The following is a 57671-nucleotide window of genomic DNA, read 5'->3' as shown; positions in this document are numbered from 1 at the left end:
AAGCACTTGATAACCACGTCGATTTCCATCGTTTTGTAATCCACAGCGTTCGTAGGCTCTTGCTTTGGCGCATGTTTTGGCGAATGCATCCATCTTTTCAAAAATCCCAACACAAGATTACCTCCCCAATAACGACATGAATATATCTCATATTGTAAAGGATGGACAACCAATTGACAATCCATAATTTGGTTATTCCGCAGCTACAGCCTGAATTCCGCCTTTTTTGCGGCGATAATTCCATATAATGATCAAACACAGAATGCCCGTTAACACGCCGCACCCGATGAATGCGCCATTCGCACCGAAACGGTCTGCGACATAACCCGCGAACAAGCTGCCAATCGGCGTCGATCCCGCGAAAACAAGGGAATATACGCTCATCACCCGCGCGCGGTACTCTTCCTTGGCATTCATCTGCAAGTTCGAGTTGCTGTTCGTTGCGAATGTAATATTGAAAAATCCGGTCAAGGCAAGCAAAGCGCCGCAAGCGATAACGGACGTGCTAAGCCCTGTTAGAATCAAGCAGCCGGCCACGACGAGACTGGCGACGATGCTGATTTTCAGCTTCGGTCCCTGTTTGCTGCGAAAGGACATCGTAAGCGCCCCAGCGAACGAACCGACGCCGAGGCAGGACATGAGCGTTCCATACGTCGTCTCCCCCATTTGCAGCACATTTCGGGTAAACACGGGAATCAAGACGTTAAAGTTAAAAGCAAGCGTTCCGATCACCGTCACCAGCAGGACCGTTTGCGCCAATAACGGATCCCTGGCGATATATAAGATCCCGTCTTTAATTTCCTCCAAAATGCCCTCGCGCGACGTTTTCTTCCGAACGTAAGGTGCTGTCTGAATATGGATAATGCCGTAGATAACGGCAATAAAGCTGATGCCGTTAAGCAGGAAACACCACCCGGCTCCAAGCCACGCCATCATAACGGCCCCGATGGAAGGTCCGACGATACGTGCCATATTAAAGGTGGTGGAATTCAAGGCAATCGCATTCATGAGATCTTCCTTGCCCACAATTTCAATGTTAAAAGCTTGCCTGGTCGGCAAATCGAGCGTATTATTGAGCCCCAACAGCAGGGCCAAAATTAGAATGAATTCATATCTGACGGTGTCGGTCAAAACCAGCGCCGCCAATGTAAACGCGAGAACCATCGAAACCGATTGCGTCACCAGAAGTATTTTTTTCTTCGGAAATCTGTCCACGACAACCCCGGCAAACAAAGAAAACAACAGAATGGGCAAAAACTGGCATGCCGCAACCATCCCCAGCTTAAGCGGAGATCCGGTAATCGTGAGAACAAGCCACGACTGCCCGATATTTTGCATCCATGTACCGATAAGCGAAACGCACTGCCCTAACCACAAATAGCGATAATTGCGATGCGTCAAAGCGTGGAAATGCCGGTCAATGAAGCCGGCGCCCGCCATCCTCATGTTCATACCTATCTACACCTCCTTTGAGAATCGTGATGCGTTGGTGCCCATTTTCTCCAAAATGGTTAAGGCCAGCTCTTTTTCTTCGTCCGACAGCCCGTATGTAAGGCGTTCCCGCCAATCCGTCAGCACTTTACGCACATCGTCTTTAATCTCGAGCGCCTTAGCCGTTAGATGGACTTCGTTGCGTCTCTTGTCCTCTTCACTGACCGTACGCGTTATGTAGCCTTGCTCTTCCAATTTCTTCAGCGCTTTGGCCGTCGTGCCCTTGTCAATTTTCAAGTAGTCTGCCAGTTCTTCCTGCGACAGGCCGTCTTCCTTATACAACGCATTGAGAAAAATATGCTGCCCCTTGCCGATCTCATAGGCTTTCAGGTGCTCGCCGATGTACATTTGTCCGTACCGGTACAAAAGCGAAATCCACCTTGGAATCGTATTCCGGCTATCGATCATGATGCTGTCTCCTTCCCTTGTTAACCGAATCGTTGCACTTGCCACTATTTTAATATACGCCCGAATAGTTGCATGCGCAACTAATTTTTCGCATAGCAAAAGCCCCTTTATGAACAAAGGGGCTTGCAACTATTTGCTGCCGTACCCGCCCGGGTCCGTAGCTCTATGGTGACGCTGACGCGGCGGCATCCGCGTCAACGGACTAGGCGGCCGCTATGCCGCTGCTATAGAAAGTGAATGCAGACCGGCTTCGACACCGCCGCCGATTGGCCGGTCTCCTGCAGCATGCCGGTCTCCGCGTCCACGCGGAACACCGTGATGCTGTTCGAGTCCTGGTTCGCCGCGAGCAAATAATCCCCCAGCGGCGACAATGCGAAGTTCCGCGGCGTACGCCCCAGCGTCGCCTGCCAACCCGCAACGGACAGCGTGCCGCTATGTCCGTCAACCGCATAAACCGCGATACTGTCGTGTCCGCGGTTGGAAACATACACATGGCGGCCATCCCCCGAGAGATGGATGTCCGCACATGTGTTCCCGCCGCTGAAGCCCTCCGGCAGCGTCGAAATGCTCTGCAGCGCGGTCAACGTTCCCGCGCCCGCATCATAGGCCAGCACCGTCACCGTGCTGTCCAGCTCACCCACCGCGTACACGTGCCGGCTGTCCGTTCTGAATACCACGTGCCGCGGGCCTGCGCCCGGCTTCACCGCCGCTTCGCTATGCGGCTCAAGGGTGCCGTTATCCGCGTCGACGCGGTACACCAGCAGCCGATCGAGGCCCAGATCGGCAGAAATCGCGTACCGATTGTCCGGCGCCACCACAATCGAATGCGCATGCGGGTGCTCCTGGCGGTCCTTCCGCGGCCCCAGCGCCCCCTCGTGCTTCAGCAGCTGCGCAGGCTCGCTCAGCCCGCCGTCCGCTTGGACCCGGTACGCGGTAACGCTGCCGCTGGAATAGTTGGCCGCGAAGACGGCGCGGCCTGTCGCATCGGCGCTAATATAACAGGGCGACTCGCCCCCCGTCGGCTGCTGGTTCAATTTCGTCAGCCTGCCGGTTCCCTCTTCCACCGCATAAGCGGCGGAGGAGCCGCCGAATTGCCCCAAATACGTATTGGTTTCGCTGACCGCATAGAGGACCGTCCGGTCCTTATTCAAGGTGAGGAAAGAAGCGTTCGGCAAATCGGTATACGATTCCAGAAGCGTCAACTTCCCGTTATGCGGATGAAACTTGTATAAGGAGATTCCGGTCTTACTCTGTTCGTCCGTATAGGAGCCCACGTAACATAATTGTTCTTTGGCATTTGACATTAGCCATCATCCTCCACTTGTTCATATCAGTCTTTTCGTTCACCGAACCGTGAGGCAGCGGCCGTCGCCGCCATGGCAAGGATCGCGCCATAGAGCGCCAGCTCCATATCGTGGTGCGTATCCCACGGGTCGCCTTGGGTTCCAAGGAACAGCGTCCCGATCTCCGGGGCAACGAGCAGCGCCACCCACATCTCAATGAGTTCATAGAAAGCCCCTAATGCCAAAATCATGACACAAGTCATGACATAAAGCCACTTTCGCCCAAGCGGCGTCCAAGCTCGCAAAGCCTCTCTCAGCGGATAGGCAAGCAGCAGGCCGAAGCTGAAATGCACCAAACGGTCGTAATTGTCGCGTTCCGAATGCAGCAGCCATCTGAGCCATACGTCCACGAGATTTTCATTGTATGAGTAATGAGCCCCGACAGTATGCAGCGCGAGGAACAGAGCGATTAACGCATAAGATAAATTGGAAAAAGTCATCCGCTTATACGTGCTGACAAGACCGATCAGCGTCGCCCAGATCAGCAAATTTTCCAGCATCCAATCGAACCTGCTGTATGGCGCATAAGCCATCCAAATCCACAAAGCCGCATAGAGAATGATCAGTATGTGCAAAGTTGTATTGCTGCGAAAAACAGCTGGTTTTCCCATGGCTGAGCCCCCTTGTTTTAGGTTTCAAACTCAGGTTATCTCGCCACAGTGTTTTCCAAAAGTACTAAGTTTATGTAGTACCGCTTGTTAAGTGGGATGAAGCTCGTACAGAACAGGCGTCACGCCGGTGCCTTCAAAAGCTTGCCTGATGCGGGCGGGGTAAGCCTGCAGCTCAGATAGCGTCGCAATTAGAAAAATCGCTTCTTCCGCTCCCCGCTGTGCCGACTGCTCGCTCACTCGCTCCAGGGTCGTATACGCGAACCTTCCCCAAGGCGCCGTATCCGGAGAGACTGCCGGATCTATCCAGTACGGGATGTGCAGGCCGTGGAACCATGCCATCTTCAGCAGCTGCTCCGCAATGGCGCCTGTGCCGTACAGCGTCAAGGAGCGGACCCCGTCCTCTTTCACTTGATGAAAGAGGTCGAACATCATCGTCTGCGGTCCGAAGCTGTCCGTGAGCCGCAGGTAATACCGGTACAAGTAATACGGAAACCGCCGGGTCGCCATGCCCTGAGGCCAATTCACATTCAACACGGACGGGGCGTAATTGCAGGCATTCAGGAAAGCTTCCGCCCCCTCCGCGTACCATTCCTCGGCAACCACGCCGCAGATCGGGGCGATGTACTCCGTGCCGTAATTGTCCTGATGCGTCAAATCACCGAGCAGCTGCGCTTCCTGCGGCATCGGCATGGCAAGCACGCGGTGCAGCGGCTTCGCCCACTCTTCAGGCTGCCGGGACGCCCTTGCCAGCCTCCCCTCTTTTTGCCGGAGCAGGTAGGCATAATAGCTTTGGAACGCCAGCGCCCCTTCCTGGCAAGCTTGCTTGAGCGCATACTCTTCGTCCGATCGATGAAGCTCCGCCAGGACCGGAGATATGCTCCCCGCTTCCTCCCGGGAATAACGGAGCGTCGAGCCGAAGGCGCCCATCATCAGCTCTTCCAGGAAAGCCGGCGTTCTCGCAATCCGCCTGCCGGCCTCGCTGCCGCCGCTGCCTGCACGCAGCATGCTGCGAATGTTCATGCCTTGCATGCGGCGCTCATCCGTCCGGCCTGAGCCGACGGCGAGCAGATGCAGCATCTGCGGCTTCAGCCCTGCGAGGCGGACAATGTTCTCCAGCGCGCTTTGGATCGTGCCTTGAAAGCCGATATCGACGGTCGCCAGCCGCTCCGGGGAGCCGAACGATTGCGTCAAATAACCGATGAAAAGCTCCCGGTGCCGCTGAATCGAAGCTTCAATCCGTCCTTGCGCCTCGGCGCTCAGCAGTGCTTCTTGAAGCAGCGCATAGACTGTTGTTTCACCGCTTACCGAGGCCGTCATCCTCTTGCAAGATTCGACCGTTTCTTGAAGATAAGGCGCCAACCGGTCGTCTTGCGGACCGTCAATGCCCAATACGTCGAACAGCTCGTGTACTTTCAGCCCATGGATTCCCGCCAGAGCCGCCAGCTCCGCCTCGCCGAACCGCTCCAGACCCGCCATCATCGTCGCTTGCCTGGACACATAAACAGGCTTCACCTGCAGCTCCATTCCTCTCAGCCGGGAAGCGTGTTCGAGCATGGGCGCAAGCAGGTACGCCTCCCTCATGAGCGGATTCACACAGGTGATGTTCTCCTGCTCGCAAACATCAAGCACCCATTCGCATAAGGCGTGCAGGAACGGCCCGATCACATCCGTGCCGAACTGATACAACAGACGCTCCTTCTCCCCGCGACTCTCCGCTGCGCCTGATGCCGCAGCCAGCTTGCGCAGCGACTTCCACTCCGGAAGCATATCGCCGTGCCTGACGAACTCCCAATGGTGAATGCTGGCGAAATGCTCCGGAATGACGGGATAATGGAGTCCTCTGATCCCTTCTAGCGCTGCACCGGCCACGTCAGCCGCTACATTATCGCCGATATGTACGATTGCGGATGCTTCGATGTGCGGATAAAGGGCTTTCAGCCGGGCGAACAGATGCCCCGACGACTTCCCTTCCCTCTCCTCGGAAGAAACGAGAATCGTGTCCACACAGCTCATATCCAGGCCGCTCGAGGCCAAGATGGTGCGGAGCTGCGCGGAAGATAAGTACATATCGGATAGCAGCGCCACCGGAATACCCGCTTGGCTGCAGGCATAGAGCAGCGAAGCCACATGAGGGTTCACGTAACAGACGTCCGCTTCGGCTTCGACTTCCATCCGCGCGAATGTATCCCTGCTGCCGAGGATCTCCGGCATTTCTTCATAAATGAGTTCCAATGTCACTTCGGCAAAGCCTGTCCGTGCGGCTTGCCGCTCACGGGCTTGGGATTCCGCCCGAATGCGCATGTCTTTGAATGCGGCCGCCGAGACGGACGGTGCCAGATCGCCATGGCCGAGCGCTCTCTCGCCAACTATCGCAAACACATCGGACGGATTGGCGCAAGTGCGGAACAATAGCGTATCGAAAATATCCAAGCTGAGCAGCTTGGGCGTTGGTAATTCATTTTGCAAAACGCGGAGATAGCGGTCCTTTGTCCATAAGTGTACATCCTTCGAACTGATCCCGGTATGCGGTACCTGCAGCATAAGGTTCCTCCTTAACGCTCTTAGCCAGAAATTGATTTGAGAAATGTGACACAATTGAGGTAAGCTTATTCTATGAATATTCGGAGGTGCTCGATCATGCCGGCCCAACCCTTGGTGTCCATTATTATTCCGACGTATAACCGTCGTATTGAGCTTGCGGAGCTCGCAGAATCATTATACCGTCAAACGTACACAAACCTGCAAATTATCGTTGTCAACGATGCCGGTCCTCCGGTAGATTTCATTAAGGAGCTGTACCCGGAGCTCTCCATTCAAATTGTGAATATGCCGGAAAATGCCAAGCATGTCCATGCACGCAACCGCGGTTTGCAAGAGGTCAAAGGCGATTATATCATGCTGTGCGATGATGACGATCTGCTGCTTCCGATTCATATCGAACGGATGCTGCAGGAGATCGAAGGCTATGATCTGGTGTATCCGGACGTTGAAATCTTCGATTATGTGTATGAGAACAACGCTCGTTCCATCACGAACCGGTTTGTTTTTGCCTATGAATTCGATGTGCCGGCGATGCGCCGATTCTCCACCTTCTTCTCCTCCGGCTGCATTTTCCGCCCGGAGCTGATCGAAGCTTTGGGGCCGTTTGATACGGAAGTATTCCATTATTGGGACTGGGACTTCTTCTTGAGAGCAGCGGAGAAGTTCCGCGTAAAGCGCGCGCCGATCGCCAGCGTCCTGTACGCCTTCGCGCAGGCAGGCAGCAGCAACATGTCCGGACAGCTCGACAACATGCGCCCTTATCTGGACATGCTGTCCGCCAAGCACGGGCTCGGCGACCTGCCGACCAAGAACTTCTTCCTTCTGCTCGAAGAGCCGGAAGTGAAAGCGCGCGAGGCCAAGACCGAGCTCGTCTGGGACGGAGAGCCGATTCGCTCGCGCCTATTCGAGTAATCCTTTGGCATACAGACTGCGGAACTCGCTCGGCGTCATCCCCTCCTGCTCCTGAAACCGCTGATTGAAATAACTCGCGCTGGCATACCCGGCCAAGGCGGCGATATCTTTCACCGGCATCGTTTCCTTCTCGATCAGGTGCTGCTTGGCGAATTGGATCCGGCACAGCGTGATGAAGGAGAGCGGCGTCATCGAGGTCGCTTTGCGAAACAATTTGCAGAAATAGTACGTAGACACGCCTGTGAGCTCGGCCCATTCCTCCAGAATGAACGGCTCGCAGGCTTTTTGCTGCATCATCGGGAGCAGCGCAAGAATGCGGTCAACGGATTCCATCCCGCGGTTGCCCGTTAGCGGTGCGGCATAGCTCATAAACTCGCTCAAAATCTTATACGTTAGCGTAGAAAGATTCGTCTGCCTGAGAATGCCGTTATTTTCGGCTTCCAGCAGCAGCTCGTGAAAGGCTTCCTCCAGCTCCGTCCACCTCTTTAGCGTCCAAAGCGTCCGCAGAAAGCCTTTCTCCAACAAAAACTCCTTCAAATGCTTCCCGTAGAAATGAACCCAACGAACGTTCCACGGATCATCCTTGGAAGAGTAGTAGCGCTGCTCCTGGTAAGGGAAGTACAGGAATGCGTCGCCCTTTTGCAGCACATGCTGATCCCCTTCGATCTCCACGTAGCCTTTGCCCGAGATGATGAAGTGAATGCTGTATGTTTCGTAGTACCCTTCTTGCCGGTAAACGGAATGGCCGGGGTGGTCGGTGTACCATCCGACGGATTCCGGAAAAATGAAATAAGAGGACTGCTGAAATCTCGGCAGCATCACTTGTCTCTGCATACGTACCCCCTCTTCCAAATGACAATATTACGATATCGGATGCAATATATTATCATATTCATTTTAAATAACTCGATTTATAATAACAATATAACGCTATCAAATATTTTTCTAGAAGGAGATTATACCGTCATGACAAAGCTTCGTTGGGGAATTCTAGGATGTGCCAAAATTGCGATCAGAGCTTGCATTCCCGGCATTCAGCAATCCGAGACCGGTGTTGTAAGCGCTATTGCGAGCCGCAATTTACAGAAGTCGCAGGAGACTGCGGAGCAGCTGGGAATTCCGAAAGCATACGGCAGTTATGAAGAATTGATTGCCGACCCGGATATCGATGCGCTGTACATCCCGCTGCCGAATCACCTTCATAAAGAGTGGACCATTCGTGCGGCAGAGGCCGGCAAGCATGTGCTCTGCGAGAAGCCTGCCGCACTGACGGCGGCCGAGGCGGAGGAAATGGTTGCCGCGTGTGAGAAGGCCGGCGTCCAGTTCGCGGAAGCTTTCATGTATAGACATCATCCCCGCTTCGAGCGCATCAAGCAAATTATCGATTCCGGGGAAATCGGCGACATTCGCGGCATTCACGGCGCATTCACCTTCAGCAATCCGGGCGACAAGACGAATGTGCGCTACAAGCGCGAATGGGGCGGCGGTTCGCTCTACGACGTAGGCTGCTATCCGATCTCCGCAGCGAGAATGATTCTAGGCAGAGAGCCTGAAGCGGTGACAACGCACGCCTTCTTCTCGCCGGAGCATGACGATGTCGACATGATGATGTCCGGGCTGGTGGAGTTCAGCGGCAATGTCGCGCTTACGTTTGACTGCGGCATGTGGGCGGGCTTCCGCAACACGCTGGAAATCGTTGGCGCGACAGGCCGCATCGAGGTTCCTTCCGCATTTGTCACGCCAACGGAGGAATCGGGCCATTTCATCGTCCATGCAGGCGGTGAGCGCCGAGTTGAGAATGCTCCTTTCCTTAATCAATATTCGCTTGAGGTTGACGACTTGGCTTACGCCGCTTGGGGTAAGAAAGCACCGAATTACGCGGCTGGCGATGCCATTTTGAACATGAAAGTACTTGATGCCTGCCTGCAATCCGCAAGAGAGCGTTCCCGTATCGTTCTTTAAACTACTAATGAATCGGTGAAAGGTTGGGATGACCGCGATGAAGCACATTCAAATTAAAGGCTTGGACAAACCTGTATCCAAACTGATTATGGGCTCGGACTTTTTCCGTCTGGACAACAAGCAGGAAGTTAGCGACATTCTTGGACACTATCTGGCGATCGGCGGCAATACGATCGACTCGGCATTCATCTATTGCGGCGGCCAGAGCGAGCAGGCGCTTGGCATTTGGCTCGATGAAGTGGGCAACCGGGATGACATCAATATCTTCACCAAAGGCGCGCACCACGACGCTAACGGCCCGCGGGTGAACGCGGAAGCGATCCGCAGCGACTTGTTCACGTCGCTTGAGCGGCTGCGCACCGATTATATCGATTTGTACGCGCTGCACCGCGACGATCCGGCTGTTCCGGTCGGCGCCATCTTGGAAGCGCTGAACGAGCATGTGGAAGCCGGACGCATCCGCGCCTTCGGCGGCTCCAACTGGACGCATGAGCGTCTGCAGGAAGCGAACGACTATGCGGCGAAGAACGGGCTTATCGGCTTCAGCTTCTCCTCGCCGAACCTCTCCCTTGCGAAGGCCAAAGAGCCGTTCTGGAAGGACTGCGTGTCCATCGACGAGGCAGGCCTGCGCTGGTATGAAGCGGCGCAGATGCCGCTTCTCTCGTGGTCTTCGCAGGCGCGCGGCTTCTTCACCGGCCGGTACACGCCGGATGTGCTCGACAATGCCGATCTCGTTCGCGTATTCTACAGCGACGAGAACTGGACGCGGCTGCGCCGCGCGGAACAGCTGGCACAGGAGAAAGGCGTCACCGCGATCCAAATCGCGCTCGCCTATGTGCTGAACCAGCCGTTCCCGTCCTGCGCGCTCATCGGCCCTCGCACGCAGGCCGAGATGGAGTCATGCCGCGACGGTGCGGAGCTCGTGTTGACTCCGCAGGAGATGGCATGGCTAGATTTGACTGCAGCTGCGGTATAGCTGCTTTGTTTACCCCGGCTGCTTGCGGCCGGGGTTTTGTTGTGCCCGCTGGCCGGCTAACGGCACAGCAGCGGTGCGAGCATCCTAGCCGCCGGCACATGCAGGGGCTTCCGGATCGCAGCCTCCCTCGTTCTAACTATCGGACACAACGGACGCTATTTGCCATTTTGGAGCTGATTTTCAGCTCTAACGGACACAGGTGACGCTATTCTGCTGAAATCGTAGCGAATCGCCCAAATAATCCGCGAATAGCGTCCTCCCTGTCCGTTAGAGTTTCATCGGACGCCTCAGCCTGCAGATAACGGCTCGTGTGTCCGTTAGATCAGTGCGATGCTGCTCGGCGGCCGCCAGAAGAATACCAAGCCGCTGCCCGGTGGAGGCGTGGTTAATGGGCGGCGCAACCGATGGCTTCCGATGCGCACGCAGCGCCCCTCGCTCTAACGGACACAGTGGACGCTATTTGCCGTTTTGGAGCCGGTTCTCAGCTCTAACGGACACAGGTGACGCTATTCTGCTGAAATCGCAGCGAATCGCCCAAATAATCCGCGAATAGCGTCCTCCCTGTCCGTTAGAGTTTCATCGGACGCCTCAGCCTGCAGATAACGGCTCGTGTGTCCGTTAGATCAGTGCGATGCTGCTCGGCGGCCGCCAGAACACACCTTGAACGCCGGTTCATGCCGATTCAACTACATCCTGCTTTACTTCTATGTCTTTCTGTCATATCTACATCACCCGTATCTTCTACCTCTCGCTCATCTACTTTCCGTTACTTCTACATCTTTCTGTCACATCTACATCACCCGTATCTTCTACCTCTCGCTCATCTACTTTCCGTCACTTCTACGTCTTTCTGTCACATCTACATCACCCGTATCTTCTACCTCTCGCTCATCTACTTTCCGTTACTTCTACGTCTTTCTGTCATATCTACATCACCCGTATCTTCTACCTCGAGCTCATCTACTTTCCGTTACTTCTACATCTTTCTGTCACATCTACATCATCCGCATCTTCTACCTCTCGCTGATCTGCTTTCCGTTACTTCTACGTCTTCCTGTCATATCTACAACTTCCGCATCATTTACTTCCCCCCATCTCCTTCATCACAGCACCAGCAGCGGATTAAAAGGACACACCACCAAGCTGCCCAACGGGTTGGGCATTGCTCCTCGCCCGCTCCCACGAAATGGTCGTTGTAACTTTTCCTAAATCTGTTTGTCTTATTTTGACAAAAGTACACAAAAGCCTTATATTGATTTCAAACAAAACAATTGTGTAACACATAATGGAAGGTGAACTGAAATGGCAATCATCAGCGCAATTTTCGTAGCGCTTGTAGCAGCAGAGCATGTATACATACTCATATTGGAAATGTTCCTGTGGACGACCCCCCGAGCGCTTAAAGCTTTCGGAACGACCAAAATGTTCGCGGAAGAAAGCAAATCATTGGCCGCCAACCAAGGATTGTACAACGGCTTTTTGGCAGCGGGGCTTATATGGGGCCTGCTTCATCCCGATGCCGCTGTGGGGCATCAGCTTCAGCTATTTTTTCTCGGCTGCGTGCTTGTTGCCGCAATCTATGGAGGCATCACGGCCAAACGATCGATTCTCATCGTTCAGGGCCTTCCCGCTCTCATCGCGATGGTCGCTGTGCTAGTAGCAGGATAGCATGGAACCGCTGCATAGACCCGGCCCGGCCACTTCCGGTCTGATAGACGCTTATCCTTCCGCATGATAATATAGAAGCTAGCATGATTTTACATCGTTAGCCCGCTTTCCCGAAGAAGGAAAGCTTACAGGAGGTACCATGGGAAAGACAGATATACGCCGCGATGCCATAATGCAAGCCATTAAAGATAAAGGCTCCATCGCCTTGATCGATATCGTTCAACAGTTTGGCGTATCGGAAGCTACGGCAAGACGGGACCTTGAGATTCTGGAGCAAGAGAAACGCTGCATCCGAACCTTCGGAGGCGCCGTGTTGGAAAGCTTGAAGGTGGAAGTTCCCTTTTTTAACAAAATGGACCTCTATACAGAAGAAAAGAAAGAAATCGCCGACAAGGCGCTGAACTTCATCGAAGACGGCGACATCATCGGCTTGACGGGCGGAACGACCACAACGTTCATCGCCAAGAAGCTCAACCAATTCAAAAACCTCACTGTCATCACCAATGCAGTGAATATCGCGTATGAACTGATCGGCACGCAAGGACTGCAGCTGATTCTGACAGGCGGAGTCATCCGCACGCAAACGTTCGAGCTATCGGGCCCGCTGGCCAATGCGACGCTCGATAACCTAAGCATCCGCAAAACATTCATGGGCGTAGACGGCATCTCGCTAACCCGCGGCATGATGATCTATAACGAGCTGGAAGCGGAGACGAACCGCCGGATGATGAAGCAGTCGATGGAAACGTATCTGGTCGCCGACCATTCCAAATTCAGCCGAAGCTCGCTCTTCGTCATCGGCGAGGTGCAGGAGACGACAGGCATTATCAGCGATTCCAAAATCACCCCGGAGATGAAGGATGCCTTCAAAGACGCCGGAGCCCCCTTCCTGTAAAAAAACAAAAAACTCGACCTCACGGCAAGTCGCCGTGGGATCGAGTTTTTTCATTTAACAGCAGCGGTTGATTTTGCCGCTCTCATAGCGTTCATGCAGGGAGCGCATGTAGAATTCTTTCTCCGTCAACACCGGATTGCCGGGATGATGTTCCTGCTGGTGTTGCACATATTTGGCATAGTCCGGAATATTGAAAATGATTTTAATCGTAGTGTTCACCTTGCGCGAAAAACGGGCAATCGCTCTCAAACTCATCACGCTCCGAATGTAGATTGAACGAACGGCGATTCCTTCAGTTGAGGCTTCTGTTTCTGAACGATAATGTTGAACCATAAACGAATCGAAATGATGATCATCAGCAGAACGACGATCCCGAAGAAGATCGTAAGGCCCGCATCGATGTAATTGTTCGTGACGATTTGTTGCATGACTTCCATATTTTTGGCGGGCGCAATCACTTGGCCGCTGTCAATGCCGGCCTGATATTTCTTCGCTGCCGCCAAGAATCCGATGCTCGGATTGGCAGAGAACGCTTTCTGGTATCCGGCAGTAAGGGTTGTCACAGCCAAGAAAACGAATGGAATGATGCTTACCCAAGCATGGCGGGCTTTGCCCATTTTGATCATAATGGTAACGGCAACGGCCAGCGCGATAGCGGCCAGCATTTGATTCGCAATGCCGAACAATGCCCACAGCGAGTTAATGCCGCCGAACGGATCGACCGCCCCTTGATACAAGAAATATCCCCAAGCCAAGCACACAAGCAGCGAAGCGATGAAATTGTATCTGAAATTGGTCGTTTGACCGAAAGGCTTGTAGAAGTTGCCCACCAGATCCTGCAGCATGAAGCGGCCGACACGAGTCCCTGCATCTACAGCTGTTAAAATAAATACGGCTTCGAACAAAATCGCAAAATGGTACCAAAACGCTTTGGCGCCGCTCAGGAACGTTGAGAAAATCTCCGCCATACCGACAGCCAGCGTCGGCGCTCCGCCCGTACGGGAAAGAATCGTTTTCTCGCCGATCTCCTTGGCTGTGCTTGTAATTTGGTCCGGCGTCAAGGTGAAGCCCCAGGACGAAATTTTCGCAGCGACCGCAGCGGCATCCGTACCGATAACAGCAGGTGAAGAGTTCATGGCAAAGTAGATGCCCGGCTCCAAGGAACATGCTGCAATAAGCGCCATAACGGCAACGAAAGATTCGGCGGCCATCCCGGCATAGCCGATGAACGGCGCATGGCTTTCTCGATCGATCATTTTCGGCGTAGTACCGGAGGAAATCAAGGCATGGAACCCGGACACGGCACCGCACGCGATAGTGATAAACAAGAACGGGAACAAATTACCGGAAAAGACAGGACCGGTGCCATCGATGAATTTCGTCACGGCAGGCATTTTGAGTTCAGGCAGGATCAGCATAATGCCTCCGGCCAGCAGCACAATTACGCCGATCTTCAAGAACGAGCTCAAGTAATCCCGCGGCGCAAGCAGCACCCATACCGGCAAGACCGAAGCTATCAAACCATAAATGACCATCATGATTGCGATTTGCGGCGCACTGAACGTAAACATTTTGGATAGGAGCGGACTTGCCGCAACGTATTGACCCAACCACAGAACGATCATAAGCAGTACGAAGCCAATGATGGAGCCCTCGATCACTTTCCCCGGACGAATATAGCGCATATAAAAGCCCATGAAAATCGCAATCGGCATCGTCATCGCGATGGTGAACATTCCCCACGGTGATTCTGCTAACGCTTTCACAACAACGAGTCCAAGAACGGCCACGATGATAATCAAAATCGCAAGCGTCGCAATGGAAGCCAGCGTACCGCTGAAACGGCCGATTTCATCCTTGGCCATTTGGCCGAGCGACTTGCCGTCACGGCGCATAGAGCCGACCAGCGTTACGAAATCCTGCACGCAGCCGGCAAGAACAGCGCCGATGATGATCCAGAGAATGCTCGGCAGGTACCCCATTTGCGCGGCAAGAATAGGTCCAACCAGCGGACCCGCCCCGGCGATAGCGGCGAAATGATGGCCGAACAGCACGTACTTGTTGGTCGGCACGTAATCTTTGCCATCGTTATTGACGTGTGCCGGCGTAGCCCGCTTATCGTTCAATTCGTAAATTTTTCGAGCGATGAAACGGCTGTAAAAGCGATAACCAAATGCATACGTACAAATCGCGGCGATAATGAGCCATACCGCCGAGATGCTTTCACCTCTGGACAAGGCGAGCATAGCGAACCCGGATGCGCCAAGCGCGGCGATGACCGCCCAGATGACGTAGGAAACAAATTTGTTTTTTAACAGCAACATATCTATGACACCCTCCAATGAACATGATTAGTATTGATAGCGCTTACAGGAAGTATAGCTTGTTTGGGCGACAAGCGGAATACCTGAAACGCAACATGCCATTTTCGAGCCTCATGATGTTATATTTCGAGCTTCAAACGCAGCAGCTTCACATAGTTCCGGCTAACGGGAATGGAGCTTCGCTCCGCATCCTCCATCAGCAAATTATAAGCGCCATTTACCCATGACTTCATCTCGGAGATGGCGGCAAGGTTAACGAGATAGCTTTTGTGGCAGCGAAAAAAACCGTACGGCTCGAGCTTCTGTTCCAGCTCCGACAACGTATACGAGACATGATACGCTTTATCGTACAGGTGCACCTGCACATGCTTCACCTCTTTGCTGATGTACATGATATCCTTCGGGGATACATAAATGATCCCTTCCCCCAGCTCCAGCGCCAGCTTCACACTCGATTTGGCGGAAGGCGCCGTTTGGCCCGCCGTGCTTGGGACAGCGGATCCGCCGCTTGGCTGCTGTATTTTGCGCAGCTCCCGAAATACGATCGCAATATCCTCCTCGTCGTACGGCTTCAGCATATAATGAAAAGCGCGCAGTTTGAACGCATGAACTGCATATTGATCGTATGCGGTCGAGAAGACGATTTTCACCTGCGGGTTCAGTTCCCCTACGATTTCGGCAACCTGCAGTCCATTCAAGTCCGGCATATCCATATCCAGGAACAAAACGTCCGGAGCTTGCTCTTTCACCTTCTTGATCGCATCCATGCCGCCGGTTGCCGCGGTAACCTTGTCCACCTCTTCGCACTGTTCCAGCAGATAGACCAATTCCTCTCTAGCCGGCTCTTCATCGTCTGCAATGACAACGTTCCATCCCATTTCGATCACCTTACCCAAAATTTAATGATTGTACCTTCTCCCGGCGTACTTTGAATGTCCAGCGGATGATCGCCGCCATAATGATAGCTTAACCGCTGTTCAATATTTCGCAGAGCCATGCCGGTATGCTCCTCTTGGCTTTGAAGTTCCGCCGCTTCCAGACCGACGCCATTGTCCTCCACCGTGATCCTGGTGCGCAGCCTCCCCCCGTCCTCCTGCTCCTCTTTCACCGTCAGGCGGATGATGCCGATGCCTGGCTTGTTTTTGATGCCGTGAACGATGGCATTCTCGACCAAGGGCTGAATCGTGAAGGGAGGGATCGACCGCTCCAGCAGTCTTTCTTCAATATCGGCGTAAAATTCCATCTGATCGCCAAGACGGGACTTGATAAGACTGAGATATGACATCACCAGCTCATATTCGTCCCGGATCGTGACCAGGCGCTCATTGCCGTGGCTCATATTTTTCCGCAAAAATTTGGACAAATGCATCACCATCTGCCGAGCCTCTTCCGGCTTCGTACGGATGAACGACTTGACCGTGTTCAGCACATTGAACAGGAAATGCGGATTCATCTGCGCCTGCAGAGAGCGGATCTCCGCATCGGCGAGCAGCTGCGTCTGCCGCTCGGATTCCACGAACGCATACTGCTGGGACAGCAGCTCGGCCAGAGAAGCGAGCATTCTCCGGCGGGACGGATTGTCATCCTGCTCCCTTTCGTAATACAAGCGGAAATGCCCGATCGGCGGTCGATGGGGGACGCGGATAAGCAGATCGCTCCAATATTTCGTTTTTCTGCCTTCCGCGATCCATGCTTCGCCGTCTTTGCTGAAAAACGCCCCAACCGCCTTCATTTCCCCATGCAGCACTTTGGCAATTCCCGCTACCGCCTTGTCGAATTCCAGCCGCCACAGGGGCATCGTCATGTCCGCAATTTGCAGCGCCTGATGCGCATGTTCCGCGCCGATCCGCGCCTCTTCCCGTTCCATCGTGTTGTACAACACGAAATAAAGCGCCACGCCGACGCTGTTCGCTAACGTCTGCGGCAAGCCGATAAGCGACACCAGGTTGACGGCTTCTCCCCACGGCTTGGCGAGCGCAAGGATAAGAATCATTTGCAGCGCTTCCGCTAGAAAACCGACGACGAATGCCAACTGAACGGAGGAAACTTTGCGGAACCGTTTCTTGAAAGCATTGCGGCATAAGCCGGCGAGCACCCCTTGCAGCATCGGCGCAATCATGCACGCAACGGCGACGAAGCCGCCCAGGCTGTACCGATGCAGGCCGGCGATAGCGCCGACAATGAAGCCGCTCTTGACGCCGCCAAGCAGCCCGGCGATGACCACGCCGACGGTTCGCGCATTCGCGATGGCTGCCGTCGGTGCGACTTCGCCGATCCATGGCGCCGGCCGGTACGAATAATCCGAGACCGTCACGCCGGAGTAGGTGGCCAGGATCGCGTAGGCGGAAAAGAAAACCAGGAAGCGCCACTGATACGTCCGTGCGCCCTGATAGCTCATATAACTGCGCATCCAGCGGCTGCGAGAGAAAGCGAACGCCAGCGCGATCAAGAAGCCCACCCGCTCCATCATATCGACGAACAATTGAAGCATGTTTCACACACCTTTCCTATCGTTATCCTAGCAGAAAACGAAAGGCTTTGCAGTAATGTGCCCCGAAGCTGCTGTACTATCCTTTTTGTCCGGAGTCGATGTTGGGTGGGCTTCTTTGACCACTCACCCCTTGGATCAGCTGCGGAGTTGTATGGCCGGTTCTCTTTGGCTACTATCCCCTTGAATCAGGAGCGGAGTTACTTGGCCGGCTCTCTTTGGACACTATCCCCTTGGGTCAGGTACGGAGTTGTTTGGCGGGCTCCTTTGGACACTATCCCCTTGGATCAGGGGCGGAGTTACTTGGCAGGCTTTCTTTGGACACTATCCCCTTGGATCAGGGGCGGAGTTACTTGGCAGGCTTTCTTTGGACACTATCCCCTTGGATCAGGAGCGGAGTTACTTGGCAGGCTCTCTTTGGACACTATCCCCTTGGGTCAGGTACGGAGTTGTTTGGCCGGCTCTCTTTGGACACTATCCCTTTGGATCAGGGGGGGAGTTACTTGGCCGGCTTTCTTTGGACACTATCCCCTTGGATCAGGTGTGGAGTTACTTGGCCGGCTCTCCCTCCACTATCCCCTTGAGTCAGGGGCGGAATTGTTTGGCCGGCTCTCTTTGGACACTATCCCCTTGGATCAGGGGCGGAGTTACTTGGCCGGCTCTCTCTCCACTATCCCCTTGAGTCAGGTGCGGAGATATACCTGAGCGAATGGGGGAATGGCCAGAAGCGGCGTCCATCCAACACACTGAGCGAACGGGATAGTGACCAGAAGCGGCGTTCATCTCGCACACTGAGCGAACGGGATAGTGGCCAGAAGCAGCGTCCATCCGACGCACTGAGCGAATGGGATAGTGACCAGAGTCCGTTCATCTCACGCACTGAGCGAATGGGATAGTGACCTGAAGCGGTGTTCATCTCGCACACTGAGCGAACGGGATAGTGGCTAGAAGCGGCAATTCATCCATAACCCTGAGCGAACGGGATAGTGGCCAGAAGGAAAGTTCATCCAACACACTGAGCCAATGGGATAGTGGCCAGAAGGAGCGTTCATCCAACACACTGAGCGAATGGGATAGTGGCCAGAAACGATGTTCAGGCTACACACTCGAGGGTAAGAGAAAGAAGGAAGAAAAAATGGAACCGCCGCTCGGGCAGTTCCATCCAAATCACTATTAACCGGCTTTTGCTTCCTCGCCACTTGTCTGATTAATTGCATTCGCCTTATACTTCAGCGTCGGAAGCATGATCAGAATGCCAATTACAAACAACGCGGCAGAAGCAATATAAATGCTTGCAAGCGGGAAAGCAGCTTTAATGCTGCCAGTCAAGCTCATCGTCAGAACCATCGCTCCCATAAACAACGGGTTCAAAATCCCATTGACACGCCCGACGAAGGACTCTTCGGTATTGCCTAGAATCATCGTCGAAATACCGATTTGAATGGCCGGCATCACGAGACCGGACATAAATTGGAACACTAGCGCCAGCCAAACCAGATGCGTAAGTCCTAACACAGTGAATGCAACGACGTTTACCGCCATGCCGATAATAAGGAGCATCTGCGGTGATACTTTTTTGGAGAAGCCCATCGTCAAGCCGCCCCCGACAATCATCGCAACCCCGTTGGCTGCCATGAACCATTGTAGATCTTGTTTCGGCAAGGATAGATTTTCGGTTACCAAAAAAATGCCAAGCTGGGAGATAAGACCGATCCCGAGTCCGGCTACCAAGAAACATCCGCCTAAGGTGACAAGCATTTTATTCTTCAGAACATACCTGAACCCTTGACCCATTTCTGCGATAATGTGCGTGGACGGTTTCTCGGTATCTCCGATATTTTTGCGGTCGGCAGGCAGAAATGTCAGCACCAGCGCGGATAAAAGGAAACACACGCCCATAATGGCAACCGCCACTTCAATCCCGAAGTGGTAGTACACGAACGTTCCCATAATTGGCCCCAAAATCATGAAGATCGCCATCATCGATTGGAATAGCGACATCCCCATTTGCATTTGGGATTCGTGAACATGGACTTTGAACAGCTTCATGCCGGAAGGCTGAGAAAATTGGGACAAAATCGACGACACAAGCGTGGCGAAAAAGATCGCCTTCCACGAGCCGAAGTACAGCGTCACCATGATAACAAATACGGAAATGGCGCTTAATATATCACACCAAACCATCGTCAGTTTGGGTCTCCACCGGTCGGCGAACGCGCCGCCAATGAAAGAGAAGATAAAAATTGGTGCGAACTCGGCCACCGAAATCAAAGAAATCGAATAAGGATTATTATTCGTCATATCCGTTACATAGAGAAGTATCGCAAAGTTGCGGATCCAGATGCCGATTTGCAGAAAAAGGCCTGATAGCATAATGGACTGCACGAAACGATTAGCGAAAAAGGATCGCATCGTAGGCGCGTCCGAAGCTATTGTTTGAGACATAAGAAAAAACACCCCTTCTTCATTCATTAGTCCATAAAACTTAACTTCTTCTTGACGAGAAAAAAAGAAATAAAGTTTCATAAGCCTTATTCAATTTAACGAAAAAGGTGGTTACCGTCTAGTGACATAGGTCATATGACCGGTCATAAAGGTTCAGCGTGACTGTGACATCAGCAGCGCAGCGCCAACAGCCCCTGCGGCCGAGCCAAGCGAGGATGATGCGAACCGGACCGGCCGGCGAATCGAAGGCAAGCAGCGCTCTTCGACGATCTCGCGCATCGGTCCGAGCAGTCCCTCGCCGATCCGCGAAGCGCCGCCGCCAAGAACGACCACCTGCGGATTCAGCAGGTGGAGGATACTCACGAGCCCGATGCCGAGTGCCCGGCCCGCTTCGCGCAGGATGCCTGCAGCATCGGCATCCCCTTCCGCGGCTGCTACCGCAACGAGCCGCGCATCCACGCGGCCCGGGTCCCCGCCCGACAGCCGCGTGAGCGCGCCTTCGCCGCCTGCGCGTACGAGCTCTGCGCCGCGGCGGCCAATGGCGGTGCCTGACGCATAGAGCTCCAGGCACCCCACGTTCCCGCAGGGGCAGAGCAGCCCATTTCCATCGATGGAAATGTGGCCGAGCTCCCCTGCGTTACCGTTCGTTCCGGCGATCAGTCGCCCGCCGGAGATGATACCCCCGCCGATCCCCGTGGAGATCGTCACATAGATGCAGTCCGGCGCGCCTTCACCGGCGCCGGCCAGCCATTCGCCGACCGCCGCGGCGGTGGCGTCGTTCTCTACTCTGACCGCGCATGCGAAGCGGTCAGAGAGCACGGCGGCGACGGGAACGTCGCGCCAGCCGAGGTTGGCGGCGAACGTGACGACACCGTTCGCCGTATCCAGCGTGCCCGCGGTGGCTACGCCAATGCCGCGGAGAACGTCGCGGCCGCCGGGCGCCGCCGCGATGAGCTTGTCGATCAGGCTGCACAGCCGATCGAGCACGGCCGCCTCACCCTGCTGCGCGAGGGTGGGGATTTCGTCTTTCGCGATGATGGTGCCATCGCTGGCAATGAGGGCGGCTAACATTTTGGTACCGCCAAGATCAACCCCGACGTAGCAATCCCGCAGAAGTACACCCTCGTCATGGCCATCCTGGCTCTCGGTGGTCCCTTTCGCCACACTCACATCCTGCACCTCACGCACTCCCTCACCTTCCACACTTACGCCCTGCGACTCCCTCACTCCCTCAACTTTCGCACTCACATCCTGCACCTCCCTCACTCCTTCACTTTCCACACTCGCATCCTGCGACTCCCCCACTCCTTCACCTTCAACACTCACATCCTGCATTTCCCTCGCTCCCTCAACTTCCGCACTCACACCCGCATCTGCGTCAGAGTATGTCTGGCCTGTCGCCAAGTTCCGGACTTGCTCGCTCTCGCTCTTCCTCCTCATATCTCCTGCCTCCATCCAATGGGATATAGCTCCGACAGCGTAACAGGCAGCCGCCCGACGGGCTTCTCTTTGCCTAGAAGCACGCTCGCGAGAGAGGCCATCGCCAGCGGGCGATTCTCGTAGCAGGCCAAGTAGGTCTTCACCTCGGGGAATTGGAGCAGATCGTACGGGTTACGGCCCGCAGCGACGATGAGATGCAGCGCTTCGCGTTTGGCCAGCTCCTTCACCAGCTGTGTTTGCCCCTGTGAGAAAGTGGCGTTGTACGTCACGACCACGACTTGCTGCTTGCCTTCGGCAGCTTGCAAGATGGTCTCGATTTCCGGCTCTGACGGAAATAATCCCACGTACACCTCTTCGACAGGCTGGCCGGAAATATCCGCTAATGCGCTGCCCAGCGTGCCCTGACGCTCCACCACTTCATCGATCTCCGTGCCTGCCTGCACTTCCGTCCAGACGACCAGAAGCGATTCGTGCATGTCCACGAATTTGGCGGTTTCGGCTTTCACCAGCGTAATGCTTTTGCGGCTAAGCTCCTTCGCCAAGAGCTGGTGCTCCGGAGTCGAAATCGGTTCGTCCGGGACAGGGACCAGCTTATCGAAAGCAATTTCACGCTTGCATTTATGAGTCATTATCCGCAGCAAGGATTCGTCAATGCGGGATTCCGCAATCCGGCCGCTTTCTACGGCAGCAATTACCGCCTCTATAGCGGCTATTTGACGTTCCAGCGTATGGCTGACGAGGATCAAATCCGAGCCGGCTTCCACCGCGCGCACCGCTCCCTCGGCCACGCCGATCCCCTCGGAGATCGCTTTCATTTCCAGGCAGTCGGTGACGATCAAGCCTTGGAAACCAAGCTCCTTTCGCAGCAGCTCCGTCAAAATGCGATAGGACAGCGTCGACGGAACTCCGCTTGGCTCCAGCGCAGCGAATACGACATGCGCCGTCATAATGGCGTCTACGCCGCCTTCGATCGCTTGGATGAAGGGAGCCAATTCCAGCTCCATCAAACGCTCCATGCTATGCGGCACAACCGGAAGGTCATGATGCGAGTCCTCCGACGTATCGCCATGCCCGGGGAAGTGCTTGACCGTCGCAATGACGCCTGTATCCTGTAAGCCTCTGACCGCGTGCGTGCCCATGTCGCCGACGATAGCGGCCGTTTCCCCGTAAGAACGCACCCCAATGACCGGATTCAGCCGGTTATTGTTAATGTCGAGGCACGGGGCGAAATTCATATTCACGCCCATTTGGCGCAGCTCCTTTCCCATAATTTTGGAGCTGGCATATACTCCGGCTGGGGCAAAAGTCGCTCCCAGCGCCATGTTGCCCGGCAGCAGCGTCGCTCCTTGTTCAATCCGGGACACCATCCCGCCTTCTTGATCCACCGCAATGAACAACGGCTGCCCGCCGCTGCGCTGGCTCCGTTCCTGCAGTTGGGCCGATAATTGTGCCAATTGGCGGGCATCTTTCACATTGCGCCGGAAATAGATGACGCCGCCGAGCCCATACTGCTCGATTAGCTGCGTAACGGCATCATTCGGCTCCATCGTTTGGAACCCGCAGATAAACATTTGACCTACTTTTTGCCGCAGAGTTAAAGGAAGATGTGAAGAGTTGGACGAGGATGACATCGATGAACACGCTCCTTGATAGTAGGGTTAAGCTTTAACGCTTTCAATCATGCGCTTCTGCAAAAACAGGTAGATCAGAACGACGGGAACGAGACTGAACATAATCGCCGCACATAGCGAGCCGTAGTTCATATTCAGCTGGTCGTAGAAGGCAACCATGCTGACCGGCAATGTGCGAAGTCTCTCTTTGGACTGGAACAAATTAGCCATCATGAACTCGTTCCAACTGCTGAGGAAGTTGAGCATAAACACGGGGAGGAGCATAGGAGCTGTCGTCGGGACGAGGACGCGCCCCAGCAATCCGTAGATCGAGAGGCCGTCCATGATACTCGCATCCTCCAGCTCACTGGGAATGGACTTGAAGATCGCATTAACCATGAAAACCGTGAGCGGCAGTCCAACCGTTATGTAAGGCAAGATTAAAGCCATAGGTGTATTATACAAATGCAAGCTTCTTAGCAGCATATATAGCGGTACAAGCAGCGAGCCTGCGGGTACTAGCAGCGCCAGCATCAGCACTCGTCTGATCGCTTTGCTCAAGCGCGGAAATGTCATGCGTGTCAGCGCGAATGACGTAGCTGTGCCAAGCAGCAGCGTCATCGCTGCCGATATGATTGAAATGACTAGACTGTTCGTGAAATATTGGGAAACGTGCGCTCCCGTCCAGGCGTTCCAATAATTAGATATGAGCCATTCGTTCGGCCAAGACCAGGGCGAAGTGATGATTTCCTTATTCGTTTTGAAGGAGGAGAGGAGTACCCAACCCATTGGTAATAAAATAATGCCGATATACAGAGCCAGGACGGCATGCGGCAGCGCATTTCGAGGCGCCCGCTTCACCACAGCCGCACCTCCTCTTGCTTCGCCGTCATCCATCCGAAAACGGACGTCAATAGTCCGGTAAATAATAATAGGAGCAGCGCAATTGCATTGGCGTAGCCGTATTCGCCTATCCTGTACGCTTTCTTATACATGTAGGTACCCATCACTTCCGTAATCCCGTATGGATTGCCGCCTGTCATGACGAAAACGATATCAAGCGCCTTCATGCCTCCGGTTATCGACAGCAGGATCATCACTAGGATGACGGGCCGCAGAAGCGGAAGCGTCATCGACCAGGCTTGCCGGAAGCTCGATGCTCCGTCCATCTCTGACGCCTCCAGAATGCTCTTCGGAATGGCATGAATCGCCGACACGACCAGAATGACGTAGAAGCCGATCCACTGCCAAGCGTTCGTCACGAGCACGGACAGCATCGCGGTCGATTCATCCGCCAGCCAAGTATGCTGCCATGTCTGCAGACCGGCGGCCTCCAGCACTTGGTTCAGCAAGCCCGCTTCGGGATGGTAGATGAAGCCCCAGAGCACTCCGATCACGGCCGTTGACAAAATCGTCGGAAGGAAGATCATCGTTCGATAGAAGGCCATCCACCGCCGGACTCTGCTCAACGTCAGCGATAATCCGAGAATGAACGGGATCTGCAAGCCTACGGAGAATACGATAAAATACAAATTATTTCGCACGGCCATCCAGAAATATGGGTCCTGGAACGCCGTGATGAAATTGTGCAGACCATTCCATCGGGCCGGCGATACCCCGTTCCACGCTGTGAATCCGTACCGGAAGGACATCATCATGGGGGATATGAAGAAAATGACGAGTAAGAGCAGCGTGGGAATCGTAAAAATGGCGTAAGCCAACCGGCTTCTTCCTGCTTGTTTCATGGCTTAACCTACTATTTCGTATGAGTTTCTTCCTTATTGGAAGCCTCCTGCTGCTTCTGGATATCCGCCATCAACGAGGCCGGGTCCGTTCTTCCGCCTACCAGCTCCTGCATGCCGCGCTCCAGCTTCTCCCGAACCTTGGTCTGGATGCGCGAGTCGAAGGCGGGGAAAGCCCCTTTGCTGCTCGCGAACACTTGCAAGATCTCGGTAACGAGCGGATTCACATTGCTGGTGTCCTGAAGCTTCATCGCAGGCGGCATGCCTTCTTCGACAAGCTGCCTTTTCTGCATCGGTTCGTTATACATCTGGCGGATGAATTCCTTGATCGCCACGAGCTGAGCTGGCGTCGCTTTCCTGGAAAAGCCGTAAGCGTTGGACCAGCCGCCGTTAATATAGCCGTCTCCCGGTCCGCCCATGTCCGGGAAGCTCATGAATCCTACGTCGTTCGCGATCGTCGACTTCTCGGGATCGAGCAATGGCGTATTGGCCCAGGAGCCGTCGAACATAAATGCAGCTTCGCCGCTGCTGAATTTATTTTGCTGTTCGGCATAGGAGAGCGCCAGGCTGCCTTCTTGAAAATATCCTTTTTTCACCAGCATATTGTACTTCTCGAAAGCGTCCGCCACATCGGGATCCGTCCATCGCTTGCTGCCGTCAAGCAACCCTTCGACGGATTGGGGACCGGCCGTACGAACCCACATCGTATTGATCATCATATTGATGACCCAGGAATCTTTGGCGGCGAGCGCAAAAGGCGTGATTTTCCGCGCCTTCAGCTTGGCGGCGGCGGCGATCAGCTCCTCCCAGGTTCGGGGCGGATCTATCTGTTGGTCGGACAAAAGCTTTTTGTTATAATAAAGCCCCTCGACATACCCTGCCATCGGGATCCCGTAAATTTTGCCGTCTACCGTAAACTCCTCGAAGCTGTAGAACTTATCCGTAAGTCCCAGCTCCGCCAGAATAGGCGTCAGATCAAGGAGCCTGTTCGCTTTGACATAATCCCTCGTATCGGTGCCTCCGAACAAATCGAAGATTTCCGGCGGATTTCCGGCTGCCATCTCGGCTCTCAGCTTCTCGAACCGGTTCACCTTGTCCTCGACGCCGTCCAGCGTGATCGATAAGCCCGGCACCTTCGCCTCGGTTGCTTTCACTACCTCCTGCAGCATGGCCAGCCGCTTCTTCTGCGTATCTTTCACCTGCGTATGGCGGATTGTCAGCAGGACAGGCTCCTCTTTGGCGCCAGGCGCCGGAGCTTCGCCGCCCGGATTCGTCAGGTTTGCGCTGCTGCAGGCTGACGCCGCGAGCGAAACGGCGACGAGCCCGGCTGCCAATCTCCACTTACTTTTTGCCATGTTCCTCGGTCGCCTCCAAGCTTGCAAAATAAGTATAATTGAACGGTCGTTCACCCTGAAGACCTACAAATTCCTCATCCAGGGGCAAATTTCTCTACTTTGCCTCCATGCGCTTCTCCCGGTACTCCGACGGGATCTCGCCGGTGAACTTCTGGAATACTTTGGTGAAATAACGCCGCTCGACATACCCGACGGATTTGCCGATATCGGTTATGCTCTTGTCGCTGTGCAGCAGCATCGATTTGGCCAGCTCCATCCGGTGCCTGGTGACATACTCCACGAAAGTTTCCGCGAAATGCTGCTTGAACAACAAGCTGAAATAGCTTGATGATATGCCGAGGGAGCCGGCGACGTCATCGATGCCGAAGTCGCTCGAATAATGTGTGCGGATATACTCCTTCGCCTGCGCCATCAGCACCTCGCTGTTTTTCTTCTTATTCGCGCCTTCCAGTCCGATCGCGGCGAGCTGCTCCATGACTTGGAACAGATGCGGAATGCTTTCGCTTTGGTCCAACTGGCGCCACACCCGCTCCTCCTCTTGCACATTCAGCGAACTCATCTCCCGCAGCTCGCGCAGCACGTGCAAGATCAGAAAATGCAGCATTTGATAAGCTCTGGCGAAGGAACTGTTCGGCAGCCCTTCCAGCAGCGTCTTCAACCGGTTCAAAGCATCCTCGGTTTTGGCGCGATTCAGCTGTTTGAGGCCGGTCACCACCTCCTCAACCAGAAACCACAACGAGCTGTTCGCATCCGCGGGCTCTTGCGACTCTTTATAGCGCAGCACGGCTTCCTGCTTGCCCATGTTAAGCTGCATGAACCGCTGCAGCTTGCGGTATGTGCCGGACAGCTCACGCAGTCCCACTGCGGTAGGATAGAAGCCAACGCTGATGCCCAGCTTCACCGATTCCCGCACATTCTTCTGCAATTGTGCCGCCAGCCCGCCAAGCCTGGCATCCGATGATTCGTCCGTGTCCGACTCATCCCACTGAATCAGTAAACACCATTCGCCTTCCCGCATCTGCAGGACGGAGAATTCAGCCTTGTGCCCGGCCATAGAATCCTGCAGCACGTTGCGGACCGCGAAATTCCACAGCTTCCTCTCCTGTTCCGGCCAATGGAGCGATTGCTGCGAGTAATCGTCCACGTCGATCAACATGAACGAATACTTGAGCGTATCCAGATCCACGTTATCGATCGGCAGCAGTGTGTTCGCCGCAACATCCGTACAATTGAGCAGGACGTCCTGCAAAATTTTCTCATAGGCCAGATTTTTCATCCGCCCCCATCTCATCTGCTCCTCGCGCTTGCTCGCTTTCTCCTCCCTGATAACGCCAGCCAAATGGCGTATGCTGGTTTCCAGCTCTTCATAATTGATAGGCTTTAATATGTAATCTCTGACGCCGTAACGCATTAGTGAGCGGGCATACTCGAAATCTTGATACCCCGTAACCATAAGCACCTTGCACGTCTCGTTAATCTCCCGGAGCTGGCCGACGAACGTAATGCCATCCATCAAGGGCATGCGAATATCGCTCATCACCAGATCGGGCACATGCATCTTGCACAGCTCGAGTGCTTCCATCCCGTTTCTCGCCGTTCCGGCTATATCGATCTCCAGCTCGGTCCATGGAATAACCATTTGTAAATTCCGCAAAATGTTAGGCTCATCGTCCGCCAATATCGCTTTCAGTCTCATAGGCTTCCTCCTCCCGTCTTGGGAATGACAATCTTGATCGTTGTTCCATGCCCTTCCATGCTGCAAATAAACATCCCGTACCGACTGCCGTACTGGATGCGGATGCGGTCCGCTACATTGCTGACGCCAAGCCCTCTCCGCTCTTCATTGACGTTCGCCCCGAGTATTTCGTGGAAAGGTGTCGCCAGCTCCGTCCGGTAATGAAATTTAGCCAATTTCTCATGGCTGATGCCTACGCCGTTATCCGCGACATACAACCCGATCCGTTCGCCTTCATCGGCAACCGTGACCGTGATGATCCCCATGTAATCAATCGGCTCGAAGCCATGCTGTAATGCATTTTCTACCAATGGTTGAAGCGTCAGCTTCAGGATGTTGAACGGCATCGCGGCGGGGTCCGCCTCAATGACATAGCGGAATTGATCCTCGAAGCGAAATTCCTGAATTTCCAGATAGCTTTTGAGATGCTCCAGCTCTTGTCCGAGCGTGATCTCTTCCCTGTTCTCCATGCCGATCCTTAGCAGATTGCCGAGCCGGTACACCATTTGGCTCACTTTCCTGCCCTGATTCTGGATCGCCAGCACATTGATCGATTCCAGCGTATTGAACAGGAAATGCGGCTTGATCTGAGCCTGCAGCAGCATCAACTCGGCCTTGTTCTTGCGGTCCTGCTGCAGCTTGACCTCTTCCAGCAGGTCCTCGACCCGCACGACGAGGGAGTTGAACCCTCTGGCCAGCGCCGACGTTTCATCTTTGCCGCTTTCCTCCATGCGCGTCGTCAGGTCGCCGCGTTCCACTTTTTTCATAGAGGAGAGCATACGCAGAATCAGCTGCACGATACGCCGCACGAATACCAGATTGTATACGAGCGCGAAAAATAAACAAACAAACGTAATCCCGGCAACCAGCTTCATAATCGTCTCGATTTCGCCTGCGACATATTTCCATGAGGTGATCGATACGACGCTCCAATCCTGCACCCCCATCTGATTAATGTTCAAATGATAGAGGGAGACCAAGCTCTTTTCGTTTTGAAAATTAGCCTGAAAACTTTGATTGCCTTGCCGCAAATCGAGCTTGCCGCCCAGCAGCTGGAGCACATTGGCCCCTTCCAAATCCTGCTTATTGTCATAGAAAATAAGTCCGCTCTTGTTCACAAGCAAGTATCGTTTGGAGCTGCTTTCGGTCGTATTGAACGATTTGAAAATTTGATCAAGCTCATTGAATCTGAACTTCAGCAGCATGAAGCCGAGATTGTCCATCGTCCAGAAATCTTTGACCATTCGTGCTTGGTAGAATTCGCCGCGGCCCGCCCCCAGCTCCTTATATTCCGACGGTCCGATCCACAGCGGACTGCCGTTCAATTCCTTAATCTGCTCAAAGGCCGTGGAGCCCGCCAGCGTCGCCCAAGGCAGAGCGCTGCCGCTCGTTCTTCCCGCGCTGAAGGAGCTGCCGGCGTTGTTATAAATGACGACGGATTGAATCGGTGAATACGTCAGGATGGAGCCGCGCAGCAGCGTATCGAACGTGTTCAAATCGTAGGAGGAGGGCGCCTCCTCTCCTGGCTTTACCTCGTCAATCGTCCGGTAAATGCCTTGAATGCTGTCCTTGACCATCCAGAAGTCGGAGAAATAGTTCGCTTCCTTGAACATGTAATAGATGTTCCGGGATATCGCCTGCAGAGTGACCTCGGTCAAGTCTCCGTATTTTTTCTCAATCAGCTGCTGCGAAACCGTATATACAGCCGTGCCCAGCACGAATAAGGGGATAATAATGAATAATAAAAAACCGATAAAAACTTTTTTATTCAAATTCATTTGTCGTCTCGGGGACCCCTTCTAAACCGAATCAGGCACCCTCCTGGGGACGGCGCCTCTCTACTGATGCTTTTATTATAAATGAGCCTTCTTGGGGGAACCTAGGGATAGGATTAGCCTGCTGAGGGATAAAATCGTCTACTCCGGGACGGTCGTAATCACCGGTTCTACGGACACGTCTACATTGCCTTTGAGCGCCTTGCTGATCATACAGGCTTGCTCCGCCCGGTACACCGCCTTGTTTATTTTATCCAACTGCTCCTCCGGCATATGAACGTTGACGGAAATTTGCGGCCGATGAATGATACGGTTCACCTTCATAGCCGGGCTGCTCTCCACATAGATCTCGGAATGCAGCTGCAGCGATGCGATGCCTTGCCGTTTCAGCAGCATGCCGAGCGTAATGAGATAGCATGTCGCCGCCGCGCCCAGCAGCAGCTCCTCCGGATTCGTACCGATGCCAGGCCCGTCGAATTGGCTGGGCACCGAGATCGCCGAATCCAGATTGCCGGACCGGATATGTCCGTTGCCGTCGAGTCCTCCGGTCCATTCGGCTTGCAGCTTGAATGGCTGTTCGCTCATACAGGAATCACTCCTTCTCTTCTGATGCAGATGATTGCTCTCATTGTATCGAAATGCGCCGGCATTCACCAGTCGGTTGGATGAAGAATTTTCCCTGAAATGGAAAAATCGCCCCCGTCCTGTGATCAGGACGAGAACGATTTCGATTTGCGCAATATAAAAGGCTTCGCCATTAGGCTGCACTTCGATTGCGATTATTGATCTCTATGATTATGCATTCTCTATGTGTTGGAATCAAAACAATGAAAGCCCTACCTCTCTTCCATCCTTGCGGCTCCAATGACCGCGCCAGTACGAATTGCTTAACAAACACTGCTGCCGAAACACGAAGACGCTGCCTCGGTTTTACCTGAACAAACTATCATTGGGATTGAACTAACAAGGAGAGGGGGTTACTTTCTACTCGTAAATTGTCTTAATGAGGGTAAATGAGGTTTTGGTCTATAGTGTTTATATGGTTCATTTCAATCAATAGATGAAATTATACTTGATAGAGAACACACTTGTCAATAAGATTCTTTTTCCTAAGCAGAGAAAAAGGCAGTCCCGCTGACCAAATCAGTAGTCTGGGGCTGCCTTGATGCACGTGCTGTGTAATACTTACGGACACCGGTACTCTTATTTCCGTTTCCATCGCCCCTTTTGAGCTCTAACGGACACTAGCGACTCTATTTACCCATTCGGGGCCACTAACGCGCTCCAAGATAACGAATAGCGTTACCTCTGGCCGTTAAAATCCCAGATCGGCCTTTTACCTCCTAATAAGCGCTGTGGTGTCCGTTAGACCTGCTTCGGAGCCGTCGCCTCCAACCGGCGGGGCATTTCTAAACGGTAAATTTCTGCAGTGAAATTTGCAGCTCCTCCGCCAGTCCGGCCAAGGACTTGGCGGAATTCTCGATTTCCTCCGTCGTCGACATTTGCTGCTGGCTGGCGGCTGACGTCTCCTGACTGGCGGAAATACCGGTTTCCGACACGCTGCTCACGATCCCCATCACCTGTTCGATGCGTACATTGGCGTCCACGAGCTGGTTAATGTTCTGATTCACCCGCTCGACTTTGGCATTCACCTTCTCAACGGACAGCTCGATGTGCGTAAACGATTCCTGCGCCTCGCCGGAAATCGTCAGTCCGGCCTGCACCTTGCCTGCTCCTTCATGCATCGAGCTGACCGCGTGATTGATCTGTCTCTGAATCGTAGAGACCAGATCCGTGATGTTGCGCGCCGAAGATGCGGACTGCTCGGCGAGCTTGCGCACTTCTCCGGCGACGACAGCGAAGCCGCGGCCCGCTTCTCCTGCGCGCGCCGCTTCAATCGCAGCGTTCAACGACAGCAAATTGGTTTGCGTCGAAATTTCATTGATCACATTGACGATCTCGCCAATCTTATGCGCATTTTTCCCAAGTGCCGCGATGACGCCGTTCACCTCTTGAACCGCATCCGAAATCTCGGACATTTGACCCGCAATCGAGACGACGGAACGTTTGCCGTTCTGCGCGGCAGCAGTCGCTTGACCGACGAGCTCCGTGACTTCCTGCGCCGATTCGTCGATCCGCTTCGTGCTTGTGAGCATCTGCTGCACGGCTTCATTCGCTTGATTCACACCGGCGAACTGCTTCTCGAAATCTTCCGAGAGCTGTGCGCTGGAAGAAGCGACTTGCTTGGCGGCAAGCGTGCTTTGCTCGGAGCTGGCGAGCAGCTCTTCGGAGCTGGCCGATAGCGTCAGCGCATTATCGGCGATTTGCGCAACGAGGCTGCGCAAATTGCCCGTCATCGCGTTGAAGGAACTGGTCAATTTGCCGACTTCATCCGCATACGGATAATCTCCCTTCACGGAAAGATCGCCGCCTGCCGCTTTCTCCATGTGTTCCTGCAGCCTGCGGATCGGCGTCGTCACAATCATATTGAGCGCCAGCGCATTCACCGTCATCACCACAATAGCGATGATAGTCGCTACAATAATGACCCCGTGCGAGATGCTCGAATCTCTGCTGCTTGTTTGTTGAAACTGCTCCGCCGCGGCTTCTTTAAGCTCCACCAGCTTATCAAGCGCCGCAATCGTTTTGTCGCCATGAGGGGACACTTCATTATTATAAACCTGGTAAGCGACTTGGTTATTTTGCGTCGCATGGTCCATCGTCATCGTTACGATTTCCCGGTATTTCTTATTCAGCTCCTCGAAACTTTTGAAGGCGGCCGCTTCCTCCTCCGTTAACGGGATCCCGGACAGCTTGGCGACCAGCTCCTGATTCTCGGCGCCGCTCTCATCCAGCTTCGCTTTCAGCTTGGCTTTGTACTTCACATCGACGGACAGCATCATTTCGAGCAGATACGATTCCGTTTCATTGAAATTCGATTTCAATTGATTCATCCATTTGACAGAAAGCAGGCTTTCCTCATACATCCTAGTAGAATTGCTAGACATCTTATCCATGAAATAATAGCCGGTAATACCAACGATCAGGAGGAATAAAATAGCAATCGCATTCATCAAAAGCAGCTTAAATCTGAGCTTTAGATTTCGAAGAAAGGACAGGTTGAATTTCATATTTCTTACGTTGTTCAGGCTGTTCATATTCAAACTCTTGGCGAATTTCAAAGTCCGTTCTCCTCCTGATCATGCAGACCTTCTAACGAATGTTAGATTCTCTCACACAATTATAAATTAATTTACCTATGGTTTATTTTACAAACAAGCGGCCTTTATGTAAAGACAAAATTCGGCAAAATCGCCTGTACAATCATACTTTCCTCCTAGTAAAATACTACCAATCCAGCTGCGGCTCGGTAATGATTCTTATGCTTTCTTTTGGTTTCATTGTGAATCCGCTTTCGATTGATGGGAGGGGATCTAACATCGTGAGCATCCCTTTCTCGGAGCCGCCGCAATACAAATAGGCCCAGCCGCTTCGTCTCATGACGGCATCGCCGATGTCGCCGTGAGTCAGAGCAGAGGGCACTTAAGGCTGCTGCTTATTTTATTCAAAGTGTATCAAGGCAAACATTCGCAGCATCTTGAGGCTTCCGTCTATCGCGGTGATCTGCTAAATCGCCGTTTTCAGCCGTTCCCGCTGCACGATCAGATAGACTACGAACACGGCCAGCATGCAGGCGATCCCGGTGATCGACAGATCCGGAGACAGCCCATCCTTGGAGATTTGCGTGTAGATCCCGACGCCCCCCAGCATCATCGCATTTTCGATGAAGTTTTGAACGGCAATCGTTTTCCCCGCCCCGATCATTCCCTGTCCCTTATCCTGCAGGATCGTATTCATCGGTACGATAAACACGCCGCCGCTGAAGCCCACCAGGAGGAGCAGAGCAATCGTCATGTACAGGTTCGTGATAAGCGGGAACAGCAAAATGACAATGATCATGATGATACCGAACACGAAGGAATTATAATAGCGCCGGGCCGGAACAAGCTTCGGCGTCGCCAGCGCCCCGATCATGATGCCGACGCCGGTGACGGCCACCAGCAGCGAAATCTGATCGACCGACTGGATGCCGAGATGCAGCGGTACCCAGGCAATGATGGCAAGCCGAACGACCGACGATGTCATCCAGAACGAGCCCGTGCCGACGAGCGAGAAACGGGTAGCCCGATCCTCCAGCAGCAATCTCATATCCGCCGCAAAAGCTTTGGCCGCCTGGCCGTAGCGAATCGCCGGATTGCCGTGCAGCTTAGGCATCTGAAGCGTCATCGCCAGCGAAATGAAATAGAGCGCCAAGCAAGCGGAGATGGAACCCGGGAGCGACATCTTGGCCAGGATGCCGCCGCACACCGAGCCAAGCAGAATCGCCATGATCGTATAACCTTCCAGCCTTGCATTTGCCCGCAGAAGCTCCTGATCGGAATGCGTCAGCGAAGGCAGAATTCCATACTTGGCCGGCGAGTAGACGGCAGCTCCTATTCCGACAATGCCGTAGCTGACTGCCGGGTCTACATGCAGGAACATGGCCAGAATGCCCAGGCTTTTAAGGGCATTTCCGACGAGAAGGACGCGGGACTTGGAATTTCTGTCGGCGAATGCGCCGACGAATGGCGCAAGCAGGACGAATGCCGCAAGGAACGAGCCCTGCACGACACCGATGTAATAGTCGGGAAACGCATGCTGTTTAATAATGGCGAGCGTAATGAAGAGAATCATGTTATCGGCACATGCAGATAGAAATTGAGTAAAGTAGAGTAGCTGAAGAGGTTTCATTCTCATATTGGGTTCGCTCCCTTAAGATGCGTGAGGATCCTGCAGAGCACGCCGCTTGATCGTCACATAGTCGATTTTGCCGCTGCCGAGCAGCGGCAATTGTTCCACGAAGCGAAGCTCCGAAGGCATATAGATCGATGGATGCCCCTGCCCCTTCATCGCTTCTCTAAGCGCATGCAGTTGGACGCTCGGATTGTTATGATAGACAACGATCCGCTCCCCCTTGCGCGTATCCGGCACCGCGATCGCAGCGCACAGCGCATGGGGCGGCAAGCTAGCGGCGACCAGCTCTTCAACCATCGGCAGCGATACTTTCTCGCCGCCGATTTTGGCGAAAGACTGCAATCTCGCCTGGATCGTCAAGAATCCCTCGCTATCCATCTGAACGACATCGCCGCAGCTGTACCATTCCGGGCAAGGGACAAAGCCCTGGCCATGGATCAGATACCCTTTCATAACATTCGGGCCCTTCACCAGCAAATGGCCGCCCTTCTCGATTCCATCCACCTTCTCGATCCGGATCTGCATTCCCGGCAGCACCCGGCCAACGGTTCCTTTCCGCACATACATCGGCGTATTCAGCGAAATGACAGGCGCCGTTTCCGTCGTTCCGTACCCTTCAAGAATCCGGATACCGAACTTATCCGCCCACGTTTGCCTCACTTCTTCCTTCAGCTTCTCGGCGCCGGCCACTACGTATTTGAGCGCACAGGCGAAATCATAAGCATGCGCCGTTCTCGCATAAGCCGCCAGAAACGTTGACGTACCGAATAAAATCGTAATGTTCCGATCATAGACGATCTCAGGTATAACCTTGTAATGGAGCGGATTCGGGTACATGACCACTTTCATGCCCGATAAGATTGGCAGCATCGTACCGGCTGTCAAGCCGAACGAATGAAACATCGGCATCGCGCCGAGCACAACGTCGGACGCATTGAAGGCGATCGCGACTTTAGCCTGCTGAATGTTGGCATAAATGTTGCGGTGAGTCAGCACAACTCCCTTCGGTTTACTTTCACTGCCCGAAGTGAAGAGGACGACTTCGTTCGCGTCTTGCCCGACAGGCCCCTCCGTCTTCCGTATCCAATCGAGGAGTCCGCGCCATTTATGAGCAAAACCAATGGTCGTTTTCATATCTTCCAGATAAATGATCGTATGCAAGCTGCCTGCTCCTTCGATGAAACCGGCGAGATCCGCCTTCTCCACGAAGGCTCTGGACGTAATAATCGTCGTTGCAGACGCGGTTTGGCAAGCATCCAGCATCGCCTGCTTCCCGGCGGAGTAATTCAGGATCGCCGGCGTAACGCCCAGGCGGAATAGCGCGAACAGCGTAACGGCATGCGCCGCTGCATTCGGCAGGAGCACGGCTGCGCGCTTCTGTCCGGACAGCTCCTGCTCCAATCGGCGAGCGATTGTATAAGTGGACAGCAGCAGCTTGCGGTAGGATAACGCTGCATCGGCCATCACATCTTCGCAAATGATCGTCCCGTAGCCATGCTGCCGGGCCGCAAGGAGCAGCTCATTAAATAAGTTGATCTGCGGCTTCATCCGGCTGTCCAGCAGATGGCTCTGCATGCGGCTGCCGATCTCGTCCGTGGCCCGCTCCTTCTGCGCTCTCCGCGTGAGTTTCTCGTCCACAGCCACTTGAAACGCTTCGCCGATTGAAATGGTTACCGCCGGAAACCAGATCTGCTTGATTTTGCCGCGGAGGTAGGAAAGCTTGGAATGCTCCAGACCGTTCAAGGCCACCGGCACCATACGGGCCTGAGACCTCACCGCGATGTAACCGATGCCGCCGTAGAGCTTCATCATGCCGCCTGTCGTGGTAATGCGCCCCTCCGGGAAGATGACAAGCGGCGTTCCGCTTTGCACGGTTTTGAGCATTTTGCGTACGGAGTAGGGGTTCAGCGGATCCACCGGAATGTGCGCCCGGAAGTGAAGCAGCCAAGCAAACCGCTTGGCGATTCGCGTATTCACCACGAAAGCCACTTCCTTCGGCAGGATCAGCGCAAGCAGCGCCGCATCCAGCAAGGAAACGTGATTCGGCACGAGCACCGTTTTCTCCGACAAAACAAGCCGTTCCATTCCTTTCACTTGGACTCGAAAGCTGGCAAGAACAACGGGGCGCAGCAGCGGAAGCAGCAGCCTTAGCAGCGTAATAAAAAACCATTTGATCATGGTGACTCCTCCTAAGCGTTCGCATGGCGATACTGGAAATCCGGCATAAAACACGAAGTTTATTTGGGCTTCTCTTAATACCAGGTCATAATTCCATTGTATTCATCTGCCGCCGTTGTGATAGTACTAACTTTACTTAGTACTGTCTGCGGTGCGAGTGCCAGCTTGCGTTTCCCCTTCCTCTCCCTTCCTTCACCTCCCATCGCAGTCTCCACAAAAAAGACCGCGGCACGGGCTGCAGCGGTCTAGTCGTCAAATGCATATGTTATTTCGAAACTTCACTGGTTAAAGCCAAAGTGTTGCCTTCCGAATCCTGGAAGAAAGCCATCCAGAGATCGAATCTTCCCATGTCGGCCACTTGATGCGGTTCGCCTACGAACGCAACGCCTCGGTCCATGAAGGTCTCATATACGCTCTTGATGTCGTCGACTTTGTAGTAAATCACCGAACCCGGGTGGTTGAATTCAGCTTTCTCCGGGAGACTCAGCATCAAGCGGATGCCGCCGCAATCGAAGAAAGCCACCTGTCCCGCTTGGAACAGGAATTTCATCCCCAAGGTGTCGCGATAAAAAACTACGGCTCTGTCGATGTCCCCCGCATGAACGGAAATTTGTGCGATTTGAGTTAGACGGTTTGTGCTCATCCGTGTTCACGTTTCCCCTTTCGACTGGATCTGTCCATATTTTACCATGGCGGACGGATCTAGGCACCTGTAGATGGAGACGAACTCCCACAGGAAAACAGGCGACCGGTGAGCAGGCCTCGCGAGCACATCCGTACCGACTCGACTTACACGCCCAACACCTTCCGCAGCTTCGCCGGAAAATCTGTAATAATCCCTGTCACACCGGTGTCGATCAGCCGTTGGAAGTCGCGGACATCATTCGCTGTATAAGGATACACCGCAAGTCCCGCGGATGACGCCAACTCGGCATCCTCTTTCTCGAAATGGTGGTGGCTCGGGTGCAAAGAATGCACCTCCACTCCCATTTGCTCCGCATAGGCCGCGTGATTGATCAAATCGGCTGCATACAGCAGGCCGACTTTGACGGCAGGCTCCGCCAGCTTGATCCGGCGGATCACTTTATGATCGAACGAGGAGATGACCACATCCTCCATACGTCCGCTCTCACGTAGAAAAGCGAGCAAAGACTTCTCCATCCGCCCTGCATAGGCATGCTTCACTTCCACATTGATCAGACGGCCGCGCGGCACGAGGTCGAACACGTCCCGCAGCAGCGGCACCCGCTCCCCGGTGAACGCTTCGGAGAACCAGAATCCGGCATCCAGTCCTTTGATATAATCCCAGCTGTGCTCGCCAATAAGTCCGGAGCCGTTCGTTGTTCGGTCCAGCGTAAAATCATGGCACACAACAATCTCGCCATCCAATGTGAGATGAACATCAAGTTCGATGCCGTCCGCCCCTTGCTCGAAAGCGAGAGCGAAAGATCCTAACGTATTTTCAGGCGCTTCCCCGGCCGCTCCGCGGTGGCCGATCACAATAGGTTTACTTGCTGTCATATCGTTCTCTCCCATCTATTCATCGGTTTCATGACCAAATTATAGCTCCATCACTCAGCGCTTGCCCAGTAGACAAGCGTAAAGGTTACGTAAATCCGCAAGGAAAATTCACAAATCATTTAACTGTATTTAACATTGGTCAAATAAGCCGCGGCTAAGCTAGATCAGGTACAGGCCAGTTACTAACTTTCATGGAGGAACGATGTCATGAGTACGATAGATCGCGATGTACCGTTTCCAACGGCTGCATCTTCCGCTAAGCCAATCAACGTTAAAGCAGGGCTTCCCCCTCGTACCCTTCTGTCCGCACGATGGGCGGAGACGCTGCTAGGCTATGTTTTCTTGCTGCCGTCGCTTGTCTTGTTCGGCATATTCTTGTTTTACCCCTTGCTGCAAACCGTCTATCTCAGCATGCACGAGACGGATCCCAGAGGCCGCGTAGCCGATTATGTAGGCTTTGACAATTTCATTGCCATCTTCACTTCCGAGCGCTTCTATCAAAGCTTGAAAGTGACAGGCCAATTCACCTTACTGACCGTGCCGGCCAGTATCCTTCTAGCCCTGCTGCTCGCCGCACTTACGCACAATCATCTGAAAGGCATGCGTTTCTTTCAATTCGTATTCTCGCTGCCGGTTGTCCTCTCTGTCGGGACATCCTCCGTCATCTGGATGATGCTGTTCCATCCCAGCGTCGGGATGCTGAACTATCTCCTGCAAGCTGCCGGCTTGGAGCCAGTCGCCTGGCTGACCGATCCGAGATGGGCGCTGCTCTCCGTCTCCTTGATGACCGTGTGGATGAATCTGGGCTTCAATTACATCGTCCTGTTCAGCGGACTTCAAGGCATTCCGGACGACATCTACGACAGCGCCTTAATCGATGGTTCCGGACCGATCAGAACCTTCGTTCAAATCGTGATGCCGCTGCTGTCTCCAACCCTATTCTTCGTCACCATCGTCTCGATCATCGGCGCTTTCCAGTCCTTCGGACAGATTCATATTCTGACCAAGGGCGGACCGGTCAACACGACGGACGTTCTCGTTTACACGCTGTACCAAGACGCTTTCATCAATTTCCGTTTCGGCATCGGAAGCGCCCAGGCGCTGGTGCTCTTCACCATTATTTTGCTGCTCACCTTGCTGCAATTCAAAGTATTCGAAAGGAATGTTCACTATCAATGAACCGACATCTGCAAAATACTTTCGTCTATGCCCTGCTGGTCATTGCCGCCGCGCTTGTGCTGTATCCGATTTTCTACACGTTTGCGTCTGCGCTCATGACGCCCGAGGAAGCTTCGGCTTATCCGCCGCATATGCTCCCCGGCAGCTTCTACCTGGGAAGCATTCAAGCCGTCTTCGATCTCGTGCCGATCGCCAAGTTTGTGACCAACAGTCTGATCGTCTCGATCATCATCATGGTAGGTCAGCTCATAACGTCCGCGATGGCCGCTTACGCATTTGCGAATATCCGTTTTAAAGGGAAGGCTGCGGTCTTCGCCCTGTTCATGGCTACGATGATGATTCCTTGGGAAGTTACAATTATCCCTAACTATTTGACCGTCAAGAAATGGGACTGGCTCGACAGCCTGCAAGGGTTGACCGTCCCGTTCCTGGCGACGGCTTTCGGCACGTTCCTGCTGCGCCAATTTTTCCTGCAGCTGCCGAAGGAGCTGTTCGAAGCGGCGCGCATCGACGGCTGCGGCCATATCCGCATCTTCTGGCGCATCGTGCTGCCGCTGGGCCGGCCTGCACTCGCTACACTGGCTGTCTATGCGTTCTTGAACGCCTGGAACATGTACTTGTGGCCGCTGCTCATTACGAACAGTGAAGACATGCGCACCGCGCAAATCGGCATCGCCATGCTGCAATTCGAGGAGCTCACCGTATGGAACCTCGTTCTGGCAGGCGCCACAATCGTTCTCCTGCCTTCTCTCATCCTGCTCGTGCTCGGGTTAAAGCAGCTCGTCCGCGGACTTACCGCCGGCAGCGTGAAAGGTTAATCTTTGTTGGCTGCTCTGCTTTGGCTCTAACGGCCAAGGCGGAATTCCATATATCTAAATTAAAAATAGGGAGAGAAACAAACACATGAAATACGTAAACATAAGAACATCCGCACTCGCCATGACTGCCTTCATGATGATGCTGACCAGCGCTTGCGGCAAAGCCGAAGTTGCATCCTCCGGCTCCACGGCAGCTGCCAGTCCGTCAGCGGCTGCATCAACTGCACCTGCCAAAACGTCTGAGCCCGTGAAAGTCATTTGGTGGCACTCCATGAGCGGTGAGCTCGGTCAAGCCGTCGATAAGCTTGTGGCCGATTTCAATGCCTCGCAGAGCAAAGTGAAGGTTGAGGCTGTTTTCCAAGGTACTTACGATGAAAGCTTGAACAAAATGAAAGCTTCGATGGATACGAAGAGCGGTCCGTCCCTTATTCAAGTGTACGAGATCGGTTCCCGTTTCATGATCGATTCCAAAGCGATTACGCCGGTTCAGAAATTCGTTGACAGCGATAAATTCGATCTTTCCCAGCTGGAAGAAAACATTTTGAACTACTATAAATTTGACGACAAATTGTATTCCATGCCTTTTAACACGTCCAATCCGATCCTGTATTATAACAAAGACATGTTCAAAGCTGCCGGTCTCGATCCGGAGAAGCCGCCAACTACGTATGAGGAAGTGGCCCAAGCAGCGCAAGCGCTCAGCAAAGACGGCAAAGCAGGCGGTTCGTTCGCCATCTACGGATGGTTCATGGAGCAGTTCTTTGCCGGACAAGGCGCAGAATTCCTGAACAACGGCAACGGCCGCACCTCCCCTGCAACCGAAGCTCTTGTCAACAATGACGCAGGCGTCAAAACTTTGACATGGTGGAAACAAATGGTGGACAATAAGTCCATGCAAAACCTCGGCCGCAAAACCGACGATACCAAAAAAGCTTTCGCTGCGGGGCAAATCGCGATGACGCTCGATTCCACAGCTTCCTTGCGCGGTATCGTAACAAGTGCAGAGGGCAAATTCCAAGTTGGAACAAGCATCCTGCCTAGACCGGCAGACGCCAAAGACGGCGGTGTGGTTGTCGGAGGAGCAAGCCTCTACATTCTGAACAACAAATCCGAAGCGGAGCAGCAAGGCGCTTGGGAGTTCATCAAATTCCTGACCAATCCGCAAACGCAGGCATGGTGGCATGTCAACACAGGCTACTTCCCGATTACGAAAAAAGCGTATGATGAGCAATTGGTCAAAGACAATCTTACGAAATATCCGCAGTTCAAGACCGCCATCGACCAGCTTCATAACACCAAAGCGAATAAAGCTACGCAAGGCGCTGTCATGGGCGTATTCCCGGAAGCCCGCCAAATCGTAGAGACGGCGATCGAAGAAGCGCTCACTGGCAAGAAGGCGCCGAAGGACGCGCTGGATGCAGCCTCCAAAAGCATTGCCGAGAAGCTTGCAGCCTATAATAAGACCGTAAAATAATCGGCTTCCAGAAAAAGTATTGACCTTTGCGGTTAACAGGCATATAGTTAGAGTCAACTTCCATATTCGATTATGCCAATGAAGAGAATCCAACTCCGAGGCGTTATCGCCAAGCAGGCCTGAGAAGGCTGACCTAAGTTAACCGGCACCGCCCGTTACCGCGGAACCAAGTGGAGAAGCAGCCGCAAGGCACTTCTTAAATTGGGTGGCACCGCGAGCTAACGCTCCTCGTCCCAATCGGATGAGGAGCGTTTTTTGTTGTTTGCACATCCAATTATCGGGAGGAATGCCACATGTCAACACGCAAGTACAATTTTAACCCGGGTCCGGCCGCGCTGCCGCTAGAGGTGCTGGAGGAAGCTCAAGAGCGTTTCGTCGACCATGAGCGCCAAGGGATCTCCTTGCTCGAAATGTCGCACCGCAGCCGCACAGTCGAGGAGCTAAGCGAAGAAACCCGGAACCTGCTGCGAACTTTGCTCGCGCTGCCGGACTCGTATGAGGTGCTCTTCATGGGAGGCGGAGCCAGCACGCAATTCGCGCTGCTGCCGATGAATTTCCTGGCTCCCGGGCAGACGGCCAACTATGTATTGACGGGGAGCTTTGCGGAGAAAGCCTATAAGGAAGCCGGCTATATCGGACATACGCATATTGCAGCCAGCACGAAGGAGCAGGGTTGGCGCACCGTTCCTGCGGTAGGCAAGGACGATCTCCGCGGCGATCCCGCTTATCTGCATATCACGATGAACAATACGATCGAGGGTTCTTGTTTTACACAAATACCGGATACCGGGGGTACCCCGCTAGTAGCCGATGTGACAAGTGAAATCTTGAGCAGGAGGCTCGATTTGGAGAAGTTCGACTTGATGTATGCCGGTGCCCAAAAAAATCTCGGACCTGCCGGCGTCACTGCGGTCATCGTGCGCGATGCCTGGTTGGAAACAGCCTCCGCCCGGATACCGGAAATTATGCGTTATTCCACCTTTGCCGCGAATAAATCGTTGTTCAATACGCCGCCCGTTCACGCGATCTATATGATGAATCTGGTGCTCAAATGGACGCATCAGCAAGGCGGTGTGGAACAAATTGAGCGGCACAATCAGCGCAAATCACAGCTGGTTTATGATGCTATAGATCGAAGCGATGGTTTCTATCAAGGTGTAATCGAAGCCGAATACCGCTCATCGATGAATATGACCTGGCGGATGGCAACTGAGGAATTGGAACGTGCGTTCATTGCGGAATCCGTGTTAGCCGGATTTGAAGGTTTGGCAGGTCACCGCAGCGTCGGCGGACTGCGCGCTTCGGCGTACAATGCGGTCACTTATGAGGCTTGCCTGGCGCTGGCTGAATTCATGAATGACTTCGCCCGCCGGCACGGTTAGCAAATAAAAGAGTCCCGTAGAGCGGCTTCCGCCGACTCTCGGGACTTTTTATCTAAAGGTATGGAGATACCGTTAATGAGGCTTATTTCAACGTGTGAATCGGATGACCCAGCGCACCTTCGGCTGCGTCCATGATCATTTCCGTTAATGTCGGATGTGCGTGAATCGTAAGCGCGATGTCTTCCAGGTTAGCGCCCATCTCAACTGCAAGAGCTAGCTCTCCGATCAAGTTCGATGCTTCCGGACCAACGATTTGACCGCCCAGCAGCGTGCCTGTCGCTTTATCGGCAACCAGCTTCACGAAGCCTTGGCTGGCGTTCAAAGAGTTGGCGCGGCCGTTAGCGCCGTAAGGGAATTTCCCGATCGCCACCTCAATGCCTTGCGCTTTCGCCTCTGTCTCGCTCAAGCCGACGCCGGCAATTTCCGGATCGGAGAAGACGACAGCTGGAATTGCTTTGTAATCGACGACGCTAGAGTGACCCGCGATCGCTTCTGCCGCAACTTTAGCTTCATAAGAAGCTTTGTGCGCAAGAGCCAAGCCAGGGACAACGTCGCCGATAGCGAAAATGTGCGGGATGCTCGTTCTGCCTTGGTTATCCACTTCGATCAGACCGCGATCCGTCATTTTCAAGTTGATCAGATCCAAGCCAAGCTCGCCATCCGTGTTCGGGCGGCGGCCGACCGTTACAAGCACATAATCAGCCGTTACTTGCTTCTCTTCGCCTTTGACCGTGAAGGTAACTGTTACGTCATTATCTGTTTTGGTGCAAGATTGCGCCAGCGCTTCCGTATGCACTTCAACGCCGACTTTGTCCAGGTTGCGTGCTACCAGCTTCGTGAATTCTTTCTCGAAGCCAGGAAGAACGTGATCGGAACCTTCCAGTACCGTAACTTTCGTACCGAATTTCGCATAGGTTTGACCCAGCTCGATCCCGATGTAGCCGCCGCCGATAACGACCATGCTTTTCGGAATTTCAGGCAGGTTCAGCGCCTCGGTGGAAGAAATGATTCTGCCGCCGAACGGGAATGCTTTCAATTCGATCGGACGTGAGCCCGTTGCGATAATGCAATGTTTGAAACGGTAGCGAGGCGCTTCCGCATCGTTGAACACACGCGCTTCGTGCTCATTGATGAACATCACTTCGCCTTTGAACATTTGCACTTTATTGCCCTTCAGCAGGGAGCTTACGCCACCTGTTTGTTTGGCCACAATGCTGTTTTTCCAAGCTTGTACTTTAGCAAAATCGACTTTGACATTCTCTACGGAAATGCCCATCGAATCTGCGTGCTGAGCATGCTCATACGTATGAGCTGCAGAGATCAGCGCTTTGGACGGGATGCATCCGCGGTTCAAGCAGACGCCGCCCCAATCCGATTTATCTACGATCAGTACGCTTTGACCGAGCTGGGCCGCGCGAATCGCCGCGACGTAACCGCCCGGGCCCGCACCGATGACGAGCAAGTCAATATCTAAAGAAGCATCTCCTACTACCATGCTGTTACACCTCCAAGACGAGAAGCTCTGGATCAGCCAGAAGCTGTTTGATATAGTTCAAGAAGCTTTGTGCTGTAGCTCCATCGACAATGCGGTGGTCAAAGCTTAAGGAAAGAGCCATAACGGATGCCGCCACGATTTCGCCGTTCTTAACGACCGGTTTCTCGGTGATGCGTCCTGCGCCAAGGATCGCAACTTCAGGGAAGTTGATGACCGGTGTGAAGAACATACCGCCTACGGAACCGATATTCGTAATGGAGATTGTACCGCCCTTCATCTCGTTCGGAGACAGCTTGCCTTCGCGGCCGCGAACCGCCAGGTCTTTGATCGAGGAGGCGATGGACCATACGTTCTTACGGTCAGCATCGTGGATAACAGGAACGAGCAAGCCGTTGTCCGTATCTGTAGCGATACCGATGTTGTAGTACTTTTTGTACACGATCTCTTGCTTCTCTTCGTCGATCATTGCGTTCATAACCGGGAATTGACGGCATGCTGCAACCAAGGCTTTCACGATGAAAGGTAGGTACGTCAGCTTCACGCCTTTCTTCTCGGCAAGAGGCTTCGTGCGCTCGCGCAGCGCTACTAATGCGCTGACGTCGATTTCGTCCATCAGTGTCACGTGCGGTGCCGTGTACACGGATTTCACCATAGCGTTCGCGATGACTTTGCGGATTCCTTTGAACGGAATACGCTCTTCGACGCGATCGCCTGCCGCTACCTGCGTGCTAGCTGCAGGTGCCGCGCTGCCAGCTGCTTCCGCTGCAGCCGGGGCTTCCGCCGCCGGAGCTGCCGCCGCGCCGGCTCCTGTAAAGCCAAGGACGTCCTCGCGTGTAATGCGGCCGTGCTTACCAGTCGGCGACACCTCTGCGAGGGCGACGCCTTTCTCTCTTGCCAGCTTGCGCACGCTAGGCGTTGCAAGCACTTCGCGGCCTGCGCCGCCGCTTGGCGCGGACGGAGCCGGAGCGGCTGCAGCAGGTGCTGCCGCTGGAGCCGGTGCTGTTGCTACCGCTGTAGCAGCAGCTGCAGGAGCCGCTGCCGCCGCAGGGGCAGCATGGTTCGAGCTGGCGTGATGCATGGATTCCGCCGGCATCTCGCCAGTGACTTCGATCGTCATCACGAGTTCGCCGATCGTACAAACTTGTCCGTCTTTGACCGCGACGCTTACGACTTTCCCTTCGACCGGACAAGGAACTTCAACGACCGCTTTATCGTTCTGTACTTCCATCAGAATCGTTTCGTCTGTTACCGTGTCGCCAGCTTTCACGAGCAGCTTGACGATCTCGCCTTCATGTATGCCTTCACCAAGCTCTGGGAACTTGTATTCAAACAATGCCACGTGGACAACCTCCTGTTACCTTCGAGTGAGAATTAGAATTCGAGTACTTGTTTAATTCCGGCAATAACACTTGCTGGGCTTGGCAACCAAGCATCTTCGATTTGAGCGAACGGATAAACGGTATCCGGAGGCGCTATACGCAATACCGGAGCTTCCAGGTGAAGAATGGCTTTCTCGTTAATTTGCGCGATAACTTCTGCAGCTACACCGGAAGTTTTCTGTGCTTCTTGAACGATAATCGCACGGTTCGTTTTCTTAATCGAAGCGACGATCGTGTCGATATCCAGAGGAAGCAGCGTGCGAAGGTCGATAACCTCCACTTTCACGCCTTGCGTCTTCTCGATTTCTTCAGCGGCTTTCACGGAAGTATGAACCATGGCTCCGTAAGTGATCACCGTTACGTCAGAGCCTTCGCGAACGACGTTCGCTTTGCCAAGCTCAACCGTATACTCGCCTTCAGGTACTTCTGCGCGGAATGCGCGGTATAAGTTCAGATGCTCCATGAAGAAGACAGGGTCATTATCGCGGATCGCGGAGATGAGCAAGCCCTTCGCATCATAAGGATTGGATGGGACGACTACTTTGATACCAGGCGTCTGGACGAGCAAGCCTTCAAGCGCATCCGTGTGAAGCTCAGCCGCTTTCACGCCGCCGCCGTAAGGCGTACGGAATACGATCGGCGAGTTGTAACGGCCGCCGGAGCGGTAACGCATACGAGCTGCTTGCACGCAGATTTGGTCAAGCGCTTCGTAGATGAAACCTACGAATTGAATCTCGGCGATCGGACGGAAGCCTTGAACGCCAAGACCGACGGCAAGACCGCCGATTGCGGATTCGGCAAGAGGCGTATCGAAGACGCGGTCTTCGCCGAATTCTTTCTGTAAGCCTTCTGTAGCACGGAATACGCCGCCGACATGGCCCACGTCTTCACCGAACAATACGACATTTGGATCTCTTTCTAGTTCAACGCGCATCGCGTCTTTAATCGCTTGAATCATCGTCATTTGTGCCATGACTTCTTCGTGCCTCCTAAGAGTTTTTCGCCAGAAAAACTGGCTTCGTAAGCATATGCTTGTTTTCGTTAGAAAACTTGCATCGTAAGGTTAAGCTGAGTTTTCGTTAAAACTTATTTGTACGCTTGCTTCTGTTCTTCTAGGTGAGCCGGTGTGACTTCGAACATGGAATCGATCAAGCCCGGGATCGTCATTTTCTCTGTTTCCTCGGCTTTCTTGATGTGTTCAGCAACCGTTGCTTTCGCTTCTTCTTTCACTTGTGCCTCGATCTCTTCGTTCCATAGACCTTTCTTGGTCAAGAAAATACGCATGCGCGTAAGCGGATCTTTAGGCTCCCAGTTGGACTCTTCGTCTTTGGTACGGTATTTCGTCGTGTCATCCGCCAAGGAATGCGGACGGTAACGGTATGTCAACGCTTCGATCAAAGTAGCGCCTTCGCCTTTGCGGCCTCTTTCGGCAGCTTCTGTGACAGCTTGAACAACCGCCAGAACGTCCATTCCGTCAACCTGTACGCCTTTGATACCGGCTGCAAGTGCTTTATGCGCTACGGACATAGCACCTGTTTGCTTCGCGTAAGGCGTTGTAATGGCATAGCCGTTGTTTTGGACGAAATAAATCGCAGGCAGCTTGAACGCTCCCGCAAAGTTCAAACCTTCGTAGAAATCGCCTTCGGAGCTTCCGCCGTCACCTGTATACGTAATCGCTACGCGCGGCTCTTTACGCTTCTTGAATGCCATCGCTACACCGGTTGCATGCAGAACTTGCGCGCCGATGATGATTTGCGGCATAAGAACGTGAACGTCCTGTGGAATTTGACCGCCGTGCTGATGTCCGCGGGAATACAGGAACGCTTGATAAAGCGGCAGTCCGTGCCATACGAGCTGCGGCATATCGCGGTAACCCGGGCAAATGAAATCATCTTTATTTAAAGCAAATTCACTACCGATCATGGAAGCTTCTTGGCCGGATACCGGCGCATAGAAACCAAGGCGTCCTTGACGGCCGAGGTTAACTGCTCTTTCGTCCCATACGCGTGTGAATACCATTCTTCTCATTAATTCTTTCAATTGGTCATCGCTAAGATTAGGCATTTTGTCGGGATTTACAATCGTGCCGTCTGGAGCCAGTACTTGTAAAGGCTCAACCTTCTCTGTGGTCACTTCGTAATTTGCTTGGCTGACAAGTGGCTTACTCATACCATTTCACCTCTTATATGATTTTGATGCCTGCTAGCTTCACTTCTGTTATAGTATTATTATAAACCTGTTTTCGTGAATTGTACACCAGTATCCTTGTGTTATACGACCTTTTTTAGCGGAAATGAATAGTACAGTTTAGGAAAATATATAATACAGTTAACATTAAATTCACAACTGCTATAATACACCTTACCCAAACCGCTTCCAACATACGCTTCCGGTTCCATATTTGCCCAAAGATAAAATAAAGGAGAATTACTTATGTCGGATGACTCCCGCTACTATCAAAGAACGATTATAAAGGATGAACTCACCTCTGTCCTGCTTCAAGAAACTCGCCCGCTTCGCATTTACCTGCCTCCCGGTTATAACGAATTGCTGTCCTACCCCGTCATTTATTGCCAGGATGGCGAGCAATTCTTCAACTTCGGGCGCATTGCCACAACGATCACACGCTGTATTTTGGATGAAGACCTGGAGCCTGCTATCGTAGTAGGCGTCGACGTCAACAACCTCCACCGCACATCGGAATATGCTCCGGAAGGAGAGCGACATGACACTTACTGCCGCTTCTTCGCCGAGGAGCTTCTCCCTTATATAGAGAGCCGTTATCCGGTCCGTACAGAGCGATCGGAGCGTATTGTTGCAGGCGATTCTCTCGGAGGAACCGTTTCCTTGCATCTCGCCTTAGATTATCCTAGCCTTTTTTGCCGTGTTATATCCTTATCGGGCGCATTTTTCGACATCACGCGGGAACGCGTCAAAGCCGCGGACGACTTGTCTTGGCTGGAGCTGTACATGCTAGTCGGTCTGGATGAAACGGACGTAAAGACAGAGCGAGGAACTTTCGATTTCGTCCGCGAAAACCGGCTGGCCAAAGAGGAGCTCGAGAACAAAAACGTTGTTCTCCATTACCTCGAGAAGCCGGGCAAGCACCTTTGGGGCTTCTGGCAAGGTGAGCTTGCCGCGGCGCTGCATTATTTTCTCGGGTAGCCACAGCAAAAAAACCGTCAAGAATCTGAAATTCACCCACAATGTGAGGTTCAGTTAATTCCTGACGGTTTTAATTCGTTTGGCTGGCCTTTGGACTTTGCCCGGAGGGCCTCGGCCCGAATGACCTTATTTCCCGATTTCAGGCCGAAATCGGGTGCAAAACGGACAAATAGGACACTGGTGTCCGTTACATTTGCCAGGCTGCTCTTTTTCGCGGAATAAGGGCTGCTGTGTCCGTTAGCGCGGCGCGGCTCCTCGCTTGCGCCACAATGTCTGCCAATTGTATGAAGGGCAGACTGCCTCGACCCTTCTAACGGACACAGCGACCGTTATTCTCACGAAAGACATCGTGTTCCGTTTCTAACGGACACGGATGACCTTATTTCCCGATTTCAGGCCGAAATCGGGTGCAAAACGCACAAATAAGGACACTGGTGTCCGTTACATTTGCCAAACAGCCCTTTTCGCCGAATAAGGGCAGCTGTGTCCGTTAGCGGGGCGCGGCTCCTCGCTTGCGCCACAATGTCTGCCAATTGTATGAGGGGCAGACAGACTGCCTCGACCTCTCTAACGGACACAGCGACCGTTATTCTCACGGTAGACATCGTGTTCCGTTTCTAACGGACACGGATGACCTTATTTCCCGATTTCAGGCCGAAATACGTTGCAAAACAGACAAATAAGGACACTGGTGTCCGTTACATTTGCCAAACAGCCCTTTTCGCCGAATAAGGGCTGCTATGTCCGTTAGCGTGAGCGCGTACCTCGCCTGCCCATTCCTGAACCAACGGGATAGTGTTCATAAGGACACATCCAACGATGCAAGCCAGCCTGCCACTCCCTCCGGTCAGTCTGTCTCCTGCCTACTGGTCTACCTACCCGCCATGCCTGGCCACCAGTCGTTCTTCCCGTCTGCCTTCCAGTGACCTGCCTGCCTACTGGCCCGCCTACCCGTCACGCCCCACTGTTTGCCTATTCCCCGCCATGCCTGATCCACTAGTCACTCTGCCCGCCTGCCGCCCCGCCTACCCGTCACGCCTGTCCACCAGTCATTCTGCCCATCGGCCTTCCGGTGACCTGCCGGCCCTACGACACGCCGCCACGCCTCCCTGTTTGCCTGCCAAGCATCACAATGTGCCACTGTTCGGAATCGCATAACGGTCTTTCAGCAGTTCCATCATTGCTGCAATTTGCTCTTCGTCCGGATAACCCGGTATGTCCGCCGGACGCTTGGCCAGCAATCCGCGTGCGGCCATCAGCGTATGCAAGTGCGCGGTGAATGCCGCTGACGTTAACGGCACATTCAGGCACTCCGCCAAGCTGGCCATGCTCCCCGGGGCCACTAACGGATAATCGCCGGGGAATGCGGACCCGGCTGCCCGTTCATAGAAGCCTCTGGCAAGCGCTGCTTTCGCTTCCCCCTCGCCTTCCACAATAATGAAGGCTTGCACGGATATCGCACGCTGCTGCCTGCGCTGCGCGATACCGCAAAACTTGCGCCCGCCAATCGATAAGTCGAATTCCCCCGGGCAGAACGATCCGAGCACTTCACCTTGATCGATCCGGTCTGTCAGCGTACCCATGAGTTCGCGGATCAGAGCCGCCATTGCTTCAAAATCTTTGCGGTGCTCCATATCTCCCGCTTCTTTGGGCAGCAGCAGCGACACATTCACGACGCCTAGGTCCAGCGGAACTGCCGCTCCTCCCGAGTTTCGCACCGCCGTGTCGTAGCCCTGCTCCAATAACCAAGAATTCGCTCGTGCCGCTTCAGGCAGCCGGCTGTCCCTTAACCCCATGACGAACGCCCTTGGGTGCCGCCATATGTGCAGAATGGGAGGAGCTGTCGGGCCGATCGACCGGCACAGCAGCTCCTCCAATGCAAAGGAATATCGGATGGACCGAGATTCGGTCTCGTCCGTCCGATCCAGAATGACCATCGAAGATGGGAGTGGTGCATATGTCATTGTCGTAATCTCCTGAGCTCGCAATTTACTTCCATGCTTCGAATTGTACGGGATTCCGGCTTATGCCGCAACGTGCATACGGCGTTTTTTCGCCAAAAATCATCAAAATTTTGGAAGCAAATCAAAGGAATTTCTAATTTTCTGTCGAATTAGAACGTGCTACCATCAAATTTTTATTAAGTAGGCGAGATCCTTGAACGTAATTGACGATTTACTGCTCAATATTCTTGTTTTAACCGTCCCCATCGTATTATCACACATTTTTTGGCTGGACAGGCCTGACAATACGGACCGTTATTATAAATACGGCGATGTCCTCATCTTCGTCATCAGCTCGGTCCTCGCTATCTTTTGTATGACCCATCCGGTTTTCAAATTCACCGGCATCGAATTCGATCTGCGCATCATTCCGTTGCTTATCGCTTTCCTTTATAGCGGCGTCAGGTCAGGGCTTGCCGTCTCAGCGGCCATACTCGTCTTCTCCTACTTCATGAACGGAGCGCTTTTCATCTGGAGTTTCACTTTATCGGCCCTGCTCGTTCCCTTCATTCTTGCTTTCATTGCGCTGAGCAATTGGAAGCATCTCACCCCCAAAGTCATGTTTCCCAGTTTGCTTGCCTGCGTCAGTGCTTTGGCTACCTTTTGCTTAACGATGTTGGACCGGATATCATCGTTTGTTGCGATGGACGGCACCTTCTTGCTTTACGGCCTGCTGTTCTGTGTCATACATTTCTTTACCATGTGGTTCCTGACCTCTCTCATCGCCCGTATCCAGGAAAATATCGCCATGCGCCAAGAAGTCCACCGCTCCGAGAAGCTGAACGTCTTAAGCGAACTGGCTGCCTCTGTCGCCCATGAAATTCGAAACCCGATGACGGTTGCCCGCGGCTTTATGCAAATCCTCAGCCAATCCCAAGTCACCGAAGAGAAGAAGCAAATCTACACGTCCATGGTCATTAAGGAAATTGACCGCGCCCAAGCCATTATTACCGATTATTTATCTTTCGCCAAACCGGAAGCCGAGAAGCTGGTGCAGCTTAACGTATCCGAACTGACGAATAAACTGAGCAATCTCATTCATCCGTATGCTTCCATGCGCGGGGTAGAAATCTCCATCGACATGGAGCCATCGCTGAACATACAAGCCAATCAGGAGAAATTGATTCAATGTCTCGTCAATTTAACGAAGAACGGCATCGAAGCCATGCCGGAGGGCGGCCAACTGCGAATTGCCGGCTTTAAGCAAGGCTCCAAGGTTATCGTGCAAATCACAGATAGCGGGGTCGGCATGACCTCCGAGCAGATCAACCGTCTGGGAACTCCCTTCTACTCGACGAAAGATAAAGGGACGGGCCTTGGCATGATGGTCTCGTACCGAATTATCAAGACGTTCGGCGGCCTTATTGAAGTTACCTCTCAGCCGGATCAAGGAACGCGCGTCACGATCTCACTGCCTGCCGCTTGACGAACCTGCGAGAATATCCATAATTCCTTTGAATAGCGGTATGGCCTTGTTGCTCTCGGATGGATCCGTGTTCTTAATGACCACGGACACGGCATACTTCGGCGCTGTCACAGGGCCGTATCCGATGAACCACTGGTTGATCTTCTCTTGCTTGCCTGCCATCGTTTGGGCGGTTCCGGATTTGCCGGCCAACGACCACTTCGCCCCCTTCAATCCTTGTCCCGTTCCTTCGGTCACGACTTCTCTCATCCAGCTTAACAGGGTGCGGCTTGTCGCGGCCGATACCCGGCCTTCACTCGAAGCTAGCGCCTGCGGCGGGAACTTCTCCATGACCCGGTCCGTTTGGTACCGGATCTCTTGCACCACTCTCGGGGAATAACCCTTGCCCGCATGAAGCAGCGTGACGATCATATTAGACGCTTGCAGCGGGGTCATCAAGACATCTCTCTGCCCGATAGCCGTCTGCATCAGAACCCCTTCGTCATCGTGCGGCGTATGGGCGCCGAACAGCTGCCCGCTCTCCTCGCTGTCGAACTGGCGGAGCATTGTTTCCGCGTCTGTCTGTCCCTTCCAACCGACCTCATCCAACACGCCCAGCTTGTGCGCGTAGGCTTCCAGCTGAGCAGGCGTCAGCCGCTGCATCACGTTCGCGAATACAATATTGCAGGACTGCGCAAAGCCCTCCTCCAACGTTAACGGGCCATGCCCGTCCTTCCTCCAGCACGTAAATCCGTATTTACCGAGCGCTCCATTGCAGGTAAACGTCTCCCCCGGCTTGACAACACCGAGATCCAAGGCGGCGGCAGCCACGACTGTTTTGAAAATAGAACCCGGTGCCGTCGCTTTCAACGCATAGTTGCTCCAGCTATTGCTAGCCAGATCGACAGCCGTCTGGTCGTAATTAGGCCTGCTCGCCATCGCCACAACGTCCCCTTGCTCCACAGCCTGCACAACGGCAGCCCCCTCACGGATATTCATCTGATCCATGAGTTGTTCGATCTGCCGCTGCAAGCCCGCATCCAGCGTCGTTACCAGCTTAACCGGATAAAATGTGTTATCCGGAGCGATCATGCGGGCATCGAGACCGGCTAAAGGCCGCTTGCCGGCATCCATGAAATAAGAGATCGAAGTCTCTCCGATGCCGCGCAGCCACCAATCGAACGTTTTCTCCAGACCTGCTCCGCCAATCTTCGTTGTCAGAGCAACTTTGCCCTTTGCCAAATCTGCTCCGTACAAATTCATGACACGGTCCGGGTTTTGGCCGACGAACCCGATCAGCTGCCGTGCCGTCATGCCGGCCGGATAACGATCCTCCATCTCCACCACCTTGACGTTCGGCAGGCCAAGCGCATGAATCTGCTCCTCTTGCCTGTCCGTTAACGCAGCCGGTTTCCCATCCAATGCCGTGCTCCACACCTGCGGTTCTGTCAAGTCTTGCATGAATGCATGCCACGCCTTACCTGTCGTCTGCAAGATCCGAACCAATTGAGCTTCCTGCTGCGGATCAGGCCTCATCTCGTCATGGATGGGGAACACGACAAGCGCTTTAACCTGAGCGCCCGTCATCGGCCTCAAGTTCCGATCGAGAATATCTCCTCTGCCGCTGTCCAGCACCAACGCGCGCTGTCTCTGGACAACCGAATTTTTGAGCAAATTCACTCCCCGCGAGCTGTAATTTTCCGTTGCCGCAATCTGGATCCAGAACAGCTTGCCGGCAATCCCCGCAAACAGGAGCACAATCGTGAGAAGAACTAGAAACATACGGCGTTTTTCATTTAAAGATAGCTGTTTAACCCTCATGCCACGGACTCCCAACTTTGCCAATTGATGCTGATGGCTACAGTATCGTCATTCCCGCACGCCGGCAAACCGCTCGTTTCCAGGATATATCAAAAAAGCCTACCCTCTGAAATCGAGAGCAGGCTGCGAATGATATAAGAACTATATTTCGAATTTGGAAAGCGTGTCGTTCAGCGACTTGGACAGCAGATCCAGCTTGTCCGACAATTTGACGAGTCCGTCACTGATGCTAAGCTGTTCGGAGCTCAAGGAAGCTACTTCCTCCGATGTCGCAAGCGATTCTTCCGCGACCGCGCTGACATTCGTCATAGCGTCCGAGAGAACGACCTGAGACTGCTCCAGGGTGGAAATGGAATCGCTGACCGTGCTGAGCTGCTCGATAAAGCCGCCCATGTGCGTCGTCACTTGTTTGAAAATGATATCCGCTTCTTTCACGGCCAAAATTTGCTCTTGGAAGATCGGCGTTGCGGTTGACAATACCTTCACCGTCTCATCGATTTCCTTTTGAATCGTTTCTGTAATCTGTCCGACGACGTCGATGGATTGGCGCGATTGATCGGCCAGCTTGCGGATTTCATCGGCCACGACCATGAAGCCTTTGCCTGCCGCTCCGGCGCGAGCCGCTTCAATGGTTGCATTCAACGACAAGATGTTCGTTTGCTTCGTCATGTTGTTGAGAACATCCAGAATTTTGCGGATGGAACGGGTGCTATCCTTCAGATTGTCGACTTTATCGACCATCGAACGGATCATTTCCTCGGTCAAATTCGTTTTGGAGATCAGCTCCGACATATACTTCGTACCTTGCTCGGAGGAGCTTTGAACGTCGGCGGCCGCCGTTCCCATCTCCAGATTCGCTTCAATAACTTGCTTCATTTGGACACCGATATGCTGTGTCAGTTCGTTGCCGCGTTCGGATTCCGTCGCAAGTCCGCCGGCCCCGTTGGAAATTTCATCGGTCGCTACCGCAATCTCTCTGGCGGCAGTCGCCGTCACCTTAGAGGAGTTGCTTAACTCCTGCGCGGTTTCGAACACAGCTTGCGCAGAGTTGCTCGTTTGTTGAACAAGCGTTGTGATCTGCTGCATCATCGTATCGAAGCTTGCGCCGAGCTGTCCGATCTCATCCTGGGTGACATAGTTGGCGCGAACCGTTAGCTTGCCTTTCGCCCCTTGCTGCATCAGGTTGCGCAAATTGATCAGCGGACGGCCGATCATTCTCGCTACGAATAGACCGATTAATACGGCAGCGATGGCAGCGAAGAGAGCGATGAGAAGTGTATAGTTGAAAATTTTCTTGGCATCTTTAACCAATGCGCTGACCGGAATGTCGCCAACCAGATTCCAACCGGATAAATTGGATTTGTAGTAAGCGACCAGATGGTCGTCTTTCGTCGTGAAGGAGCCGTGTTCTTCGGCAAGCTGCTCTTTCGTCAATTGAACTTCCGCATCTTTCTCAAGCTGCGTGATATCTTTGACGGCGACGTTTTTGTTATCAGCATTCGTGATTACGACTTTGCTGTCGTCTCCCAAAGACATGCCATCCAGTTCTTTATTCAACAGATCCGTGCTAAGCTCCAGCAGAAGAACCGCGGAAGTGCTGTTCGTCAGTGTATTTCTCATCAGGCGTCCGATGGCGAACGTATTCGTCGAAGAAGACGAGTACCCTTTGAGCTTACTGTCCAGCCATGCGACCTTGCCGCCGTTATCAATGATCTTTTTGAACCAATCCGTCGAACCGGAATTCTCGCTAAGCGTGCTTCCGCCGGAACCCGTAATGACGATCAATTTGCCGTCGGGTCTGTACAGATGAAGCGTTTTAATCGACTTGTTGGAGAAGGTCACGACATTCAATTTATCCGTTAATTGACGGACGACCTCAAGCGATTCATAGGAGGATGGATCCAGTGTCGGCACTTTCTCGAGAAGGTCCTGCAATTCCTTGTTCAACATAATTTGCAGCGATGTTTCTTCGAACGTCTGGTAGAGGAAGTCCAGCTTCTGCCCCGCCTGCGTGACGGTTTGAAGCGACGATTCCGCCACTTTGTTCTTGATGACGCTCTTGGATACGCTGTACGAAATCATCCCAACGATCAGAACGAAGAACAGAATGCTGATGAAGAACATTAAAAACAGCTTCATGCCGACGGACTTCACCGGGTTCTCCAGCTTCACCTGCTTCATTTCCTTGAATGCGGCTGTGCCCATTTGCTTGGAAGTGCTGCCAGCTGCGCCAAGAATACGACCCCACGGAACATTTCGAATTGTTTGAACGACTGCTTTGTTTAAAAATGCGAGAATACTTTGGAGTCCTTTTTTCATTTCATTCACCGCCATTAGTTTCTGCTTCAATGCCCCCGTACTTTCGTCCTAAATTGAAAAGGGTTACATTCAAGTTTTTTTATATATTTCGACACGCTCAAACAATTTCCTTTATTATTCGTTCCAAAAAAAGAATAAAAAAAGAAACTTTCTCCAATATACCTTAGTGTGGAGAAAGCTTCCATGGTACTATTTTCCTGTTTTCTTTCGCATCATATCCCATTTTTTTACAGGAAGTTCCGTCTTCAATTCGATAATTTGCAGCGGATGCCTTGCTGCGTCCAGCTTTTGACCTTCTTCATTCCAAATCGCGTCAACCTTTTGTTTGAAATGCGTGCCCTCCGGTCCGAAAAACTCGACTTCCTGCCCCGGTTTAAAATGATTCCGCTGCTGAATGCGGGCGATGCCCGTTGCTGCATCATAGGAGAGCACCAAACCGACGAAATCAAACCCGACGACTTTATCCTCCGGCTCGAAGATGTGATCCTCAGGACCCGGTGCTTCGTAGAAAAAGCCCTCATTCAATGGCCGGTTCGCCGCTTTATGAATTTCTTCCAGCCACAGCGGATTCAGCTTGAAATTGTCCGGATCTTCGAAGTAACTGTCGATGGCTTGACGGTACGCATTCACGACCGTTGCCACGTAGTGGATACTTTTCATCCGGCCTTCAATCTTGAAGCTGTCGACGCCGGATTCTATCATATCGGCAATATGCTCGATCATGCTGAGATCCTTGGAGCCCATCGTGAAGGCATCGTCATCTTCGCCGAACAAAGGCAGATCCGTCGCAAGCGGGCCCGATAGCTGCTCATCCTTGGCGAACAAATCATATTTCCAGCGGCATGATTGCGAGCAGCCGCCGCGGTTCGAATCCCGGTCCGTGAAATGGTTGGAAAGGACGCATCTTCCGGAATAGGAGCTGCACATCGCGCCGTGAATGAACGCTTCGATTTCGACATCGACATGCGCTTTAATCTCATCGATTTCCTTCATGCTCGCTTCACGGGCCAGCACGAC

At 53.3% G+C, this 57671-nt stretch carries 43 protein-coding genes and 3 pseudogenes (2 of these 46 cut by a window edge); 11 read left to right on the top strand and 35 right to left on the bottom strand.

Annotated features, from left to right (window positions below; translation table 11 throughout):
* From J2X61_RS17850 to J2X61_RS17825, 6 genes are all read right to left on the bottom strand, one after another.
* Positions 1–110: the beginning of a hypothetical protein gene (locus J2X61_RS17850; protein WP_310189510.1), read on the bottom strand. It extends 298 nt beyond the left edge of the window; the window shows 110 of its 408 coding nt (coding positions 1–110); it begins with the start codon at positions 108–110; the stop codon falls past the left edge of the window.
* A gap of 82 nt (positions 111–192) precedes the next feature.
* Entirely contained in the window at positions 193–1452 is a 1260-nt protein-coding gene (locus J2X61_RS17845) for an MFS transporter (protein ID WP_274470584.1), read from the bottom strand.
* Between the two features lie 6 nt (positions 1453–1458).
* The gene (locus J2X61_RS17840) at positions 1459–1899 is read right to left on the bottom strand and encodes a MarR family winged helix-turn-helix transcriptional regulator (RefSeq protein WP_274470586.1); all 441 of its coding nucleotides are present in this window, start codon (positions 1897–1899) and stop codon (positions 1459–1461) included.
* A 224-nt stretch (positions 1900–2123) separates the two neighbouring features.
* Complete coding sequence (locus J2X61_RS17835; protein WP_310189509.1) at positions 2124–3203, bottom strand: lactonase family protein; 1080 nt, start codon at positions 3201–3203, stop codon at positions 2124–2126.
* Between the two features lie 26 nt (positions 3204–3229).
* Positions 3230–3853: a DUF2238 domain-containing protein gene (locus J2X61_RS17830; protein WP_310189508.1), complete on the bottom strand. Its 624-nt coding sequence runs from the start codon at positions 3851–3853 to the stop codon at positions 3230–3232.
* 87 nt (positions 3854–3940) lie between these two features.
* Positions 3941–6394: an HAD family hydrolase gene (locus tag J2X61_RS17825; RefSeq protein WP_310189507.1), complete on the bottom strand. Its 2454-nt coding sequence runs from the start codon at positions 6392–6394 to the stop codon at positions 3941–3943.
* Positions 6395–6490: 96 nt separating this feature from the next.
* On the opposite strand from J2X61_RS17825, the gene J2X61_RS17820 reads away from it, so the two are divergent.
* On the top strand, positions 6491–7306 hold the full coding sequence (locus J2X61_RS17820; RefSeq protein ID WP_310189505.1) for a glycosyltransferase family 2 protein: 816 nt from the start codon (positions 6491–6493) through the stop codon (positions 7304–7306).
* Here the strand turns inward: J2X61_RS17820 and J2X61_RS17815 are convergent.
* Positions 7295–8140: a helix-turn-helix transcriptional regulator gene (locus J2X61_RS17815; RefSeq protein WP_274470591.1), complete on the bottom strand. Its 846-nt coding sequence runs from the start codon at positions 8138–8140 to the stop codon at positions 7295–7297. The two genes, J2X61_RS17820 and J2X61_RS17815, sit on opposite strands and share 12 nt — an antisense overlap.
* Before the next feature lie 132 nt (positions 8141–8272).
* Here J2X61_RS17815 and J2X61_RS17810 point away from each other — a divergent pair, with 132 nt between their 5' ends.
* The 4 genes from J2X61_RS17810 (at position 8273) to J2X61_RS17795 (ending at position 12807) form a co-directional block, all read left to right on the top strand.
* Positions 8273–9268 carry a Gfo/Idh/MocA family protein gene (locus J2X61_RS17810; protein WP_274470592.1) on the top strand — a complete coding sequence of 332 codons (996 nt, stop codon included), beginning with the start codon at positions 8273–8275 and terminating at the stop codon, positions 9266–9268.
* A gap of 37 nt (positions 9269–9305) precedes the next feature.
* Complete coding sequence (locus tag J2X61_RS17805) at positions 9306–10244, top strand: aldo/keto reductase (protein ID WP_274470594.1); 939 nt, start codon at positions 9306–9308, stop codon at positions 10242–10244.
* 1302 nt (positions 10245–11546) lie between these two features.
* Positions 11547–11912 carry a DUF1304 domain-containing protein gene (locus tag J2X61_RS17800; RefSeq protein ID WP_310189503.1) on the top strand — a complete coding sequence of 122 codons (366 nt, stop codon included), beginning with the start codon at positions 11547–11549 and terminating at the stop codon, positions 11910–11912.
* A gap of 139 nt (positions 11913–12051) precedes the next feature.
* Positions 12052–12807, top strand: coding sequence for a DeoR/GlpR family DNA-binding transcription regulator (locus J2X61_RS17795; RefSeq protein ID WP_274470596.1), 756 nt, complete (start codon positions 12052–12054; stop codon positions 12805–12807).
* 54 nt (positions 12808–12861) lie between these two features.
* Here the strand turns inward: J2X61_RS17795 and J2X61_RS17790 are convergent, their stop codons facing one another.
* The 19 genes and pseudogenes from J2X61_RS17790 to J2X61_RS17705 all read right to left on the bottom strand — a co-directional run bounded on the left by J2X61_RS17790 (position 12862) and on the right by J2X61_RS17705 (position 38214).
* Positions 12862–13062 (bottom strand): YbdD/YjiX family protein, encoded by a 201-nt coding sequence (locus tag J2X61_RS17790; RefSeq protein WP_310189500.1) that lies wholly within the window; start codon positions 13060–13062, stop codon positions 12862–12864.
* On the bottom strand, positions 13062–15131 hold the full coding sequence (locus J2X61_RS17785; RefSeq protein WP_310189498.1) for a carbon starvation CstA family protein: 2070 nt from the start codon (positions 15129–15131) through the stop codon (positions 13062–13064). The genes J2X61_RS17790 and J2X61_RS17785 overlap by 1 nt, the downstream gene beginning before the upstream one ends.
* Before the next feature lie 119 nt (positions 15132–15250).
* Entirely contained in the window at positions 15251–16009 is a 759-nt protein-coding gene (locus J2X61_RS17780; RefSeq protein WP_274470600.1) for a LytR/AlgR family response regulator transcription factor, read from the bottom strand.
* 5 nt (positions 16010–16014) lie between these two features.
* Complete coding sequence (locus J2X61_RS17775; RefSeq protein ID WP_274470601.1) at positions 16015–17622, bottom strand: LytS/YhcK type 5TM receptor domain-containing protein; 1608 nt, start codon at positions 17620–17622, stop codon at positions 16015–16017.
* Positions 17623–18792: 1170 nt separating this feature from the next.
* Positions 18793–20064: an MFS transporter gene (locus J2X61_RS17770; protein WP_274470602.1), complete on the bottom strand. Its 1272-nt coding sequence runs from the start codon at positions 20062–20064 to the stop codon at positions 18793–18795.
* 153 nt (positions 20065–20217) lie between these two features.
* A complete protein-coding gene (locus J2X61_RS17765) occupies positions 20218–21312 on the bottom strand; it encodes an ROK family protein (protein ID WP_310189497.1) in 1095 nt (364 codons plus the stop codon).
* A gap of 188 nt (positions 21313–21500) precedes the next feature.
* The gene (nagZ, locus tag J2X61_RS17760; RefSeq protein ID WP_310189496.1) at positions 21501–23135 is read right to left on the bottom strand and encodes a beta-N-acetylhexosaminidase; all 1635 of its coding nucleotides are present in this window, start codon (positions 23133–23135) and stop codon (positions 21501–21503) included.
* A 27-nt stretch (positions 23136–23162) separates the two neighbouring features.
* Positions 23163–23978 (bottom strand): carbohydrate ABC transporter permease, encoded by an 816-nt coding sequence (locus J2X61_RS17755; protein WP_310189495.1) that lies wholly within the window; start codon positions 23976–23978, stop codon positions 23163–23165.
* Positions 23972–24859: a carbohydrate ABC transporter permease gene (locus tag J2X61_RS17750; RefSeq protein ID WP_310189493.1), complete on the bottom strand. Its 888-nt coding sequence runs from the start codon at positions 24857–24859 to the stop codon at positions 23972–23974. Before J2X61_RS17750 ends, J2X61_RS17755 begins: the two co-directional genes overlap by 7 nt.
* An 11-nt stretch (positions 24860–24870) precedes the next feature.
* Positions 24871–26211, bottom strand: a complete 1341-nt coding sequence (locus J2X61_RS17745) for an extracellular solute-binding protein (RefSeq protein WP_274470606.1) — start codon at positions 26209–26211, stop codon at positions 24871–24873.
* A gap of 94 nt (positions 26212–26305) precedes the next feature.
* On the bottom strand, positions 26306–27907 hold the full coding sequence (locus J2X61_RS17740) for a response regulator (protein ID WP_310189492.1): 1602 nt from the start codon (positions 27905–27907) through the stop codon (positions 26306–26308).
* The gene (locus J2X61_RS17735; protein ID WP_310189491.1) at positions 27904–29718 is read right to left on the bottom strand and encodes a cache domain-containing sensor histidine kinase; all 1815 of its coding nucleotides are present in this window, start codon (positions 29716–29718) and stop codon (positions 27904–27906) included. The genes J2X61_RS17740 and J2X61_RS17735 overlap by 4 nt, the downstream gene beginning before the upstream one ends.
* 144 nt (positions 29719–29862) lie before the next feature.
* A complete protein-coding gene (locus J2X61_RS17730; RefSeq protein ID WP_310189490.1) occupies positions 29863–30306 on the bottom strand; it encodes an OsmC family protein in 444 nt (147 codons plus the stop codon).
* A gap of 824 nt (positions 30307–31130) precedes the next feature.
* Positions 31131–31769 (bottom strand): annotated as a pseudogene (locus J2X61_RS36390) (methyl-accepting chemotaxis protein); the annotation flags it as partial.
* A gap of 303 nt (positions 31770–32072) precedes the next feature.
* Positions 32073–32852 (bottom strand): annotated as a pseudogene (locus J2X61_RS36385) (MCP four helix bundle domain-containing protein); the annotation flags it as partial.
* A gap of 496 nt (positions 32853–33348) precedes the next feature.
* A complete protein-coding gene (lplT, locus tag J2X61_RS17720; protein WP_310189487.1) occupies positions 33349–34518 on the bottom strand; it encodes a lysophospholipid transporter LplT in 1170 nt (389 codons plus the stop codon).
* Between the two features lie 15 nt (positions 34519–34533).
* Complete coding sequence (locus tag J2X61_RS17715) at positions 34534–36693, bottom strand: AMP-binding protein (RefSeq protein WP_310189485.1); 2160 nt, start codon at positions 36691–36693, stop codon at positions 34534–34536.
* A gap of 265 nt (positions 36694–36958) precedes the next feature.
* Positions 36959–37336 (bottom strand): VOC family protein, encoded by a 378-nt coding sequence (locus tag J2X61_RS17710; RefSeq protein WP_310189484.1) that lies wholly within the window; start codon positions 37334–37336, stop codon positions 36959–36961.
* Between the two features lie 146 nt (positions 37337–37482).
* Positions 37483–38214 carry a glycerophosphodiester phosphodiesterase gene (locus J2X61_RS17705; RefSeq protein WP_310189482.1) on the bottom strand — a complete coding sequence of 244 codons (732 nt, stop codon included), beginning with the start codon at positions 38212–38214 and terminating at the stop codon, positions 37483–37485.
* A gap of 207 nt (positions 38215–38421) precedes the next feature.
* Between J2X61_RS17705 and J2X61_RS17700 the strand changes: the two genes are divergently transcribed.
* The 4 genes from J2X61_RS17700 to serC all read left to right on the top strand — a co-directional run bounded on the left by J2X61_RS17700 (position 38422) and on the right by serC (position 43067).
* The gene (locus tag J2X61_RS17700) at positions 38422–39393 is read left to right on the top strand and encodes a carbohydrate ABC transporter permease (protein WP_274470616.1); all 972 of its coding nucleotides are present in this window, start codon (positions 38422–38424) and stop codon (positions 39391–39393) included.
* Entirely contained in the window at positions 39390–40211 is an 822-nt protein-coding gene (locus tag J2X61_RS17695; RefSeq protein WP_274470617.1) for a carbohydrate ABC transporter permease, read from the top strand. Before J2X61_RS17700 ends, J2X61_RS17695 begins: the two co-directional genes overlap by 4 nt.
* 85 nt (positions 40212–40296) lie before the next feature.
* Positions 40297–41685: an ABC transporter substrate-binding protein gene (locus tag J2X61_RS17690; protein ID WP_310189480.1), complete on the top strand. Its 1389-nt coding sequence runs from the start codon at positions 40297–40299 to the stop codon at positions 41683–41685.
* Between the two features lie 293 nt (positions 41686–41978).
* Positions 41979–43067 carry a 3-phosphoserine/phosphohydroxythreonine transaminase gene (gene serC / locus J2X61_RS17685; RefSeq protein ID WP_274470619.1) on the top strand — a complete coding sequence of 363 codons (1089 nt, stop codon included), beginning with the start codon at positions 41979–41981 and terminating at the stop codon, positions 43065–43067.
* 82 nt (positions 43068–43149) lie between these two features.
* Here serC and lpdA read toward each other — a convergent pair whose 3' ends face one another.
* The 4 genes from lpdA to pdhA form a co-directional block, all read right to left on the bottom strand.
* Positions 43150–44562 carry a dihydrolipoyl dehydrogenase gene (gene lpdA / locus J2X61_RS17680; protein ID WP_274470620.1) on the bottom strand — a complete coding sequence of 471 codons (1413 nt, stop codon included), beginning with the start codon at positions 44560–44562 and terminating at the stop codon, positions 43150–43152.
* Between the two features lie 4 nt (positions 44563–44566).
* Positions 44567–45901: a dihydrolipoamide acetyltransferase family protein gene (locus J2X61_RS17675; protein ID WP_310189478.1), complete on the bottom strand. Its 1335-nt coding sequence runs from the start codon at positions 45899–45901 to the stop codon at positions 44567–44569.
* Between the two features lie 32 nt (positions 45902–45933).
* Positions 45934–46914, bottom strand: coding sequence for an alpha-ketoacid dehydrogenase subunit beta (locus tag J2X61_RS17670; RefSeq protein WP_274470622.1), 981 nt, complete (start codon positions 46912–46914; stop codon positions 45934–45936).
* A gap of 113 nt (positions 46915–47027) precedes the next feature.
* Positions 47028–48110, bottom strand: a complete 1083-nt coding sequence (gene pdhA / locus J2X61_RS17665) for a pyruvate dehydrogenase (acetyl-transferring) E1 component subunit alpha (RefSeq protein ID WP_274470623.1) — start codon at positions 48108–48110, stop codon at positions 47028–47030.
* A 264-nt stretch (positions 48111–48374) separates the two neighbouring features.
* Between pdhA and J2X61_RS17660 the strand changes: the two genes are divergently transcribed.
* The gene (locus J2X61_RS17660) at positions 48375–49106 is read left to right on the top strand and encodes an alpha/beta hydrolase (protein ID WP_310189476.1); all 732 of its coding nucleotides are present in this window, start codon (positions 48375–48377) and stop codon (positions 49104–49106) included.
* Between the two features lie 1127 nt (positions 49107–50233).
* Here J2X61_RS17660 and J2X61_RS17655 read toward each other — a convergent pair.
* Positions 50234–51070 carry a lipoate--protein ligase family protein gene (locus tag J2X61_RS17655; RefSeq protein WP_310189475.1) on the bottom strand — a complete coding sequence of 279 codons (837 nt, stop codon included), beginning with the start codon at positions 51068–51070 and terminating at the stop codon, positions 50234–50236.
* Positions 51071–51263: 193 nt separating this feature from the next.
* Here J2X61_RS17655 and J2X61_RS17650 point away from each other — a divergent pair, with 193 nt between their 5' ends.
* The gene (locus J2X61_RS17650; protein ID WP_274470626.1) at positions 51264–52535 is read left to right on the top strand and encodes an ATP-binding protein; all 1272 of its coding nucleotides are present in this window, start codon (positions 51264–51266) and stop codon (positions 52533–52535) included.
* Here the strand turns inward: J2X61_RS17650 and J2X61_RS17645 are convergent.
* The 4 genes and pseudogenes from J2X61_RS17645 to J2X61_RS17635 form a co-directional block, all read right to left on the bottom strand.
* On the bottom strand, positions 52518–54296 hold the full coding sequence (locus J2X61_RS17645; RefSeq protein WP_310189474.1) for a peptidoglycan D,D-transpeptidase FtsI family protein: 1779 nt from the start codon (positions 54294–54296) through the stop codon (positions 52518–52520). The genes J2X61_RS17650 and J2X61_RS17645 overlap by 18 nt on opposite strands.
* Positions 54297–54476: 180 nt before the next feature.
* Positions 54477–55421, bottom strand: a complete 945-nt coding sequence (locus J2X61_RS36380; protein WP_396135466.1) for a methyl-accepting chemotaxis protein — start codon at positions 55419–55421, stop codon at positions 54477–54479.
* Positions 55419–56417: pseudogene (locus J2X61_RS36375) on the bottom strand (cache domain-containing protein); the annotation flags it as partial. The gene J2X61_RS36380 and the pseudogene J2X61_RS36375, both read right to left, overlap by 3 nt.
* 426 nt (positions 56418–56843) lie before the next feature.
* Positions 56844–57671, bottom strand: partial view of a peptidase U32 family protein gene (locus J2X61_RS17635; protein WP_310189472.1) — the 3' portion only. It continues 456 nt past the right edge of the window; only the last 828 of its 1284 coding nucleotides appear in the window; the start codon falls outside the window, past its right edge; it ends in the stop codon at positions 56844–56846.

The organism is Bacillus sp. 3255, from assembly GCF_031456485.1.
Lineage (GTDB): Bacteria > Bacillota > Bacilli > Paenibacillales > NBRC-103111 > Paenibacillus_E.
The sequence above is the reverse complement of the archived record's forward strand: the minus strand, read 5'-3'. Positions and strand labels throughout refer to the sequence as shown.

Bases quoted from the DNA above. Each gene is read 5' to 3' on its own strand.
- J2X61_RS17845 (WP_274470584.1), bottom strand. From the start codon at position 1,452: ATGAACATGAGGATGGCGGGCGCCGGCTTCATTGACCGGCATTTCCAC.
- J2X61_RS17840 (WP_274470586.1), bottom strand. From the start codon at position 1,899: ATGATCGATAGCCGGAATACGATTCCAAGGTGGATTTCGCTTTTGTAC.
- J2X61_RS17835 (WP_310189509.1), bottom strand. From the start codon at position 3,203: ATGTCAAATGCCAAAGAACAATTATGTTACGTGGGCTCCTATACGGAC.
- J2X61_RS17830 (WP_310189508.1), bottom strand. From the start codon at position 3,853: ATGGGAAAACCAGCTGTTTTTCGCAGCAATACAACTTTGCACATACTG.
- J2X61_RS17825 (WP_310189507.1), bottom strand. From the start codon at position 6,394: ATGCTGCAGGTACCGCATACCGGGATCAGTTCGAAGGATGTACACTTA.
- J2X61_RS17820 (WP_310189505.1), top strand. From the start codon at position 6,491: ATGCCGGCCCAACCCTTGGTGTCCATTATTATTCCGACGTATAACCGT.
- J2X61_RS17815 (WP_274470591.1), bottom strand. From the start codon at position 8,140: ATGCAGAGACAAGTGATGCTGCCGAGATTTCAGCAGTCCTCTTATTTC.
- J2X61_RS17810 (WP_274470592.1), top strand. From the start codon at position 8,273: ATGACAAAGCTTCGTTGGGGAATTCTAGGATGTGCCAAAATTGCGATC.
- J2X61_RS17805 (WP_274470594.1), top strand. From the start codon at position 9,306: ATGAAGCACATTCAAATTAAAGGCTTGGACAAACCTGTATCCAAACTG.
- J2X61_RS17800 (WP_310189503.1), top strand. From the start codon at position 11,547: ATGGCAATCATCAGCGCAATTTTCGTAGCGCTTGTAGCAGCAGAGCAT.
- J2X61_RS17795 (WP_274470596.1), top strand. From the start codon at position 12,052: ATGGGAAAGACAGATATACGCCGCGATGCCATAATGCAAGCCATTAAA.
- J2X61_RS17790 (WP_310189500.1), bottom strand. From the start codon at position 13,062: ATGAGTTTGAGAGCGATTGCCCGTTTTTCGCGCAAGGTGAACACTACG.
- J2X61_RS17785 (WP_310189498.1), bottom strand. From the start codon at position 15,131: ATGTTGCTGTTAAAAAACAAATTTGTTTCCTACGTCATCTGGGCGGTC.
- J2X61_RS17780 (WP_274470600.1), bottom strand. From the start codon at position 16,009: ATGGGATGGAACGTTGTCATTGCAGACGATGAAGAGCCGGCTAGAGAG.
- J2X61_RS17775 (WP_274470601.1), bottom strand. From the start codon at position 17,622: ATGCTTCAATTGTTCGTCGATATGATGGAGCGGGTGGGCTTCTTGATC.
- J2X61_RS17770 (WP_274470602.1), bottom strand. From the start codon at position 20,064: ATGTCTCAAACAATAGCTTCGGACGCGCCTACGATGCGATCCTTTTTC.
- nagZ (WP_310189496.1), bottom strand. From the start codon at position 23,135: ATGTCATCCTCGTCCAACTCTTCACATCTTCCTTTAACTCTGCGGCAA.
- J2X61_RS17750 (WP_310189493.1), bottom strand. From the start codon at position 24,859: ATGAAACAAGCAGGAAGAAGCCGGTTGGCTTACGCCATTTTTACGATT.
- J2X61_RS17745 (WP_274470606.1), bottom strand. From the start codon at position 26,211: ATGGCAAAAAGTAAGTGGAGATTGGCAGCCGGGCTCGTCGCCGTTTCG.
- J2X61_RS17740 (WP_310189492.1), bottom strand. From the start codon at position 27,907: ATGAGACTGAAAGCGATATTGGCGGACGATGAGCCTAACATTTTGCGG.
- J2X61_RS17730 (WP_310189490.1), bottom strand. From the start codon at position 30,306: ATGAGCGAACAGCCATTCAAGCTGCAAGCCGAATGGACCGGAGGACTC.
- lplT (WP_310189487.1), bottom strand. From the start codon at position 34,518: ATGAGAATGAAACCTCTTCAGCTACTCTACTTTACTCAATTTCTATCT.
- J2X61_RS17715 (WP_310189485.1), bottom strand. From the start codon at position 36,693: ATGATCAAATGGTTTTTTATTACGCTGCTAAGGCTGCTGCTTCCGCTG.
- J2X61_RS17710 (WP_310189484.1), bottom strand. From the start codon at position 37,336: ATGAGCACAAACCGTCTAACTCAAATCGCACAAATTTCCGTTCATGCG.
- J2X61_RS17705 (WP_310189482.1), bottom strand. From the start codon at position 38,214: ATGACAGCAAGTAAACCTATTGTGATCGGCCACCGCGGAGCGGCCGGG.
- J2X61_RS17700 (WP_274470616.1), top strand. From the start codon at position 38,422: ATGAGTACGATAGATCGCGATGTACCGTTTCCAACGGCTGCATCTTCC.
- J2X61_RS17695 (WP_274470617.1), top strand. From the start codon at position 39,390: ATGAACCGACATCTGCAAAATACTTTCGTCTATGCCCTGCTGGTCATT.
- J2X61_RS17690 (WP_310189480.1), top strand. From the start codon at position 40,297: ATGAAATACGTAAACATAAGAACATCCGCACTCGCCATGACTGCCTTC.
- serC (WP_274470619.1), top strand. From the start codon at position 41,979: ATGTCAACACGCAAGTACAATTTTAACCCGGGTCCGGCCGCGCTGCCG.
- lpdA (WP_274470620.1), bottom strand. From the start codon at position 44,562: ATGGTAGTAGGAGATGCTTCTTTAGATATTGACTTGCTCGTCATCGGT.
- J2X61_RS17670 (WP_274470622.1), bottom strand. From the start codon at position 46,914: ATGGCACAAATGACGATGATTCAAGCGATTAAAGACGCGATGCGCGTT.
- pdhA (WP_274470623.1), bottom strand. From the start codon at position 48,110: ATGAGTAAGCCACTTGTCAGCCAAGCAAATTACGAAGTGACCACAGAG.
- J2X61_RS17660 (WP_310189476.1), top strand. From the start codon at position 48,375: ATGTCGGATGACTCCCGCTACTATCAAAGAACGATTATAAAGGATGAA.
- J2X61_RS17655 (WP_310189475.1), bottom strand. From the start codon at position 51,070: ATGACATATGCACCACTCCCATCTTCGATGGTCATTCTGGATCGGACG.
- J2X61_RS17645 (WP_310189474.1), bottom strand. From the start codon at position 54,296: ATGTTTCTAGTTCTTCTCACGATTGTGCTCCTGTTTGCGGGGATTGCC.
- J2X61_RS36380 (WP_396135466.1), bottom strand. From the start codon at position 55,421: ATGCAGCAGATCACAACGCTTGTTCAACAAACGAGCAACTCTGCGCAA.